At 72.4% G+C, this 48534-nt stretch carries 52 protein-coding genes (1 of these 52 cut by a window edge); 29 read left to right on the forward strand and 23 right to left on the reverse strand.

Features of this window, described 5'->3' with window-relative positions; translation table 11 throughout:
* Positions 1-91: the final stretch of a phosphopyruvate hydratase gene (gene eno / locus ACX27O_RS31060; protein ID WP_210857554.1), read on the forward strand. 1175 nt of this gene lie to the left of the window's left edge; only the last 91 of its 1266 coding nucleotides appear in the window; the start codon falls outside the window, past its left edge; its stop codon occupies positions 89-91.
* Between the two features lie 11 nt (positions 92-102).
* Here eno and ACX27O_RS31065 read toward each other — a convergent pair whose 3' ends face one another.
* Genes ACX27O_RS31065 through ACX27O_RS31075 form a run of 3 tightly spaced genes read right to left on the reverse strand, consistent with a single transcriptional unit; the run spans position 103 to position 1588 of the window.
* On the reverse strand, positions 103-447 hold the full coding sequence (locus ACX27O_RS31065; RefSeq protein ID WP_210857553.1) for a TraR/DksA family transcriptional regulator: 345 nt from the start codon (positions 445-447) through the stop codon (positions 103-105).
* A gap of 18 nt (positions 448-465) precedes the next feature.
* Positions 466-603, reverse strand: a complete 138-nt coding sequence (locus ACX27O_RS31070; RefSeq protein WP_210867036.1) for a hypothetical protein — start codon at positions 601-603, stop codon at positions 466-468.
* A gap of 37 nt (positions 604-640) precedes the next feature.
* Positions 641-1588 carry an ion transporter gene (locus ACX27O_RS31075; protein ID WP_210867037.1) on the reverse strand — a complete coding sequence of 316 codons (948 nt, stop codon included), beginning with the start codon at positions 1586-1588 and terminating at the stop codon, positions 641-643.
* 181 nt (positions 1589-1769) lie between these two features.
* Between ACX27O_RS31075 and ACX27O_RS31080 the strand changes: the two genes are divergently transcribed.
* Positions 1770-2468: a TetR/AcrR family transcriptional regulator gene (locus tag ACX27O_RS31080; protein ID WP_030336321.1), complete on the forward strand. Its 699-nt coding sequence runs from the start codon at positions 1770-1772 to the stop codon at positions 2466-2468.
* Positions 2469-2473: 5 nt separating this feature from the next.
* Here ACX27O_RS31080 and ACX27O_RS31085 read toward each other — a convergent pair whose 3' ends face one another.
* Both ACX27O_RS31085 and ACX27O_RS31090 read right to left on the reverse strand, forming a co-directional pair.
* The gene (locus ACX27O_RS31085; RefSeq protein ID WP_210857550.1) at positions 2474-2935 is read right to left on the reverse strand and encodes a GNAT family N-acetyltransferase; all 462 of its coding nucleotides are present in this window, start codon (positions 2933-2935) and stop codon (positions 2474-2476) included.
* A gap of 176 nt (positions 2936-3111) precedes the next feature.
* Positions 3112-3969 (reverse strand): SDR family oxidoreductase, encoded by an 858-nt coding sequence (locus ACX27O_RS31090; protein ID WP_458940512.1) that lies wholly within the window; start codon positions 3967-3969, stop codon positions 3112-3114.
* Between the two features lie 86 nt (positions 3970-4055).
* Here ACX27O_RS31090 and ACX27O_RS31095 point away from each other — a divergent pair, with 86 nt between their 5' ends.
* A complete protein-coding gene (locus ACX27O_RS31095) occupies positions 4056-4460 on the forward strand; it encodes a winged helix-turn-helix transcriptional regulator (protein ID WP_030336326.1) in 405 nt (134 codons plus the stop codon).
* 3 nt (positions 4461-4463) lie between these two features.
* Here the strand turns inward: ACX27O_RS31095 and ACX27O_RS31100 are convergent, their stop codons facing one another.
* Entirely contained in the window at positions 4464-5426 is a 963-nt protein-coding gene (locus tag ACX27O_RS31100; RefSeq protein WP_081884010.1) for a helix-turn-helix transcriptional regulator, read from the reverse strand.
* Positions 5427-5843: 417 nt separating this feature from the next.
* On the opposite strand from ACX27O_RS31100, the gene ACX27O_RS31105 reads away from it, so the two are divergent.
* Together ACX27O_RS31105 and ACX27O_RS31110 are read left to right on the forward strand one after the other, a co-directional pair.
* Entirely contained in the window at positions 5844-6506 is a 663-nt protein-coding gene (locus tag ACX27O_RS31105; protein WP_245233737.1) for a hypothetical protein, read from the forward strand.
* A gap of 144 nt (positions 6507-6650) precedes the next feature.
* Positions 6651-8162 (forward strand): CehA/McbA family metallohydrolase domain-containing protein, encoded by a 1512-nt coding sequence (locus tag ACX27O_RS31110; RefSeq protein WP_458940513.1) that lies wholly within the window; start codon positions 6651-6653, stop codon positions 8160-8162.
* 78 nt (positions 8163-8240) lie between these two features.
* On the opposite strand, the gene ACX27O_RS31115 is transcribed toward ACX27O_RS31110, so the two are convergent.
* Positions 8241-8843 (reverse strand): MarR family winged helix-turn-helix transcriptional regulator, encoded by a 603-nt coding sequence (locus ACX27O_RS31115; RefSeq protein WP_458940514.1) that lies wholly within the window; start codon positions 8841-8843, stop codon positions 8241-8243.
* Positions 8844-8957: 114 nt separating this feature from the next.
* On the opposite strand from ACX27O_RS31115, the gene ACX27O_RS31120 reads away from it, so the two are divergent.
* The 3 genes from ACX27O_RS31120 (at position 8958) to ACX27O_RS31130 (ending at position 12444) form a co-directional block, all read left to right on the forward strand.
* Complete coding sequence (locus tag ACX27O_RS31120) at positions 8958-10529, forward strand: LLM class flavin-dependent oxidoreductase (protein ID WP_458940515.1); 1572 nt, start codon at positions 8958-8960, stop codon at positions 10527-10529.
* Between the two features lie 65 nt (positions 10530-10594).
* A complete protein-coding gene (locus tag ACX27O_RS31125; RefSeq protein WP_458940516.1) occupies positions 10595-11191 on the forward strand; it encodes an ArsR/SmtB family transcription factor in 597 nt (198 codons plus the stop codon).
* Positions 11188-12444 (forward strand): MFS transporter, encoded by a 1257-nt coding sequence (locus tag ACX27O_RS31130; protein WP_458940517.1) that lies wholly within the window; start codon positions 11188-11190, stop codon positions 12442-12444. The genes ACX27O_RS31125 and ACX27O_RS31130 overlap by 4 nt, the downstream gene beginning before the upstream one ends.
* A 102-nt stretch (positions 12445-12546) precedes the next feature.
* Here ACX27O_RS31130 and ACX27O_RS31135 read toward each other — a convergent pair whose 3' ends face one another.
* The 3 genes from ACX27O_RS31135 to ACX27O_RS31145 all read right to left on the reverse strand — a co-directional run bounded on the left by ACX27O_RS31135 (position 12547) and on the right by ACX27O_RS31145 (position 15021).
* On the reverse strand, positions 12547-13242 hold the full coding sequence (locus ACX27O_RS31135; RefSeq protein ID WP_458940518.1) for an alpha/beta fold hydrolase: 696 nt from the start codon (positions 13240-13242) through the stop codon (positions 12547-12549).
* 129 nt (positions 13243-13371) lie between these two features.
* Positions 13372-14409, reverse strand: a complete 1038-nt coding sequence (locus ACX27O_RS31140; RefSeq protein WP_458940519.1) for an L-dopachrome tautomerase-related protein — start codon at positions 14407-14409, stop codon at positions 13372-13374.
* 189 nt (positions 14410-14598) lie between these two features.
* Complete coding sequence (locus ACX27O_RS31145) at positions 14599-15021, reverse strand: MmcQ/YjbR family DNA-binding protein (RefSeq protein WP_357651661.1); 423 nt, start codon at positions 15019-15021, stop codon at positions 14599-14601.
* Positions 15022-15169: 148 nt separating this feature from the next.
* Between ACX27O_RS31145 and ACX27O_RS31150 the strand changes: the two genes are divergently transcribed.
* Positions 15170-16972 carry an acyl-CoA dehydrogenase gene (locus tag ACX27O_RS31150; RefSeq protein ID WP_210867043.1) on the forward strand — a complete coding sequence of 601 codons (1803 nt, stop codon included), beginning with the start codon at positions 15170-15172 and terminating at the stop codon, positions 16970-16972.
* A 4-nt stretch (positions 16973-16976) separates the two neighbouring features.
* Here ACX27O_RS31150 and ACX27O_RS31155 read toward each other — a convergent pair whose 3' ends face one another.
* Entirely contained in the window at positions 16977-17153 is a 177-nt protein-coding gene (locus tag ACX27O_RS31155) for a hypothetical protein (protein WP_167337342.1), read from the reverse strand.
* A 161-nt stretch (positions 17154-17314) separates the two neighbouring features.
* Positions 17315-18034 carry a polyamine aminopropyltransferase gene (locus ACX27O_RS31160; protein WP_030336355.1) on the reverse strand — a complete coding sequence of 240 codons (720 nt, stop codon included), beginning with the start codon at positions 18032-18034 and terminating at the stop codon, positions 17315-17317.
* Positions 18035-18163: 129 nt separating this feature from the next.
* Between ACX27O_RS31160 and eccB the strand changes: the two genes are divergently transcribed.
* A complete protein-coding gene (gene eccB, locus ACX27O_RS31165; protein WP_357640744.1) occupies positions 18164-19549 on the forward strand; it encodes a type VII secretion protein EccB in 1386 nt (461 codons plus the stop codon).
* Positions 19550-19676: 127 nt separating this feature from the next.
* On the opposite strand, the gene ACX27O_RS31170 is transcribed toward eccB, so the two are convergent.
* From ACX27O_RS31170 to ACX27O_RS31185, 4 genes are read right to left on the reverse strand one after another with little or no spacing between them, the layout of a single operon-like run.
* Positions 19677-20282, reverse strand: a complete 606-nt coding sequence (locus ACX27O_RS31170; RefSeq protein ID WP_210866343.1) for a class I SAM-dependent methyltransferase — start codon at positions 20280-20282, stop codon at positions 19677-19679.
* Between the two features lie 54 nt (positions 20283-20336).
* Positions 20337-21203, reverse strand: coding sequence for a carbohydrate ABC transporter permease (locus tag ACX27O_RS31175; protein WP_030336367.1), 867 nt, complete (start codon positions 21201-21203; stop codon positions 20337-20339).
* Positions 21203-22159, reverse strand: a complete 957-nt coding sequence (locus ACX27O_RS31180; protein WP_210866341.1) for a carbohydrate ABC transporter permease — start codon at positions 22157-22159, stop codon at positions 21203-21205. Before ACX27O_RS31180 ends, ACX27O_RS31175 begins: the two co-directional genes overlap by 1 nt.
* The gene (locus tag ACX27O_RS31185) at positions 22156-23550 is read right to left on the reverse strand and encodes an ABC transporter substrate-binding protein (RefSeq protein ID WP_210866340.1); all 1395 of its coding nucleotides are present in this window, start codon (positions 23548-23550) and stop codon (positions 22156-22158) included. The genes ACX27O_RS31180 and ACX27O_RS31185 overlap by 4 nt, the downstream gene beginning before the upstream one ends.
* 115 nt (positions 23551-23665) lie before the next feature.
* Between ACX27O_RS31185 and ACX27O_RS31190 the strand changes: the two genes are divergently transcribed.
* The 6 genes from ACX27O_RS31190 to ACX27O_RS31215 all read left to right on the forward strand — a co-directional run bounded on the left by ACX27O_RS31190 (position 23666) and on the right by ACX27O_RS31215 (position 30987).
* Positions 23666-24703 carry a zinc-dependent alcohol dehydrogenase gene (locus tag ACX27O_RS31190; RefSeq protein ID WP_210863029.1) on the forward strand — a complete coding sequence of 346 codons (1038 nt, stop codon included), beginning with the start codon at positions 23666-23668 and terminating at the stop codon, positions 24701-24703.
* Positions 24704-25525, forward strand: a complete 822-nt coding sequence (locus ACX27O_RS31195) for a sugar phosphate isomerase/epimerase family protein (protein ID WP_030336376.1) — start codon at positions 24704-24706, stop codon at positions 25523-25525.
* Positions 25522-26940, forward strand: coding sequence for an MGH1-like glycoside hydrolase domain-containing protein (locus tag ACX27O_RS31200; protein WP_247676324.1), 1419 nt, complete (start codon positions 25522-25524; stop codon positions 26938-26940). Before ACX27O_RS31195 ends, ACX27O_RS31200 begins: the two co-directional genes overlap by 4 nt.
* Before the next feature lie 52 nt (positions 26941-26992).
* Positions 26993-27391, forward strand: a complete 399-nt coding sequence (locus tag ACX27O_RS31205) for an NUDIX hydrolase (protein ID WP_210866339.1) — start codon at positions 26993-26995, stop codon at positions 27389-27391.
* A 40-nt stretch (positions 27392-27431) separates the two neighbouring features.
* Positions 27432-27935 carry a DUF2267 domain-containing protein gene (locus ACX27O_RS31210; protein ID WP_210862486.1) on the forward strand — a complete coding sequence of 168 codons (504 nt, stop codon included), beginning with the start codon at positions 27432-27434 and terminating at the stop codon, positions 27933-27935.
* A gap of 277 nt (positions 27936-28212) precedes the next feature.
* Positions 28213-30987: an ABC transporter permease gene (locus ACX27O_RS31215; protein ID WP_458940520.1), complete on the forward strand. Its 2775-nt coding sequence runs from the start codon at positions 28213-28215 to the stop codon at positions 30985-30987.
* A 33-nt stretch (positions 30988-31020) separates the two neighbouring features.
* Here ACX27O_RS31215 and ACX27O_RS31220 read toward each other — a convergent pair whose 3' ends face one another.
* Entirely contained in the window at positions 31021-32259 is a 1239-nt protein-coding gene (locus ACX27O_RS31220) for a serine/threonine-protein kinase (protein WP_458940521.1), read from the reverse strand.
* A gap of 26 nt (positions 32260-32285) precedes the next feature.
* Positions 32286-32801, reverse strand: a complete 516-nt coding sequence (locus ACX27O_RS31225; RefSeq protein WP_210866334.1) for an NUDIX hydrolase — start codon at positions 32799-32801, stop codon at positions 32286-32288.
* 51 nt (positions 32802-32852) lie between these two features.
* On the opposite strand from ACX27O_RS31225, the gene ACX27O_RS31230 reads away from it, so the two are divergent.
* Entirely contained in the window at positions 32853-33344 is a 492-nt protein-coding gene (locus ACX27O_RS31230; RefSeq protein ID WP_030336385.1) for a type II toxin-antitoxin system PemK/MazF family toxin, read from the forward strand.
* 81 nt (positions 33345-33425) lie between these two features.
* Here the strand turns inward: ACX27O_RS31230 and ACX27O_RS31235 are convergent, their stop codons facing one another.
* Positions 33426-34070, reverse strand: coding sequence for a flavodoxin family protein (locus ACX27O_RS31235; protein ID WP_458940522.1), 645 nt, complete (start codon positions 34068-34070; stop codon positions 33426-33428).
* A 123-nt stretch (positions 34071-34193) separates the two neighbouring features.
* Between ACX27O_RS31235 and ACX27O_RS31240 the strand changes: the two genes are divergently transcribed.
* Both ACX27O_RS31240 and rox read left to right on the forward strand, forming a co-directional pair.
* Positions 34194-35216, forward strand: coding sequence for a phosphotransferase enzyme family protein (locus tag ACX27O_RS31240; RefSeq protein WP_458940523.1), 1023 nt, complete (start codon positions 34194-34196; stop codon positions 35214-35216).
* Positions 35217-35394: 178 nt separating this feature from the next.
* Complete coding sequence (rox, locus tag ACX27O_RS31245; protein WP_458940524.1) at positions 35395-36822, forward strand: rifampin monooxygenase; 1428 nt, start codon at positions 35395-35397, stop codon at positions 36820-36822.
* Between the two features lie 4 nt (positions 36823-36826).
* On the opposite strand, the gene ACX27O_RS31250 is transcribed toward rox, so the two are convergent.
* Positions 36827-37477 carry a GGDEF domain-containing protein gene (locus tag ACX27O_RS31250; protein WP_030336395.1) on the reverse strand — a complete coding sequence of 217 codons (651 nt, stop codon included), beginning with the start codon at positions 37475-37477 and terminating at the stop codon, positions 36827-36829.
* A gap of 264 nt (positions 37478-37741) precedes the next feature.
* Here ACX27O_RS31250 and ACX27O_RS31255 point away from each other — a divergent pair, with 264 nt between their 5' ends.
* The 6 genes from ACX27O_RS31255 to ACX27O_RS31280 all read left to right on the forward strand — a co-directional run bounded on the left by ACX27O_RS31255 (position 37742) and on the right by ACX27O_RS31280 (position 42623).
* The gene (locus tag ACX27O_RS31255; protein ID WP_030336398.1) at positions 37742-37981 is read left to right on the forward strand and encodes a DUF397 domain-containing protein; all 240 of its coding nucleotides are present in this window, start codon (positions 37742-37744) and stop codon (positions 37979-37981) included.
* A gap of 134 nt (positions 37982-38115) precedes the next feature.
* Entirely contained in the window at positions 38116-39003 is an 888-nt protein-coding gene (locus tag ACX27O_RS31260) for a helix-turn-helix domain-containing protein (protein WP_156057894.1), read from the forward strand.
* A 136-nt stretch (positions 39004-39139) separates the two neighbouring features.
* The gene (locus tag ACX27O_RS31265; RefSeq protein ID WP_458940525.1) at positions 39140-40183 is read left to right on the forward strand and encodes a LacI family DNA-binding transcriptional regulator; all 1044 of its coding nucleotides are present in this window, start codon (positions 39140-39142) and stop codon (positions 40181-40183) included.
* A 2-nt stretch (positions 40184-40185) separates the two neighbouring features.
* Positions 40186-40389 carry a hypothetical protein gene (locus ACX27O_RS31270; protein WP_030336406.1) on the forward strand — a complete coding sequence of 68 codons (204 nt, stop codon included), beginning with the start codon at positions 40186-40188 and terminating at the stop codon, positions 40387-40389.
* Between the two features lie 98 nt (positions 40390-40487).
* Positions 40488-41948: a serine/threonine-protein kinase gene (locus ACX27O_RS31275; RefSeq protein WP_358130917.1), complete on the forward strand. Its 1461-nt coding sequence runs from the start codon at positions 40488-40490 to the stop codon at positions 41946-41948.
* Positions 41949-41981: 33 nt separating this feature from the next.
* Positions 41982-42623 (forward strand): histidine phosphatase family protein, encoded by a 642-nt coding sequence (locus tag ACX27O_RS31280; RefSeq protein WP_030336412.1) that lies wholly within the window; start codon positions 41982-41984, stop codon positions 42621-42623.
* On the opposite strand, the gene ACX27O_RS31285 is transcribed toward ACX27O_RS31280, so the two are convergent.
* From ACX27O_RS31285 to ACX27O_RS31295, 3 genes are read right to left on the reverse strand one after another with little or no spacing between them, the layout of a single operon-like run.
* Positions 42613-43134, reverse strand: a complete 522-nt coding sequence (locus tag ACX27O_RS31285; protein ID WP_030336415.1) for a GNAT family N-acetyltransferase — start codon at positions 43132-43134, stop codon at positions 42613-42615. The genes ACX27O_RS31280 and ACX27O_RS31285 overlap by 11 nt on opposite strands.
* Before the next feature lie 9 nt (positions 43135-43143).
* Positions 43144-43644: a DinB family protein gene (locus tag ACX27O_RS31290; protein WP_030336417.1), complete on the reverse strand. Its 501-nt coding sequence runs from the start codon at positions 43642-43644 to the stop codon at positions 43144-43146.
* Between the two features lie 44 nt (positions 43645-43688).
* On the reverse strand, positions 43689-44387 hold the full coding sequence (locus tag ACX27O_RS31295; RefSeq protein ID WP_030336419.1) for a carbon-nitrogen hydrolase family protein: 699 nt from the start codon (positions 44385-44387) through the stop codon (positions 43689-43691).
* An 82-nt stretch (positions 44388-44469) separates the two neighbouring features.
* Between ACX27O_RS31295 and ACX27O_RS31300 the strand changes: the two genes are divergently transcribed.
* The 4 genes from ACX27O_RS31300 (at position 44470) to ACX27O_RS31315 (ending at position 48532) form a co-directional block, all read left to right on the forward strand.
* The gene (locus ACX27O_RS31300; protein ID WP_030336420.1) at positions 44470-45252 is read left to right on the forward strand and encodes a DedA family protein; all 783 of its coding nucleotides are present in this window, start codon (positions 44470-44472) and stop codon (positions 45250-45252) included.
* A gap of 127 nt (positions 45253-45379) precedes the next feature.
* Complete coding sequence (locus tag ACX27O_RS31305) at positions 45380-46534, forward strand: sensor histidine kinase (RefSeq protein WP_030336422.1); 1155 nt, start codon at positions 45380-45382, stop codon at positions 46532-46534.
* Positions 46525-47169 carry a response regulator gene (locus ACX27O_RS31310; protein WP_030336424.1) on the forward strand — a complete coding sequence of 215 codons (645 nt, stop codon included), beginning with the start codon at positions 46525-46527 and terminating at the stop codon, positions 47167-47169. The genes ACX27O_RS31305 and ACX27O_RS31310 overlap by 10 nt, the downstream gene beginning before the upstream one ends.
* A 799-nt stretch (positions 47170-47968) precedes the next feature.
* Positions 47969-48532 carry a hypothetical protein gene (locus tag ACX27O_RS31315; RefSeq protein ID WP_358131422.1) on the forward strand — a complete coding sequence of 188 codons (564 nt, stop codon included), beginning with the start codon at positions 47969-47971 and terminating at the stop codon, positions 48530-48532.
* The last annotated feature ends 2 nt before the right edge of the window (positions 48533-48534 follow it).

Consider the following 48534-nt stretch of genomic DNA (forward strand, 5'->3'; position numbering starts at 1 on the left):
GTCGCGCTCGGACCGCACTGCCAAGTACAACCAGCTCATCCGCATCGAGGAGGAGCTCGGCGACCGCGCCCGCTACGCCGGTGGCCGCTGACGGCGGTGCGACTACCGTCGACTGGCGCACGCCACACAGGTACGCGCTGACGGGCGGGCGGCGAGACGCTCGGCGGGAATGGGACGCAGACACCGTTCGCACACCCCGTAGCTGCCGTCGTCCACCCGTCGCAGCGCGACGTCCAGCTCGGCCAGGCGTCGGCGGGTGGCGTCCAGGACGGCGATGAGCTGCGCGCGTTCGAAGGCGATCGTGGTGCCCTCGGGGTCGTGTTCGTCGTCGGCGTTGGACGACCGGGACGCCTCGAAGAGGCTCCGCAGGTCGCCCTCCAGGGCGGTGGCCTGAGCCTCGGTCTGCGCGCGCAGCCGTTGCAGTTCCTCACGCGGGTCACTGGTCATCGCCGTTCCACGGTACTGCTACACGAAGTTGCGGGTGTGCAGCGCGGAGAGCGCCGCCGCCTCGTCGGGCCGGAAACCCAGCCGGACGAGGCGGCGCTGGCGGCCCTGGTCCATGGCGTCTTGCAGAGCCCGCACCCGGTCGAAGCCGGCGGACACGTCGTCCGGATGCCACCCACCCGCCGCGAGCGTCGGATCACCGTCCGGTGCGGGCGTTGTCCCGGTGCGGTCGGCTGTGCCCGTCGTCCCGGTCGATGCGCAGCTCACGTTCCAATTCGGTGATGACCGCCCGCAGGTCGTCCAGCCGTTGGGTGAGCGCGATCCGGTCCACCTCGTCCGGTACGCCGTCGCCGTCCTCGTCGTACCCGGGCGCCAGTCGCTCGGTCATCTCCAACCGGCGGGCCTCCTCCATCGAGTTGACGATGACCGCGATGAGGATGTTGAGCAGCAGGTTGACGGTGATGACCACGTAGCTGACGTAGTAGAGCAGCGTCCATGGTGAGATCGCCATGCCCTGCTCGATGAGGTCCGGAAGCGTCTCCAGCGACAACAGCACGAACAACGTCAGCAGCGATCGGCCGATGTCGCCGTACTCCTCCGGATACCGGTTGCCGAAGATCAGCCAGCCGGCCATGCCGTACACGTAGAGCGTCACCACGGCCAGGGCGAGGAACCCGGTGACACCCGGCAGGCTTCGCCACAGCGCGGAGACGATGGTCCGCAGGCCCGGCGAGAACCGCACCAGGCGGACCATGCGGGCGACCCGCACGACCCGTAGCAGCGCCGGGTCGCCGTGCAGGCCCGGGATGAAGATCGCGGCGATCACCACGAAGTCGAAGACGTTCCAGCCGTGCCGGAAGAAGTCCTGAGGGCGCTTGCCGTACGCGGCCAGCCGGATGGCGATCTCGACGACGAAGACGGCCCGGAAGAGCACCTCCAGCCAGTGCAGCGCGGCGCCCGCCGGGCTCAGGTTGTCGTAGGTCTCCAGGCCGAGAACGATGCCGTTGGCGAGGATGACCACGACGATGGCGATCTCGAAGGGGCGGGACCGGGCGAGTCGGTCGCAATGGTCGGCCCAACCCGGCTGGTGCCGCTGTGGGGTGGCCGGTCCACCCCGTGGGGCGGGCACGGGTGCGTCGCTCACCAGGTGGCCGGCTCGATCGGGCGCGCCGAGCAGGTGGCCCACCTCCGGCCGTCGTCATGGCGGTGCCGATGGTGTGCGGGCATGCCCACCAGCCTAGCCAAGATCAATGACAGTGGTCGACCACGCCGCCTCGCGGCGACGACCCGACTGGCGAACGGCGGTTGCCGTTTAGTGTGGATCGGTGAGTGACGTACCGCCGCGCGTCGGCGACGGCGACCCCGACCGGCAGCCGATCTGGAGCAGGCCCGAACGGGGCAGCCGTGGCCCCGCTCCGGCGCGCAGCCGGGACAGCATCGTCGCCGCCGCCATCGCGCTGGCCGACGCCGAAGGGCTGGCCGCGGTGTCGATGCGCGCCGTGGCCGCCGCGCTCGGCACCGGCGCCGGCTCCCTCTACCGCTACCTGTCGTCCCGCGACGACCTGCTGGACCTGATGACCGACCGGGCGGTGCGGGAGTTGCGCCCGTACCCGCGGGTGGAGGGCGACTGGTTGGCGACGATGGTGCTGTTGGGACGCCGGCAGTTGGCGCTGTTCGGCGCCCACCCGTGGTTGCTCGACGTGTTCCACCGGCCGTCCGGCATCGGCCCGGAGACCCTGGCCTGGTTCGACAACTGCATCGAAGTCCTGGAACCCGTGCGCTGCCCGGTGGCCGCCAAGTTCGAGGCCATCGCGATGATGACCGGCGTGGCCAGCCTCTTCGCCCGTCAGGAGTCCGCCGCCGGGGCGTTCAGCTTCGCCGGGGTGGACCTGGCGGCGTACCCGCACCTGGTCGCGGCGTTCGGTCAGCCCTCCGGGCCGACGCCCCGGGCGGACCTCGTCGAGCGGACGCTGCGCGGTCTGCTGACCGGCCTGCTGCTCGCCGAGCCGACCGAGGCGGGGTGACCGGGTCACGAAGCGGTGGTGAGGTACCGGCGGTAGCCGAGGGCGGACTGCGTGAAACCGACGGACGCGTAGAACTGGTGGGCGTCGGTGCGCGCGGCGTTCGACACCAGTTGGACCTTGTAGCAGCCGGCCGCCGTCGCGTCGTCGAGCGCCGCCAGCACGAGGGCCCGGGCGACGCCACGACGGCGCCATCCGGGCGCGACCACCACGTTCTCCACCACCATGTACGGTCGCGCGCCGTGGGTGAGGTTGGGGGCGACGAGGGTGTCCAGGGTCCCCACGAAGGTGTCCCCGGCGACGGCCAGCAGGAGGCGGCGGCCAGCCTGCGCGTGCAGGTCGCGCCAGGCGCTGGCCAGCCGGGAGGAGTCCGGCCGCGGGTCGCCGGGGGCGAGCTGCCACAGCACGTCGAAGACCCGCTCGGGGTCGTCCTGCTCGACGGCGGCGCGGACGACGACGTCGCCGCTCACCGGACCGACCCACAACGGTCCAGGTTGGACAGCGCGGGATCCCGGCGTGGCGGCCCGGCGTGCCGGCGGACCCGGTCATTGACGTGCCTGAGCATGCCGCCGAGGATACCCGGGCAGCAGCTGCCCGGGTGGCGGCGGCGACCGGACCCCGCCGCCCTCCTCGCTGCTGAACCCCGTCAGCCCCGCGCGGCCCGGATGGCGTCGCGCAGCGGAGTGCTCGGCCGGCCGAGTAGCCGGCTGAGGTCGTCGCTGTCGGTCGCCAACTCGCCGTCGGCGATCGACTGGTCGAGCGCGGCGACGAACCCGGCGGTGCCGGCGTCCAGGCCGACGTTCTCCAGGGCCGAGGCCAGCTCGGCCGCGGACATGTCCTGGTGCACGACGGTGGTGCCGGTCACCTCGGTGACGGCCTCGGCCAGTTCGTCGAACGTGAACGCGGCACCGCCCAGTTCGTAGACGGCGTTGCCGTCCTGCTCCCTGGTCAGCGCCGCCACGGCGGCCCCCGCGTAGTCGGCCCGGGTCGCGGCGGAGATCTTGCTGCCGCCGCTGGCGCCGAGGATCGTGCCGGAGCCCAGGTACTGCGGCAGCTGGTCGGTGTAGTTCTCCGTGTACCAGCCGTTGCGCAGCACTGTGTAGGTCAGCCCGGACGCGGCGAGGACCTCCTCGGTGGCCTTGTGCTCCGGGGCGAGCGGGTTCGCTGTGGTGTCGGCCTTCAGGATGCTGGTGTAGACGAGACGCTCCACACCGGCGAGCTTGGCCGCGTCGATGACCGCCGTGTGCTGCGCGACGCGCTGACCGGGAGCGTCGCCGGAGATGAGCAGCAGACGGCGTACGCCGGCCACGGCGCCGGGCAGCGTCGACGGGTCGTCGTAGTTGGCAGTGCGGATCTCGACGCCCCGCGCGGCCAGAGCGGCGGCCTTCTCCGGGCTGCGGACGATGGCGGCGATCTCGGCGGCGGGTACGCGGCTGTCGAGCAGTTGCTCGATCACCAGGCGGCCCAGTCGGCCGGTGGCGCCGGTGACGGCGTAGGTGGGCATGCGAACCTCCGAGGCTGGTGGCTTACCTGCAAGCACTTACTAATCTATAGCACTTATCATAGGTAAGCGTAGGTTAGGCTGGTGAGGTGAGCGACAGGCCGGCCCAGGACCCGGCGGGGCCTACCCAGGAATTCGTCAGCGATGTCTTCGCGCGGGGCTGCACCTCCCGTGCCGCCTTCGAGGACGTCACCTCGAAGTGGGCCTCGCTGGCCCTGTTGGCGCTCGGCGAGGGCCGCTACCGGTTCAACGCGCTGCGGCGACGCATCGACGGGGTCAGCGAGCGGATGCTCTCCCAGACCCTGCAGACCCTCGAACGCGACGGAATGCTCACCCGCGAGGTGCTCACCGCGATCCCACCGCGGGTCGAATACTCGTTGACCCCCCTCGGTGCCCGGGTCGCCGAGCAACTTCGTGGCCTCGCCGACCTGCTGGAGGCCTCGGTGCCCGAGTTGCAGACCGCCCGCGACAGAAACGACCGCGACCGAGGCTGACTCTCAGGTGTTCAGCGTCTCGCGCGGCGGCACGCCGTAGCTGGCGTGGTACCGCGCGGTGAACCTGCTGTGGCTGGCGAACCCCCACCGGCTGGCGATCGCCGAGACCGTCTCCTGGCGCGGGTCGGCGCGTACCAGGTCGTGGTGTGCCCGAACGAGCCGGATCCGACGCAGGTAGGCCATGGGGGTGGTGCCGAGATGACGGCGGAAGGCGAGTTGCACCGCCCGCAGGGAGACGCCGGCCGCACCGGCGATGTCGACCGCGCTGATGTCCCGATCGGCGTGCTCCTCCAGAAACGCGATGGCCCGGCGCAGCGTGGCGGTGGTGGCGTCGTTCCGGTCCGCGGCGGTCGGCTCGGTGAACGCGGTGTTGGGGAAGACCGCGAGCGCCGCCGCCGCCAGCATCCGGGCGGCGTTGCCGATCACCAGCGATTGCGCCCCGTCGGCTGGGCTGTTCAACACGACGTCGCGGACGAAGCTCGTGGTGTTGCGCCACTGCCGGGCGAGGGCCGTACCGGCGGCACCCAGCTCGGTGAACTCGATCCGACCGGGCCGGCGGGCCGGCGCGGTGGTGGCCACCTGCGCCAGCACCGACAGATCCAGTACGCACAGCTCCACCTCACCGGGATGCCACTGGACTGTGCACGGCTCGTCCGGCCTGGTGACGAGGAAGACCTCGCCGGGGCCGAACCGGTGGGTCGATCCCGCGCAGGAGCGACTGCCGCGCGCGGTGTTGGCGCGACCGATGACCAGCCCGCCGAGGGCGCTGGCATCGATTTCGAGGTGCCCGGTCTGTCGGGTGGTCGCGAGGGCGAAGGGAGCGGTGTCGACGCGCTGGTGGGTGAGCCGGTATCCGTTCCGGCTCTGAATGCGCAGCTTCGGGTCGTAGGTGGCGGACAGGAATTCCTGGATGGCCGACGGGTCACTGCTGTCGAACCGGTGGGTCTGCACTGGCGATGACGTCATCCGCTGTCTCCGTCCGGTGAAGGTGCCGCCGGGTGGTGGAACGCGTGTCGACGGCAGGATCGGGACGTGCCGGGGTGCGCGGCGGTGACCCGGCACGTCGGTGGCCGGCGGTGCGGTGGAACGTCGCGAGCGGGACGGCAGCGACCGGTTGAGGGCGTCGGATCTGGTCTGACGATTCGTGACGCTGGGATGCAATATCCGTGGATGGGAATGTCACCATACGACAATCACTCGCTCGCCGTCCCGCCAATCACCTCGGTGTGTCGGCAGCTCGACTTCGTTTTCCGGCTAGCCCGTCGAACGGTTCTACGTCTGCTGTCCTAGCCACCCTCGCGGCCGACAGCGAAATCTTGTTCATGATTCGTCGGAGGATGATCGTGGCACCGCCGGGAGACCGGCCCACGAAGGGGGGAAGCGTTGGACAGTACTGATCCTGACCGCGTCGTTCGGCTGGCCGTGGGCGAGGCGCTGGCCCGGGTGGCGGACGAGGACAGCCTGGGCCTGGGCGAGGGGGACGCGCTGGAGCGGCTCGGGGGTGGGCTGCGCGCGGTGCTGCGCCGCGCACTCGACGACCGGGTGCCGCTGACCACGCCGGACTTCGTCGACCTCTGCCGCGACCTGGGCCTGAACCGTGACGCCTTCGACCTGCTGGGGCACTACCTGATGACCGCGTTGCTGACCCAGCAGGTCGGACCGGACGCCCTGATTCGCGTCGGCGTGCTTTTCGGCACCGTCGGGCGCTACCTGCCCGGCGCCCGTCCGCCAGCCCACCGCAACGAGGGTCCCGCGATGCGGCGGCGCGACGTGCGTTCGGACAACAGTGTCGTCGGTCGGTACCGCCGCGCCAAGCTGCCGGAGCACCTCCCCAACCCGCCGAGCTGGACCTGCACCGGCTGCGGCCGCGAATGGCCCTGCGCCACCAAGCAGAGCCAACTGCTCGCCGAGTTCGGTGGAGCGCGCGCCTCCCTCGCGGTCTACCTCGGCTCCTGCCTTGTCGCCGCCGCCGAGGACCTGCCCACGCTGCCGCTGCCTCGGGTCCGGCACCGGTTCCTCGGCTGGTTGCCGCGCGCCCGGATCTGACCGGCTCGCTGCCACCCGCCCGGCTCCCCACCGGTCGGAGCAGGGTGTTCATCGTGAGCACCGGCTGCGTACGGCGGGTGTTCACCGGCCTCTTCAAGGCTCCTTGATCGAAAGAGCATTCGCTTGATCGAGGAGAGGCAACACGTGTCAGACACGCATTCCGAAGAGACCGAGCACCCGCAGCTGTCCCGGCGCAAGCTGGTCAAGTACGCGGGCGTCGGCGCGACGCTGGCCGCGGCCAGCCCCCTGGTCGGTGCCAGCGCGGCGTGGGCCGAGGAGGACCGCCGGCCGGGCAACGACGACAAGGCCGACCGGGGCAACTCCAGGAACCGGGTGTGGCGCGCGGGGGACCACCACATCCACTCCGAGTACAGCGGCGAGTTCGACACCACGAAGTCCCCGATCGTCTTCCACAAGGGCGCGGACGCGGTCTACCCGATCGTCACCAACGCCATCATGGCGAAGAACTTTGGCCTGACCTGGGCGATGTGCACCGACCACGGTGGACCGACCCACTCGAAGGTGAACATCGAGCAGGCGTATCCCGACCTGCTGCGTTCCCGCAAGCTCGTCCCCGAGGTGCTCCAGTTCTGGGGTATGGAGTTCGACGCGCCCTCGCTGGACCACCACACGCTGATGATCCCGCGTCACGACGACGAGGCGAAGCAGCTCTTCGAGTTGGAGAGCCGGTTCGCCAAGTACGACGCGTTCCCCACCGACCCGACCCGGGACACCGAGGCGAAGATGGTGGAGTTCCTCAAGGTCGCCCGGGGCATGCCGCACAAGCCGCTGGTGATCGCCCACCACGCGTCCCGTTCGGCGCCCGGCCTCGGCGTCTACGGCCAGGACACCCCGCGCGAGTTCCGCAACGGCAACAACGCCGCGCCGGACGTCTACATCGGCTTCGAGGGCGCACCCGGGCACCAGGCCGGCCCGCTCAATGGCGGGGCGCGCGGCGGGTACGGCAACCACCCCACCTACGGCGGCTTCGACCAGATGACCGCCCGGGTCGGTGGGCTGTGGGACTCACTGCTCGGCGAGGGCCGGCGCTGGTGGATCACCGCCACCTCGGACTCGCACGTGCACTGGACCCGTGGTGGGTCCGACTTCTGGCCGGGGGAGTACAGCAAGACCTACGTGCACGCCCGCCAGGACTACGGCGACATCATGGACGGCCTGCGCAACGGCCGGATCTGGGTCACCACCGGTGACCTGATCCGCAGCCTCGACGTCACCGCCACGTCCCAGGGCAAGACCGCCGAGGTGGGCGAGACGATCACGGTGAGCCGTCGGAGCCGTACCGACGTCGATATCGAGATCACCTTCCGCCCGCTGGGTGGGGTGAACGCGAACGGCGACCGGCCCGAGGTCCGCCGGGTCGACCTGATCGTCGGCCAGATCACCGGCCCGAGCGCCAGCCTGGACGCCGACACCAACCCCACCACCAAGGTGGTGGCCCGGTTCGGCCCGCGCGACTGGCGTCGGCAGGGCGACAGCTACGTCATCCGGCACACCCTGCGCAACGTCGAGGCGGACACCTACGCGCGGGTGCGTGGCACCAGCACGGACGAGGCCGAGCCGCTCGCCGACGGCCTGGAGAGCCCGTGGGACGACCTGTGGTTCTACTCGAACCCGGTGTTCGTGCACGTGCGCTGACCGGGCGGGTTGACGACACCGCGGGTCACTCGGCACCGCTCGACAAAGGACGTCGGGCGGTGCCGGGCGGCCCGTCGGTCAGCTGTCCGAGCCGGTGCTTCGGCGGGTTCGGGGGGAGGCGGTTCGTCCGCTTCGCGCCGCCGCGGCACCGGTCCGGCGGGCAGTGGGCGACGCCGGCTCGGGATGCACCTCGGTCACCACCTCACAGAGGTCACGCAGCGGGTCCGCCGCCTGGGCCGAGCAGGCGACCTTCTGCAACAGGGACCGCAGCGTCGCCGACTCGGGCGGCGTGAGGGCCCCCAGCAGATGCGACTCGACCTGCCGCAGTGCCGCTCGCCGCTGCTCCCACGCGGCCCGGCCGGCGTCGGTGACCTCGATCAGCCGGTTGCGTCGATCGGCCGGGTCCGCGCGACGGGCCACGAAGCCGGGCCCCTCCAGGTCATCGATCAGGTACGTGAGGACGGTGCGGTCGATGCCGATCTCCTCGGCGATCGCGCCCTGGTTCCGGGCCGGTCCGTTGATCGCCGCGGTGAGCAGCTGGTAGCCACGAGGGCCGCCGGGGAAGTTGGTGAGCGCGTGCTCGGCCGCGCGGACGTAGCCGCGGAAGACGATCCCGAGCATCCAGCCCAGGTCGTCGTCGAGCGGATCGGGCCGGCCCGGCCGGTGAGTGGCACCCGTCATCCCCCGACAATAGCGCAGTGAGTCAGACCTTGATGGCAGCAGAAGTTCTGTATGACATAAGGTTAAGGTCACGACGCATCAGCCGACGCGTCGGGCGAATCGGGAGGCTCGCAGATGAGCGACTACGGCCACGACCTGGTCTTCGGATCCTTCGTCACGCCCAGCGCAGGCGATCCGGACCGTACGGTCGGCGTCGCCGTCCTGGCCGAGCAGGTCGGGCTGGACCTGGTCACCTTCCAGGACCACCCGTACCAACCGGCGTTCCTCGACACCTGGACCCTGCTGAGTTTCGTCGCGGCCCGCACCCACCGGGTGCACCTCGCGGCGAACGTGACGAACCTGCCACTGCGCCCGCCCGCGGTGCTCGCCCGCAGCGTGGCCAGCCTGGACCTGCTCAGCGGTGGCCGGGTCAGCCTCGGCCTCGGGGCGGGGGCGTTCTGGGACGCCATCGAGGCGATGGGCGGCCGGCGGTTGACCCCCGGCGAGGGTGTGCGAGCGCTGACGGAGGCCATCGAGGTCATCCGTCAGCTCTGGGACGTCGAGACACGCGGCGGAGTGCGGGTCGACGGCGAGTTCTACCGGGTGGTGGGCGCCAAGCGCGGACCCGCCCCAGCCCACCACACGCCGATCTGGCTGGGTGCGTACAAGCCCCGGATGCTCCAGCTCACCGGCCGTCGGGCCGACGGCTGGCTGCCCTCGCTGGGCTACCTCCAGCCCGGCGACCTGGCCAAGGGCAACGCGATCATCGATGACGCCGCGCGGGAGGCCGGCCGCTCACCGCGGGACGTGCGCCGGCTGCTCAACATCGCCGGACAGTTCTCGGCCGTCGGACGCGGCCCCCTGAACGGGCCCGCCGAGCAGTGGGCCGAGGAGCTGGCCGAGCTGGCGGTGGAGGATGGCGTCGGCACCTTCATCCTGGCCAGCGACGACCCCGACGACCTGCGCCGCTTCGCCGGCGAGGTCGCCCCCGCCGTCCGCGAGCTGGTCGCGGCCGAACGGGAGCAGGGCGCGACGCCGGGGCGTACGCCAGCACAGCCGGAGCCGGAGCCGGAGCCGGTGCGGGCGAGCCGCGCCACCGCGACCGGCGGCGCGTTCGCCGTGGTGCCGACCCCCGACGACGGTGTACGGCGAAGCGAGCGGCGGGTGTGGGACGAGTCGACCCGGCCGAGCGGGCCCGCGCCCGACCCGGAGCGCACCTACACCGCGCAGGAGCAGGCCACCGGTGCGCACCTCGTGCAGATCCACGACGGTCTGCGTGCCGAGCTGGCCCAGATTCACGACCTGATCGACCAGGTGGCGGCCGGCGAGATCGACGCCGGCGCGGCCCGCTCCCACATCAACACCATGACCATGCGGCAGAACAGGTGGACGCTCGGCGTCTACTGCGAGTCGTACTGCCGCATCGTCACCACCCACCACACCATCGAGGACCAGTCGTTCTTCCCCCGGTTGCGGGCGCGCGACCCTCGACTCGGCCCGGTGGTCGACCGGTTGGAGCAGGAGCACCACGTCATCCACGACGTGCTGGAGGGCGTCGACCGGGCGCTGGTCGCGTACGTCGGGTCCCCGGACGGCCTCACCGAGCTGCGCGCCGCCGTGGACCTGCTGACCGACGCTCTCCTGTCGCACCTCAGCTACGAGGAGCGGGAGCTGGTCGAGCCGTTGGCGCGGTTGGGCATCGCCTGATCGGCGGGGTGCCGCAGCGGCGGGTCGGGGTTCCCCGATCGGATCTGAGAGGTTACTCTCGAAACATGTCTCTCAAGAATCCGTACGGGGATTTCGAGATCACCGAGCCGCAGGCGCTCCGGGCGCTGGCCCATCCGGTCCGGCTGGCCATCCTCGACCGCCTCCAGCGGCACGGCCCGGCCACCGCCACCGGGCTCTCGCCGCACGTCGGGGCCACCCCGTCGGTCGTCAGCTGGCACCTGCGACACCTCGCCACGTTCGGCCTGGTCGTCGATGCGGAGGGCACCGCCAGCAAGCGTGAGCGCTGGTGGCAGGCCGCGGCCCGGGGCTTCCGCTTCAACCTGCCCGACGATGCCGAGGGGCAGGCCGCCGGCCGTCAACTCCGCGGCGAGATGTTCGCCAGGACCGCCGAGGCCCCGCAGCGGTGGCTGCTGCACGACGAACCTCGGCTGGACACGCAGTGGCGCGGGGTGTCCGGGGTCTCCGACACCAGCTTCGTGGCCACCCCCGAGGAGCTGCAACAGCTGGAGGCCGCGATCGAGGAGCTGATCGCCCCGTACGTGCGGCGCAAGGACGACGACACGGCGCCGACCGACGCGCGGATCGTCCGGATGCTCCGCTACCTCCTGCCCGAACCCGGCGACGACCCGGCCTCGTCATGACCGCGACCGCCACCGCCACCGCGCCGCCCCTGCACCGCGATCGGCGGTTCCGCACCTTCTGGATCAGCGAGACGATCTCCCAGTTCGGTGACCGGGTCAGCGAACTGGCCCTACCGCTGATCGCCGTCACCCTGCTCACCGCCACACCCGTGCAGGTCAGCGTCCTCACCGCGCTGATCTGGCTGCCCAACCTGCTGGGCCTGTTTCTGGGTGCCTGGGTGGATCAGCGCACCCACAAGCGGCGACTCCTGATCATCGCGGACCTGATCCGCGCTGCGGTGCTGCTCAGCCTGCCGGTGGCCTACCTGTTCGACGCGATCACCCTCACCCAGCTCTACCTGGTGGCACTGCTCACCGGCCTGGGAGCGGTGCTGTTCGCCATGGCCCGTCAGGCGTTCTTCGTCGCACTGGTGCCCCGATCGGCGTACGTGGACGCGAACAGCAAACTGAGCATGAGCCGGTCGCTGTCCTTCATCGCCGGCCCGGCCGTCGGCGGTGGGCTGGTCCAGGCCCTCAGCGCGCCGGTCGCGATCCTCGTCGACGCGGTGTCCTTCCTCGGCTCCGCGCTGCTGCTCGGCCGCATCCCGGTGACCGAGACGCCTCCGCCGCCGCGTCGGACGTCCACGCTCGGGCTGGTCCGCGAAGGGCTCACGCTGGTGCTGCGACACCCGGTGCTGCGGGCCGCCCTCGGCTGCACCAGCACCGTCAACTTCTTCACCTTCATCATCAGCGCGCTGCTGGTGCTCTACGCCAGCCGCGACCTCGGCCTGTCGGCCGGTGCGATCGGCATCGCCTTCGGGGTCGGCGCGCTCGGCGGGTTCGCGGGTGCGGCGCTCGCCCCGCGCGTATCCCGCGCCATCGGTCTGGGCCGCACCGCCATGATCGGCGTGGTGCTCTTCCCCGCGCCGCTGGCGCTGACCGCGCTGGTCTCCGGACCGACCTGGACGAAGGTGGCCATGCTGGCGGCCATCGAGCTGGTCTCCAGCATCGGGGTGATGCTGATGGACGTGAACCTCAACGCCCTGATCACCGCCGTGACACCCGCCGACGCGCTGGGACGCCGGGCCGGTGCCTACAGCGCCGTCAACTACGGCATCCGACCGCTCGGCGCACTTGTCGGCGGCGCGTTGGGCACCACCATCGGCCTGCGGCCCACCCTGGTCATCGCCGGCCTGGGTGGCGTGCTCGCCGTGCTCTGGTTGCTCGCGTCACCGGTGCGCCACATCAGAACCCTCGACGAACCGGCGACCTGACCCCGGAGGCGGTCGCGCGGTCGCGCCGCCGCTCACCGGACCCGCGCCCCGAACGGACACGCCGCGCACCGGCGGAGCCTGTGCGCGGCCCGCGCCACCGGGTCAGGAGACCTCCGCCAGCAGCACCCGGGCCAGCTCGGCGGGCTGGGAGAACATCGGCCAGTGGCCGGTGTCCATCGTGACGAGTCGCCAGTGGTCGCTGGTCAGCAGCGTGGCCACCGTGTCGTTGGGCTCAGGCCCGTCGAGCAGGCACTTCACGTACGTCGCCGGCAGCTCACCCAGCGGTCGGCTCAACACGGCCGGCTCGGTCAGCGTGCCGCCCGGGTGCGGAGTGGACCCCTCGACCAGGCGCGCGATCTGCCCGTCGGTGAGACCCTGACCGTCCAGATCGGCAGCGCTGAGCGGAGCCCAGTGCCCGCCGTTGTCGGCGAGCTGCGCCTCGAAGGCCGCCTGGCCCTGCCACCAACCGGAGGCGAACGACCCGCCGTCGACAGGCACCTCGGAGTCGACGAAGACCACCCGGGTCAACCGGTCACCGATCCGCTCGGCGGCCTGACCCACCGGGATGCCCGAGTAGCTGTGCCCGACCAACACCACGTCGCGCAGGTCGCGGCGCTCGATCTCGTCGACGATGTCCCGCACGTGGGTCTGCTGCCCGGCGGGCACCTCCCGCCGCTCGGCGAGACCGGAGAGGGTCAGCGGGTGGGTGCCGTGGCCGGCCGCCCGCAGCGGCGGGACCACCTCGTCCCACGCCCACGACCCCAACCACGCCCCCGCCACCAACACGAAATCAGCCATGGCGCGGAGCCTATCGGCGACCTGCGACAGGCCGGCGGTCACGACTTCTGCCGGCCTCGGGCGGCGGACACCTGCGGCGGACCCGCCGCCGGCGGCACCCACCGCAGCTGGCCACCGGGGGGCGAACAGTCAGACGTGGTCGCGCGGGGGCGGCCCGGCCTCGACGGGCATCCGGTAGATGTGCACCGGGTAGTCGACGGCCGATCGCCCGCCGTTGAGCCCGGCGGTCAGGTGCAGCTGGGCCGCCGGCATCCAGAGCCGTGCCTCGGCGTCGATCCACATCGCGTCCACCCAGGCCAGCCGGGGATCGGCGACCAGCGTCCGGACGCTGCGGTCGGGCGCGAGGACGAGGACACGTCGTCGTTCCACGTCGCTGAGGTAGATGGTGCCGGTGGTGTCGATGGCTGTGCCACCGGTGCTGGGTGTGTCGCACCACCGTTCGACCCGCCGGGCCAGCTCCTCGGCGGACACCGACGGGTCGTCCAACCAGCGGGTGGCGATCCGGGACATCCCGCCGGAGGCCGGCTGGTAGTAGAGCCAGCGACCGTCCGGCGACACCTCCAGCTGGTCGACGTGCAGGCGTACCTCGGCACCGTCCGGGTCACGCAGCACGCGACCGTCGGCGACCAACGACCCGCCCACCGTGCTCGGATGCCCGTCCAGCACCCGCCGGGACCGACCCGAGTCGAGGTCCAGCACGATGATGCCGGCGGCCCCGGCGTCGCTGAGGTACGCCATCGGGCCGTTGAACCGGACATCGTCGACGTAGCTGTCCGGGTGGACCCCCTCGTCGAGGTGGTAGACCCGTTCCACCTGGTCGCCGTCGAGGTTCACCGCGATCAGCCGAGCGCCGCCGGGCACCTGCGTTGAGCCGATCTGGGGCGTGCCCGAGTCGACGATCCACAACCGGCCGTCCGGACCGGCCCGCAAGCCGTTGACGTGCACGAACGCCCCGTCCGGCGGCTGGTCGGCGCGGTTCCACGCGGCGTCGGGGTACGGCTCACGCCGGCCGTCCGGCAGCGCCTCGACCACCTGCACGCCGGGCCGGTCCGCCGACGGGTAGCTGAGGAACACCCGCCCGCGCACTGTTGTCACACCGGTGCACACCCGGCCCTCGTGCAGCACCGACGTCAACCGGGGATCCTCCTCGGTGGGCAGCGACGACATCGACCCGCTCCTCACCCGCCGGCCGGCGTCCTCGGCTCACGCCGGTGCCGACGGCTCCGGCCGTTCGGCGCGGTATCCCCGGCGCCTGCCGGCCGAAACCGCCGGTCGCAGGGCACCGCTGATCGCACGGCACGCCGGTTGCGGGGCACCACCGCCGACGGTCAGCCGCCCGCAGGCAGCGCCCGGCGCTCAGCCGGTCGGCGGTGCTGGCGGGCCGACCCGGCCCGCGAGCCGCTTCGGGGCCATCACGCAGTAGCTCTCGGTGAGCAACTCACCCACCTCCTCCCAGTCGGTGTCCCCGTCCACGATCATGCCCAGCACGTTCGCAGCCCAGTCCGGTTTGTAGAACGGGTGGCCCACGCCGAGGAGCCCGGCGATCTCGTCGAGGGGCGACCGGAAGGTCAGCAGGCAGGCGGGCCGGTCGAGGGCGGCGGCCCGGGCGTGGACCGGCTGACGGTCGGGGTCGACGGTGAGCACGTGGGCGAAGGTCCGCTTGCGGATGCGCCAGCGGATGCCCACCCAGGCGGGCTCTTCGTAGGTCTCCGGCAGCCCGAGGCAGATCGGCCGCAGCCGGTCGAGGACCTCGGGTGGGACGTCTCCAGGTGCGGTCACGGGCAACGACGCTAACCGGCGGGTGTGACAAGTCCCGCCCGTCGAACCCGGGTCGGGCCGGTGGTGCGGGCCCTGCCGATCGGCCAGGATGGGCGGGGCGACACTGGGCCGTCGCCCCGCCCGCCCCCCGTGCCCGCTGAGGAGTGCCGTGCCGTCCACCCTGCTCTCCCGCCGTGACCTCGACTTCCTGCTGCACGAGTGGCTGCGGGTGGCCGACCTCGTCGAGCGCCCCCGCTACGCCGAGCACTCCCGGGAGACCTTCGACGACGCCCTGGACCTCGCCGAGCGGGTGGCCACCGAGCAGTTCGCCCCGCACAACCGGGCCGCCGACCTCGCCGAGCCGACCTTCGACGGGCAGCGGGTGCGGCTGATCCCGCAGGTCCGGGCGGCGTTGGACAGCTTCGCCGAGACGGGCCTGCTCACCGCCGGGCTGGACGCCACCGTCGGTGGCCTGCAACTGCCGCACGCGGTCGCCGCGGCCTGCTTCACCTGGTTCCAGGCCGCCAACGTGGCCACCTCCGCGTACCCGTTCCTCACCCTGGGCAACGCCAACCTGCTGCTGGCGCACGGCAGTCCCGAGCAGGTGGACACGTACGTGCGGCCCATGTTGGACGGTCGGTTCTTCGGCACCATGTGCCTGTCCGAGCCGCACGCCGGCAGCTCACTGGCCGACATCACCACCCGCGCCGAGCCGCAGGCGGACGGCACGTACCGGCTCTTCGGCACCAAGATGTGGATCTCCGGTGGTGATCACGAGTTGGCGGAGAACATCGTCCACCTGGTGCTGGCCCGCATTCCGGGCGCGCCGCCCGGGGTCAAGGGCATCTCGCTGTTCATCGTGCCCAAGGTGCTGGTCGGCCCGGACGGGTCGCTCGGCGACCGTAACGACGTGGTGCTGGCGGGGCTCAACCACAAGATGGGGTTCCGGGGCACCACGAACACCCTGCTCAGCTTCGGCGACGGCGCGCACACCCCGGCCGGTCGCCCCGGAGCGGTCGGGCATCTGGTGGGCGCGCCCCATCAGGGTCTCGCGCAGATGTTCCACATGATGAACGAGGCCCGGATCGGGGTCGGGGCCGGCGCGACCGCGTTGGGTTACACCGGCTACCTCAAGAGCCTGGCGTACGCGAAGGAGAGGCCACAGGGCCGGCCGGTCGGCGCGAAGGACCCGGCCACCGCACAGGTGCCGATCATCGACCACCCCGACGTACGACGGATGCTGCTGGCCCAGAAGAGCTACGTGGAGGGGGCGCTGGCACTGGTGCTCTACTGCGCGCGGCTGCTCGACGAGCAGAAGACCGCACCTTCCGAGGCCGACCGCGAGCGCGCCCACCTGCTGCTGGACGTGCTCACCCCGATCACCAAGAGTTGGCCGTCGCAGTGGTGCCTGGCCGCCAACGACCTGGCGATCCAGGTGCTCGGCGGCGCTGGCTACACCCGTGACCACGACGTGGAGCAGCACTACCGGGACAACCGGCTCAACCCGATCCACGAGGGCACCCACGGCATCCAGGCGCTGGATCTGTTGGGGCGCAAGATGACCATGCAGGGCGGCGCTGGTCTCGTCCTGCTGACCGCGACGATCGGCGACACGGTCGAGCGGGCCCGGCAGGCCGGGGGCGAGGCCGCCGCGCTGGCGGGCCGGCTGGCGGCGGCGGTGGACCGGGTCACCGCTGTCACCGCTCGACTGTGGGCCGACGGTGATCCGGTGCTGGCGCTGGCCAACGCCAGCGCCTACCTGGAGGCCGTCGGGCACGTGGTGATCGCGTGGATGTGGTTGGAGCAGGTGCTGGCGCTGCCGCCGGAGGGGGCCGGCGACGCGTTCCACGCCGGCAAGCGGCAGGCCGCCCGCTACTTCTTCACCGTCGAGCTGCCCCGCACGGGGCCGCAGTTCGACCTGCTGGAGAGCCGGGACCGGACCACGCTCGACATGCGGCCGGACTGGTTCTGACCGGTCAACGTCGTCGGGACTGGTGGTTCATGGCCTGCCGCCCCTTGACGACGCCCCAGACGATCACGATCACCAGTGCGATCACACCGATGATGACCAACCAGCGGACCGCTTCGAGAAACAACCCGAGCAGGATCAGGATACCGGCGACCACGCCGACGACCCAGAGCAGTGCACGCATGTCGACCTCCCGTAACCGGCCGCGCCTGGTGCGGCCGACCCGGGTACACGTTCCCCGTCCGGCCGGCACCATGCCGATTGATCGACTCGGGTTCCCCGCGGTGGTGGGCCCGGCGCGCCGCGACACCTTGAGGTCCTGATGCGCGGGTCGATCCGGGGCGCTCAGCCGTCGGCGCGCGCCACGTAGACGGTGTTGGCCGACTCGCCACCGGTCAGCGGGTTGGCGAACGGCACGACGTGCGCCCGCACGTCCACGAACACCTCGGTGAGCGACGCGGTGAACTCGGCGTCCGGCGGGTCGTCCGACCAGAGCGCGAAGACACCCCCGGGCCGCAGCAGGGCGGCCAGGCGGCGTAAACCGGCCGGCGGGTAGAACGCCGCGTGGCTCGGGTGCAGGACGTTGCGGGGGGAGTGGTCGACGTCGAGCAGCACGGCGTCGAAGCGTCGACCGGGCACCTCGCTGTCGAAACCGGTGTCACCGGCGACCGCCGCGAAGAAGTCGGCCTGCACGAAGCGGGTCCGGGGGTCCTCGGCGAGCCCCGCCGCGAACGGCAGCAGCCCGCGCCGGTGCCAGTCGATCACGTCCTCGATCGCCTCCACCACGAGCAGTGAGCGCACCCGGGGGTCGCCCAGCGCCGCGCAGGCGGTGTAGCCCAACCCGAGACCGCCCACCACCACGTCGAGCGAGTCACCGGTCACCTCGGCGAGGCCGAGCCGGGCCAGCTCGATCTCCGCGACCGGGAAGAGGCTGGACATCAGATACTCGTCGTCGAGCTTGACCTCGTACACCTCGACCTGGAGTGCCGGGTCCCGGCGCCGGCGCAGGCTGATCGCGCCGATCGGAGTCTCCCGCCAGGCCAGCTCTTCGAAACGCGCGCCCACGGGTGCCCTCTCGCCGCCGGATTCGTCCCCGGATGGTACCGGTTGCCCCGCCACCGACGGCCACGCAGGGTCCACGGGACATCGACGCAGCGCATATCCTGTGCCCGGCCGATCCACCGGAGGGGACTCATGCCGTCGCGGCAGGACCAGCTGCACTCCTACCAGTTCAGCGTCCAGCGGGCGGTCGCCGCCCTGGTCATGCGGGAGACCGATCCCGCGCAGTCGCCGTTTCGGCGGCTGGCCGGTGCCGGCCTGGCCAGCGTCCTGGTGGCGGCGATCGGGCTCGGCGGTTTCGCCCTCTACGGGCTGTTCGCCGGCGGCGGCAAGGGGTGGCGTGACCCGGGCGCGGTGATCGTGGAGAAGGAGTCCGGCGCCCGGTTCGTCTACCGCGAGCAGAAGCTGCACCCGGTGCTCAACTACGCCTCGGCGCTGCTCATCGTCGGCGCGGACCGGTCGAAGACCGTGCTGGTGTCCCGGCGCACGATCGACGGGGTGCCGCGCGGGCTCCCGTTGGGCATCGCCGACGCCCCCGACTCGTTGCCCGCCCCCGGCCGGCTGGCCGCCACGGCGTGGACGGTCTGCTCGACGATCCCGGCCGGTGCGGGCGCCCAAGGGCCCCGCTCCGCGTTGCTGATCGGCACCGAACCCGACGGTGGCCGGCCGCTGGGCGACGACGCACTGCTGCTGCGCCACCCCGACGGCGGGCTGCACCTGGTCTGGCATCAGCGGCGTTACCTCGTCCGCGATCCCAGCCGGGTGCTGGCGGCGCTCGCCACCACTCGGGCGCAGGCGGTTGCGGCGGCGCCGGCACTGCTCAACTCGCTGCCCGCCGGCGTCGACCTCGCCCCGCTCGACCTGCCCGCGCTGGGCCGGCCGGCTTCTCGGGTGCCGGGCGCCGCGATCGGCACCGTCTACCTGGTGAGCAACTCCGGTGGCGGTCGGCAGTACGCGGTGGCGCTCGACGCCGGCCTGGCCGGCATCACCGAGTTGCAGGCGGGGCTGTTGCTGGCCCGCACCGGGCAGGTTGCGCCGGTGCCGATGACGTTGGGCCGGTTCGCCGCGCTGCCCACGGTGCCCGATCTCGCCCCGACCGGTCCGAACGCCCCGCCGCCGGTCCCGCCCCGGCTCGCGAGCGCCGACGGCGGCGCGCTCTGCACCCGCGTCGGCGACGACGGCGGGGTGGGTGAGGTGCGCTGGGGCGTACCGCTGCGGGACCTGACGGCCGTGCCGCGCACCGCGCCGACCGGCGGCGCGGTGCTGGCCGACCATGTGGTGGTGGAGCCGGGCCGCGGCGCGGTGGTCGAGGCCGCAGCGGCGCCCGGCGCGACCGGGGGCGCGGTCTCCGTGGTCACCGACCTGGGCCGGCGGTACGTGCTGGCAGACCGGGAGGTGCTGCCGATGCTCGGCTACCGCGACGTGCGACCGGTGCGGCTGCCGGCCGGGCTGGTCAGCCTGGTGCCCGCCGGCGCCACCCTCGACCCAACGGCCGCCCGAGCCGCCCCCACCCCCAACTAACCCCCAGCCCCACCCCCACCGCAGCCTTCCGTCACAGCTGCGGTGATCAAGAGGTTTGCGTCAGGATGTGGCGCGAATTTGACGCAAACCTCTTGATCACCGGGGAGGCGGGGAGGCGGGGAGGCGCTCAGTCTGCTGGGCGGCGCAGCACGGTGACCGCGAACGCGGCGTCGTCGCGCCACGGGCGCAGGTCCCAGGTGGCGAAGCGGTGCTCCACGCGCAGCCCGGCGGCCACCGCGTCGGCGTCGAACGCGGTCAGCGGGTAGCCGCGCTCGGTGCCGAAGCCCACCGCCAACACGCCGTCGGGTCGCAGGTGCGCGGCCACCCGGCGCAGCACCTGCGGTTCGGTGCCGACAGCGACGAAGGCGAGCACGTTGCCGGCCAGCACCGCCGCGTCGAACGGCTCCGCCTCACCCAGTGCCGGCAGGTCCAGCTCGGCGAGGTCGGCGACCAGCCACGTCGGGCCGGGATAGTCGGCGCGGGCGGCGTCCACCAACGCGGGGTCGGCGTCCACCCCGACCACCGTGTGCCCCCGCTCGGCCAGCGCGGCGCCGACCCGGCCGGTGCCGCTGCCGGCGTCGAGAATCCGTGAGCCGGGCGCGACGAGGGCGTCCACCAGGCGGGCCTCGCCGGCCAGGTCCTCACCCTCGGCCGCGAGCTTGCGGAACCGGTCGATGTACCACTGTGAGTGCTCGGGACCGGTGTCGGTCGCCCAGCGGGTCGGGTTGGCCATGAGGCCACCGTATCCGGGCCGGTGGGGGCCGGGCGGACGACCCGGACGAGACGATCATCCCTTCTCCGCGCCGCTGGTCAGCCCTTCGGTGAGCAGTCGTTCGCTGGCGAAGAAGAGGATCACGATGGGCACTGTGAGCACCACCGACCCGGCCATCAGCACCGTCTTGGGCACCTCCACCCCGTCGGCGAGCAGGGACAGCCCCAGCGACACCGTCCACCGGTTGGGCTTGTCGACCAGGAACAGCAGCGCGAAGAGGAACTCGTTCCAGGCGATCATGAAGTCGTAGAGCGCCACCGCCATGATCGACGGCATCGCGAGGGGCAGGCTGACGCGCCGGATGATGCCGAGCCGACCGGCACCGTCGATGGCTGCGGACTCCTCCAGACTGACCGGGATGGTCTCGAAGTAGTTCTTCAGCATGTAGACCGACACCGGCAACGTCTGCGAGATGTAGACCAGCACCAGGCCGAACAGTGAGCCGCGCAGCCCGGCCCGGGTGAAGACCACGAACAGCGGGATCGCGATGACGATCGACGGGAACAGGTAGACCGCCAGGAACAGGAAGTCCACCTGCCGCCGGCCGAAGAACCGCAGCCGGGCCACCGCGTACGCGCCGGGGATCGCTACCAGCAGGGTGAGCACTGTCGCCGCGACGGCGACCAGCCCGCTGTTGCGGATGAAGGTGAGGAAACCCTGGCCGCCGTCGTCGGTGGCCTTCAACACCTCGGCGTACGTGGCCACTGTCAGCTCACCGAAGCCGACCACCAGCGCGCCGGGGTCGAGCAGCAGCCGCTCGATGGGGCGCACCGAGAGCAGCAGCATGTAGTAGAAGGGGAAGACGGTGATCACCAGGAACACGGCGATCACCAGGCGGCGCAGCCATCGCAGGCTCACCGTCTCGACCACGTCCCGGTCCATCAGCTCACCCTCCGTCCGAAGAAGCGCAGATAGATCAGCACGAACACGATGAGCACCACGGCCAGCACGACAGCCTGCGCGGCGGCGGCCCCGATGTCGGTACGGGCGGTGAGGAACTCGTACACCCGCACGCTGACCACCTCGGTGCCGGCCGCACCGCCGGTGAGCAGGTAGACGTCGTCGAACTTGTTGAACGTCATGATGAAGCGCAGCACGCCCAGCAGGGCGATCACCGGCAGCAGCTGCGGCAGCAGGATGTGCCGGAACCGCTGGGTGGGGGTGGCCCCGTCGACGCGGGCGGCCTCCTCCAACTCGCCGGGCACCGCCTGGAGCCGGGCCAGCAGGAACAGGAACGCGAACGGGAAGTAGCGCCACGCCTCGAAGATGATCACCGTGGCCAGCGCTGTCGACTCCTGGGTGAGGAACGGGACCGGGGCGTCCCAGCCGAGCAGGCGTTGCCCCCACGCGTTGACGACGCCGAGCTGTGGGTCGAGCATCACCTGCCAGACAAACGTCGCCGCGACCACCGGTGCCACGTACGGCAGCAGCATGGACGCCCGGACCAGGGTGCGGCCCCGGAACGGCCGGCGGACCACCAGGGCGGCCACCAGGCCGAGCACTATCGACCCGACGGTGCCACCGATGCTGTAGATCAGCGTGACCCACAGCGTCTCGGCGAAGCCGGGGGTGTGCAGCACCCGGTCGATGTTGTCCATGGTGAAGTCGCCGAACAGGCCGGTCTTGCGCAGCGTGGCGAGCCGGACCCGCTGGAAGGCGAGCACCACTGTCCACACGATCGGGATGCCGATCACCGCGATGGTGACGAGCAGTGTCGGCGCGACCAGCGCGAGGCCGGCCCGGGATTCGCGGCGGCGCAGGGTCAGGGGTCGGCGCCGGGGTGGCGCCGGCCGCTCCCGGGTGGGGGAGCGGCCGGGGCCGGGCGCGGTGGTGGTCAATTGACGCCCGCCTTGATGGCGTCGACGTCCTTCTTGGCGCGGTTGGCGGTGGCCGCCGCGTCGGCCTTGCCCGCGATGAGGTCGCCCAGCACCTTGGGCACCGGCAGCTCGCCGAGCATCGCGCCGACCAGCTTGCCCTGGCCCTGACTGAGTCCCCACCGTCCGAAGGTGTCCGGGCTGCGGCGCAACGTGGCCAGCACCTCGTCGCCGTACACGTCGGCGAGGGGCTTCTTCGCGTCCACGCCCGCCTGGCTGGTGTTCCAGGCGGTCAGGTACGCCTCCGGCTCGGCCGGGGTGCCCTTGCGGACCGGGAAACGGCCCTCGGGTGACATGCCGAACCAGCGCGGGTAGCCGTCACTGAGCATGTACTCCACGAAGGACTTCGCCGGATCGGTCACCGCGCCGTCCAGCACCGCCCAGGAGCTGATCTCGCCGTACTGGGCGGGTTCGGTGCCGTTCGGTCCCTTGATCGCGGTGACGAACCCGCTGTTCTTCGCCAGGAACCCCGGGTCGGCCTGGCACTGCGGGCAGGTCGGCTTGGCGTCGTTACGCAGCCCGGCCAGCTCGTCGAGGATGAACGGGGACCAGACGACCATGGCCGCCTTGCCGGCGAAGTAGGTGGCCCGGGTGGTGTCCACGTCCTGCGCGCCCTTCACCGAGCTGGTGCGGATCAGGTCGCCGTAGAAGCGGAACGCCTCGACGCACTGGGGTGAGTCCAGGGTGACCGCGCCGGAGTCGTCGGTGAGCTGGCAGCCGTTGGCCAGCGCCAGGTGCTCGAAGGTCTGCTGGGTGAACACGTCGCTGGGGGCGGTGGCCGCGGTGATCCCGGCGACGCCGCCGGTGTTCAGCCGCGCCGCGGCGGCGGTGATCCGCTCGTACGTGTCGGGGGCGGGCAGGCCGGCCGCGGCGAACAGGTCCTTGCGGTAGACCAGCAGTTGCCCCCACCCGTCGCTGGGCACGGAGAGTTGTCCGCCGTCGTCGGAGGTCAACTCCAGCGCGCGCGGGGAGAACGTCTGCTTGCCCAGCTTGTCGACGACCTCCGCGTTCGCCGATGCGTGCAGCAGCTCGTTGCCGGCGAGCGTACGGATGCCGGCGAGGGAGACCGACCCGACCACGTCGGGCAGGTCGCCGGCGGCGGCGTTTGCGGCGATCAACGAGGGGAACTGGTCCTCGTTGACGGTCACCAGGTCGACCTGGATCCCGGTCTTCGCGGTGAAGTCGGCGATGATCGCCTTGGTGGCGGTGACCCGGTCGGCCACGTCCTCCAGACTCCAGACGGTGATCTTCTTGCTGTTGCTGTCCGGTTCGTCGTCGCCGCAGGCCAGCAGGGTGGACGCGGTCAGTGCCAGGATCACTGTGGTGGCGAGTATCCGCCTCGGAGGTGCTGACATCGATGGCACTCCTCTCGAAGGGTACATGACGGATCCAACACCTTCGATTGATCAATAGCAAGACATATGGCGATTTTTTGCTATCCTGGAACCCAGTGCTACCGGGATGTGACACATGGGCAACTGGGTGGTCTCTCTCGCCGGGCCTCGACGCATCAGCCTCGAGCCCTGTCCGCCGGATCCGCTCGGCCCCGGCCAGGTCCGAGTCCGCACCTGCTACTCGGGCATCTCCGCCGGCACCGAGCTGACCCTCTACCGGGGCAGCAATCCCCGGCTCAGCAAGGACTGGGACGACGCCGCCCGGATGTTCGTCCCCCGACAGACCCCGGTGCCCTACCCGCTGATCGGTTTCGGCTACGAAGAGGTCGGCGAGGTCATCGAGGTCGCCCCGGAGGTCACCGACCGGCATCCGGGGCAGCTCGTCTGGGGCATCTGGGGGCACCGGGCCGAGGCGGTGCTCGCCGCCGACGCGGTCCGTGCGCTCCCCACCGGGCTGGATCCGCTCGCCGCGGTCTTCGCCCGCCCCGGCGCCATCGCGCTGACCGCCGTGCTCGCCGGTGACCTGCACCTCGGCGACTGGGTCGGCGTCTTCGGGCAGGGCGTCATCGGGCTGCTCGCCACCCGGCTCGCCGTGCTCTCCGGGGCCCGGGTGGTGGCCGTCGACCCGGTGCCCACCCGGCTGGAGCACGCCGCACGGTACGGCGCGTACTCCATAGTGGACGCAACGACCACATCCGCCGCCGCCGTGCTGCGCCAGGCCACCGACGGCCGGGGAGCCGACGTCTGCCTGGAGTTGTCCGGCGCGTACCCGGCGCTGCACGAGGCGATCCGCTCCACCACCCACGCCGGCCGGGTCGTGGCCGCCGGCTTCTACCAGGGCCAGGCCGACGCGCTCGGCCTCGGCGAGGAGTTCCACCACAACCGCATCCAGTTGGTCGCCGCCCAGGTCTCCGGGCCCACCCCCGCGCCGAGCATGGCCGGCCGGTGGAGCGGAGACCGGGTCGCGCAGACCTTCATGGACCTGGTGGCCGACCGCAGCGTCGACCCGCTGCCACTGGTCAGCCACATCGTCGACGCCAGCGCGGTCGCCGACGCCCTCGCGCTGCTCGACGGCGGCGCCGGTGACGTCCTCCAAGTCGTGCTGAGGTTCTAGATGACCACCATCGCGCTGGCCTGTCAGGAACAACTCCTGCCGGGCGCCAACCTGATCCAGAAGTTCGCCCTCGCGGCCGCCCTCGGCTACCAGGGCATCGAGCTACGCGGGCGCGGCGACCTGGCCTTCGCCCGCCGGCTGCCCGAGCTGCGCCGCGCCCGCGCCGCCGGGGTGGTGATGCCCACCGTCTGCGTCGAGATGGACCACTTCATCGGCGACTTCGACGCCGCCCGGTCCGCCGACGCCATCCGCAACCTGCGCTCCCAGCTCTCGGTGATCGCCGAGCTGGGCGGCGTCGGGGTGATGACCCCGGCCGCCTGGGGGATGTTCTCCCGGCGGCTGCCACCGTTCGAGCCGCCCCGCCCGCCGGACGGCGACCGGCAGGTCCTCCTCGACGCCCTGGGCGAGCTGGGCGAGCACGCCCGGGCCGAGGGGGTCACCCTCTTCCTGGAACCCCTCAACAGGTACGAGGACCACATGGTCAACCGGCTCGACGAGGCCGTGGCGCTCTGCGCCACCCTCGGGCTGCCGTCGGTCCGGGTGGTCGCCGACACCTTCCACATGAACATCGAGGAGGACGACGTGCACCGCGCGCTGCGTGCCGCCGCGCCGTACCTCGGGCACGTGCAGGTCAGCGACTCCAACCGGTACCAGCCCGGCGCCGGGCACCTGGACTGGACGGCGCTGGTGCGTACCCTGCTGGAGCTGGACTACCGGGGGTGGCTGTCCCTGGAGTGCCGGCTGCGCGGCGACCCGGTCCGCGCCCTGCAACAGGCCGCCACCGTGCTGCGCCACGCGCTGCCCCGGCGGGCCGCCGCATGACCGCCGGTGCTGGGCAGACAGGTGTCGGCGCGCCCGCCGCCGAGTCGGCCCGCAACGGCGTGCCCGCCGACTCCCCAGCGACGCGCGCCGACGCCGCCCGCACCGGTGGCCCGGCCGACCCGAGCGGGCTGCGTCAGCTCGCGGTCGACACGCTCGACGCCAACTGGGAACACGACCACACGGTGCCGTCGCGCACCCTCTACCCGCACCAGTGGAGCTGGGACTCCGCGTTCATCGCGATCGGGCTGGCCCACGTCCGCCCCGAGCGCGCCTGGCGGGAGCTGGCGAGCCTGTTCCGGGCACAGTGGGCCGACGGCCGGGTGCCGCACATCGTGTTCAACCCGGCGCTGCGGGTCGGCGCGTACTTCCCCGGACCGGAGATGTGGCGCTCGGCCGACGTGCCCGGAGCACCGGCGGTGGCCACCTCCGGCCTGGTCCAACCCCCGGTGCACGCGCTCGCCGCGTTGCTGGCGTACCGGCGGGCACCCGACCCCGCCGGCCTGGCCGCGCTGCGCCGGCTCTATCCCGCGCTGGTCGCCCAGCAGCGCTACCTGGCCGACCGGCGGGACGTGGCCGGCGACGGGCTGGTCTGCGTCGTGCACCCGTGGGAGTCCGGATTGGACAACAGCCCGGCCTGGGACGAGCCGATGGCGGCGGTGCCGGCCGAGGCGGCTGTCATGTCCGCGTACCGTCGGCACGACACCGCGCACGCCGACGCCGCGCACCGCCCCACGGACCTGGACTACGCGCGTTACCTGGCGATCGTCGCCGCCTACCGCGACCACCGTTACGCCGACCGCGACCTGGCCGCCGGTCACCCGTTCCTGGTGGAGTGCCCGCTGTTCAACGCGGCCTTCGGGGCCGCCGAACACGCCCTCGCCGAGGTCGCCGCGCTCGTCGGCGGCGACCCCGGGCCGCACCGGGACCGCGCGGCCCAGATCACCGAAGCCCTGGTACGCCGGCTGTACGACCCGGACACCGGCACGTTCCAACCCCGCGACCTGCGCACCGACCGGGTGGTGAGCGCCCGGACCGTGCTCGGGCTGGCACCGCTGATCCTGCCCGACCTGCCGAGCCGGCAGGTCGACGCGCTGGTCGTCGAGGCCCGCTCGGCGCGTTTCGGGGTGGCCCGGCGGATGGACCGGCCGTTGCCCACCTACGACCGCACCGCGCCCGACTTCGAGCCGCTGCGCTACTGGCGCGGGCCGAGCTGGCTCAACATCGGCTGGCTGATCCGGCGGGGGCTGCTCACGCACGGACACCCGGAGTTGGCCGCCGGGCTGCGCCGCTCGATGGTCGGCCTGGTGGCCGGGGCCGGCTGCCACGAGTACTTCCACCCGGACACCGGCGCCGGGCTGGGCTCACCGGCGTTCAGCTGGACCGCCGCGCTGCTGCTCGACCTGCTGGCCGACTGAGCGCGGGATCCGGGTGGTAGCGTGCCCGATCCCACCGGCCGGAAGGAGCGTCGTGCGCGAGATCGACAAGGTGGCCTGGATCCTCATCGAGGACGGCAGGGTGCTGAGCACCAGGTCGCAGGGGAAGGACGTCTGGTACCTGCCGGGTGGAAAACGCGAGCCCGGCGAGACCGACCTGGAGACCCTGCGCCGGGAGATCGACGAGGAGTTGAGCGTCGAGGTCGACGTGTCCGGCGCCGTGCACCTGGGCACCTTCACCGCTCAGGCACACAGCCACGCGACCGGCACCACAGTGCGGATGACCTGCTACCGAGCCGGCTACCAGGGCCGGCTTCGGCCGGCGAGCGAGATCGCCGAGATGGCCTGGCTCGGGTACGCCGACCGGCACCGCACCTCGGCGGTCGACCAGATCATCTTTGACCACCTGCTGGCCGAGGGGCTGCTGACCTAGCGCCAGTTTGTCGCGCCCGGCCAGGGGTAACCGCCCGAGCGTGACCGACGGCGACGGGTTCCCGTACTTCATCGACGCGGTGTCCAACCGGTCCGGCCTGCCGGCCGAGCAGGCCGCGGTGCTCGCCCGGGCCGTACTCCAGACCATTGCCGAACGGGTGATCGGCAGCGCGCCCGGCGACCTGGTGGGGCACCTACCGGACGAGGTCGGCGGCTACCTGAGCGGCCCAGCCCCGGATGCGGCCGGGACCGGCGGACCGACCCCGGATCCGGTGGTGCCCGTCGGCTCGGACCCCGGCATGGACGCGATCCACACCGGCGTGGGTCTGGATGTCGGCGGCGCCACCGCCGTTCCACCGCCGGACGCCGGCCCCGCCGAGTTCCTGCGGCTGGTGGGAGAGCGCGCCGGGGTGGACCCGGCCACCGCCCGGGCCGGAACCGGGGCCGTCTTCGCCACCCTGCGGTCGGCGATGACGGTACGGGAGTTCCGGGAGATGGTGGCGCGACTGCCGCGCGACGGCGGCGGCAGCCCCAAGTTCCCGTAGTCCGGCCCGTACCCGCCCTGACCGGCCCCTGCGGCGAGGTCCGCTCGCGTTGCACGGGGTTGATGGGTCAGCGCCGCGTTCGGTACTTTCGCCTCTCATGCCGAGCAGTGCGGGGGCAACGCGATGGCAGAGCTGTCTGGTCCGAGCGGGCAGAGCACCACCGGGTGGCCGACCGATCACGATTGGTCCGCCCGCACCCACGACGACCAGATCCGCTGACGCCGTGTGGCGAATGGTCCGGTCGCAGCTGCGGAACACTCCCGGCCGATCGCTGGCGATGTTCGCCGCTGTCCTGATGGCGACCACCGGTTTCACGGTGCTGACCGGTGCCGCGAGCACCTCCCGGCTGGTCGCGAGCGGTTCCGTCGACGGGCAGTTCCGGCCGTCGTACGACATTCTGGTGCACCCTGCGGCACCGGTCACCGGCCTGCTGCATCAGGACCGACCCACCGCGGCCTACGGCGGCATCGCGCTGGAGCAGTGGCGGCAGATCGAACAGGTCCCCGGCGTCGAGGTGGCCGCACCGCTGGCGGTCCTCGGAATCGCCGACATCCAACCCGACCTGCGGGTGGACGTGACAGAGCAGGTCGACCGGGCGGCCGAGCGGCAGGTCATCGAGATCGCCCGCCGGATCAGCGGGGACCGCGGACTGAGCACGGTGACGGCCGCGCCGGCCTACATCTACGTGTCCCGGCGGCCGCTGGTGCCGCTGGCCGACCTGAACAGTCAGGCGTTCATCTACGCCGACGGCACCCGGGTTCGCCAGCCCACGTCCGCCGCCGAGTGCCCCGGCACCGGTGGCGGCGGCCCGCTGGAGGTGCAGCCGGACGGCCGGCGTCGGCAGGTGTGCGACATCGCGGCGGGCAGCTTCGACCCGGACGCCCGGCGCACCCAGGTCAGCACCATCGAGGCGTACCAGTTGCTCCCCGACGGCACCTTCCGGCGTGCCTCCGTGTTCACCTCCGGCCGGCCGGCGTCAGTGGTGCCGGCGACCGCCCGGCTGGAGATCCAGCTGCCGTCGGTGGCACCGGCGGTGATCGCCGCGATCGATCCGGCGGCTGAGGCGCGCCTGGTCGGCCTCGATCAGGCGGTGCGTCAGGGCCGCTACCTGACCGGGGTCGACGCCGTCGCCTCGGCGGGCCGCGTCGCGGGGACTTCCGCCCTGCCGCCGAGCGGCCCGGCCGGCCGGACGCTGCCGGTGCTCGCCGCCGACACCCTCGCCGTGGACGAGCGGATGGACATCTCCGTGTCCCGGCTGACCGGCCGGGTCGCCGACCAGGTGCCCGGCACCGCGACGCAGGCGCTCTGGCCGCTGCTGAACGCCTCGGCAAAGGGGCCGTCGCAGGCGGCCCGGCACGACCTGGCGCGGCTCTACCGCGCCCGGCTCGATGCCGCAGTGGCCGAGCGCGCTCCACTCTCCGCCATGATGACCCTGCTCCGGCCTGGACCGCCGACCTACGCGCCGCAGCCGGACGGGAGCGACCAGCTGCTGCCCCGATCCGACGGGCCCGACGCGGCCGACCCGACGATCGACGACGCGTGGCGGGACTCGTGGCTCGCTACCGGCGGTGTCGCCACCGGGGATCCGGTGAGCCTGGTCGACCGGTCGGGGTGGTCGGTCGCCCCGGTGGGCAGTTTCACGCCCGACGCGCTCGAATCCGCCGCCGGCGCCGCGCAGCAGGCACTCGACCTCTACCGTCCGACCCCGCCGGTGGGTGCCGACGCGCGCTCGCGTGATCTGCTCGGCGACCGTCCACTGCTTGCCACAGACGACCCGCTCGGTTACCCGCGCCACCCGCCCAGCCTGGTGACCAGCCTGACCGCTGCCGGCGAGCTGTACGCGAGCGTCGCGCCGGCGTTGGCCGCCGCCCCGCTGAGTTCCGTGCGGATCCGGGTCGCCGGGATCGACCGGTTCGACGCGGTGGCCCGGGAGCGGGTCCGGATGGTGGCGGACGAGGTCGTACGGCAGACCGGCCTCACCGTCGAGGTGGTCCTGGGTGGATCGACGGTACGCAGTCCGGTGCTGCTACCCGCTGGCGAGTTCGGTCGCCCCGACCTGAACCTGGCGGAGGCGCGTACCCGCAAGGGTGTGGCGACCGAGATCGTCACCGCCGTCGATCGGAAGAACATCCTGCTGCTGGGGCTGCTGCTGGTGGTCTGCGTTCTGCTCGTCGGCAACGCGGTCTCCACGGCGGTTCGGGTCCGCAGACGCGAACTGGCCGTCCTGGCCTGCATCGGTTGGCCGGGCTGGCGGCTGAGCATGCTGATCCTCGCCGAGACCACGGCGCTCGGGCTGACGGCGGGCGTGCTCGGCGCCGGCCTGTCGGTGCTGCTCGGTCGGTTTGCCGGGGTGCAGGTCTCCGGTGCGGTGACACTGCTGTGCGTGCCGCTCGCGGTGCTGCTGACCGCGGCGGCCAGTGCCCTGCCCGCACTGCGGGCCGCCCGGACCCGGTCGGCGGAGGCGCTACACCCGAGCGTGACACCGGCCCGACGAGCCGCGGCGGGAAGCCTCGCCGGGCTCGCGGTGGCCAATCTCCGACGGGCACCCGCGCGTACGATCGCCGGCGCGACGAGCCTGGCGGCGGGCGTCGGCGCGGTGACGCTGATCCTGGCGGCGCTCTGGGCGTTCAACGACGGCATGGTGGGTTCGCTGCTCGGTGAGGCGGTCTCCGTGCAGGTGCGCGACGTGGATCTGGTGGCGGTCGGCGGGGTGCTGCTGGTCGGGGTGCTCGGCGTGGCCGACGTGCTGTACCTCAACGTGCGGGAACGCTCGGCGGAGTTCGCCACGCTCCAGGCCGTGGGCTGGCCCGACCTCACGCTCAACCGCCTCGTGGTCTACGAGGCGCTCGGCGTCGGCGCGCTCGGCTGCGTCCTCGGGGTAGCCGCCGGTCTCGGCTCGGTCGCCCTGCTGGTCGGCCGGGTGGACGGACGGCTGGCGCTGGTGGCGCTGGCCGTCACGGGGGCGGCGCTGTTGCTCACCGTGCTCACCGCGCTCGTGCCGGCGATCCTGATCCGACGGTTGCCGATCGCCGATCTCCTCGGCGAGCAGTGACGAGGACTCGGGCCACGGCTCGCCGCTCCGGGGTCACCGGTCGGCGGCGTCGGCCTCGGGCAGCTCCTCCGGCTCGCTGATCCAGGCGGAGAAGACCGGCACCGCGTGCCACGGTCCGGTGCCACCGTCGCCCCGGGTGTCGGTGGCGACCGCCACGACGGCGTACGGGTGACCGAAGCGCAGCTCGGCGGTGCGGGCGACGCCCTCCGGCGGCAGACTGGTCAGCCCGAACATCCCGGTCACCGCCGCCGCCTCGAAGCCGTACCGGCCGAACCGGGCCATCGCCGTCTGTCGCGCCTCGACGTTCTCGATCGGCAGCGCCAACGTCTTCGCCACTGTTGCCGACGCGGCCGGGAAACCGAGCGCCGCAGCGGTCAGGTCGTGCTCGCTGTGGGCCGACCAGCAGGGGAGTACGGCGTGGTGTCGCTCCTCGCGGCCGCCGGCGGCCCGGGTGCGTACCCGCTGCTCGGTGACCGTCCACAGGGGAGTATCGCCGAGCGGCAGGTCGAACAGGGATCGGCTGTCGGCCGGTTGCGCGCCGTCGGCCGCGCCGGCGCTGAGGTCGTACGCGACGGCCAGCACGTCGGCCGGCGGCACCTGCGGCGCGGCGGCCACCGAGACCACCACCAGCCCCGCGCCGTCGGTCGTCCGGGCCGGCGCGGCGTGCACGATCACGTCACCGGCCCGCGCGGTGGTGACGATGGCACACCGGTGGCCCTGGCTCGGGCTGCGCAGCGCCCGCCGCAACTGGCCGGCCCACGGGCTGCCGGCGCCGAGTGCGCGGGCGTCGGCGACGTCGAACGGGGTGGCCCAGGACACCCGGGTGGCCAACGCGCTGGCCAGGGCCAGCACCACGTCCGGCCCGACCCGCAGGGGGAACGCCTCGATCAGGCCGAGGGTGTGCTCACGCGCCCAGGCGTCCAACCCGGCCTGGTCGGGCAGGACGCCGACGGCGGTGGTGGTGGGCAGCGCGGCCCGCCACGCGGCCGGCCCGTTGACCTGCCCCGGCCGGTGCCAGAGCGCGGTGGCGGCCCCGACCAGCGGGTGCGGCGCGTCCAGCAGGGTTCGGGCGACCTCGGCGGCGTCCGCCGGGTCGGTGCCCAGGGCGTGCGTCAGGTCCCTGGTGGCCGGGTCGGAGGTGCCCGCCGCAGCGGCGCAGACCGCGAGCAACAACCAGGCTCCGAGCGGGGACGCGACGTGATGCCGGTCGCCGATCGTCGCGTGCAGCCGTGCGGCGTACGCGGAGAGGGGCCCGTGCAGCGCTGTCGTCATGCCCCTACTCTGCCCGCCGGCCTGGCTCACGACCACAGCTCGAACGGCTCGTCGATCTCCGTGCCGGCGAGGAACGGGGTGATCAGCCGAGGGAGCTGCCCGGGGTAGAACCGTTCCCGGCTGGCCACCACCTCGGGCAACGGCCACCAGCGGAAGCCGAAGTAGTCCTCCCGCTCGTAGTCGAGCCGGTGCGTCTCGTCCACGTCCGGGCCGGGGCCGGCCAGTCGGACGGCGACGACAACCTCGTCCTGCAGGTGCCGTACCTGGCGGTGCAGGAAGCTGGCCCGGCGCCGCCAGGTCGGCGCGCCCACCTGGTCGGCGCTGATCACGATGCCGGTCTCCTCCCGCAGCTCCCGCACCGCCGTGTCGCGATGGGTCTCACCGGGATCCATGCCGCCGCCCGGCAGCTCCCACCAGGTGCCCAACCGGGGGTGGTCCGGGTCCCGGGTGTGGAACAGCAGGACCCGTTCGGTGCCGTCGGTGACCACCAGCCGCACCGCACGTCGCTCAAGGATCGGCAGGTCGCGGGGGAGCTCGTCCATCGGGCCAGTCTGTCGCACCCGCCCGCCACGGCGGCGGGTAGGCTGCCCGCCGTGGCTGGTCTGTTGAGGAATGTCGCGGCGCGTATCTCCCGGGTGGGTGCGGTGATCCCGTCGCCCCGGCGTACCGGGCCGGCGCCCGCGCAGGTGGCTCGCCGTCGTCAGGTGAGCGCGTTGCAGCGTCGGGAGCTGACCTACGCCCCGGAGCGCGACGGTCAGGCCGACCCGGGCGAGATCGTCTGGACGTGGGTGCCGTACGAGGACGACCCCCGGCAGGGCAAGGACCGGCCGGTGCTGGTCGTCGGGCGCCACAGCCGGACCCTGTTCGGGCTGATGCTGTCCAGCCAGAGCGAGCGCGACGGGCAGCGGCACTGGTTCGCGCTCGGGCCGGGGGAGTGGGACCGCGACAACCGGCCGAGCTGGGTCCGGCTGGACCGGGTGCTCACCATGCGCGAGGACAGCATCCGCCGGGAGGGCGCCGTGTTGGACCGGCCCCGGTTCGACCGGGTCGGGCAGGCGTTGCGCGCCGGCTACGGCTGGCGCTGACCGCGCCGGGTCCGGCCGGGGCGGATCGGTAGCGAGCCGCGCGCCGGGCTTCCCCAGCGGTGGGGCACCTGGCGGTGAGGTCTATTCGCGGCTCGGGCCGACCCCGGCACCCTTCGCGTCCGGCGGCGGGTAGGGCTGGTCGGCGAGGAGCCGGGCCAGGTGTGCGGTGTTGAGCGCCAAAGCCTTGGTGGTGCGGCCGGTGGTGTCGGGCTTGGGGCCGGCGTCGCGGTAGTCCACTGTGTCCAGCGCCTCGCCGACCCAGTAGGTCGCGGCGGCGGCGGCAATGGTGAACCCGACCTCGTTGAGTGCCTGCTGCACCTCGCCGATAGTGTGGTGGGCGCCGTCCTCGTTGCCGACCACGGCGACGCCGGCCACCTTGCCGTAGGTGCGGAGGCGGCCCTTGGCGTCGGTCTCGGAGAGTTCGGCGTCGAGGCGTTCGAGGACCATCTTGCAGACGCTGGAGGGCTGACCGAGCCAGATCGGCGTGGCGATGATCAGCACCTGGGCTGCCATCAGTTTGGCGCGGATGGCCGGCCAACCGTCGCCGTCGCCCTCGTCCGTGGACACCCCGAAACGCACATCGTGATCGACTACCCGGATCATTTCGCCCTCCACGCCCTGCGTGGCCAACTCGGCGAGCACTTCCCGACCGAGCTGCTCGGCGCTCGACGGCGCGGGCGACGGTTTGAGGGTGCAGTTGAGTACGAGGGCGCGGATGGTCGCCACGTCGGTTCCTCTCGGCGGTCGTAGCTGGTGCCGGTATCCCATACCCGGATAGGACGCCTCAGAACACCCCGGCGACCGGCAAAACCGCTGGGTCGGTGGCCGGAGCGCTGGCATGGTGTCCGCATGGAGCAGGACGACGCGCGGCAGGTGGCCGAACAGGTACGAACGGGCTTCGGCCTGCACCTGTCCACGATGGAGCGGGTCACCTCCGGCGCTGACCTGCATGCCCGACTGTGGCTGGCTCAGGCCGCCGACGGCTGTCGGTACGCGGTCAAGCTGAGCGGTGGCGGCACCCCGGCCGGCCTGGACGTGACGGCGTACCTGGCCGGACAGGGGGTGCCGGGCATCGCCGCGCCGCTGCGGTCCGTCGGCGGACGGCTGTCCATCGACCACGACGGCCGCCGCCTCTCGGTGGTGCCGTGGGTCTCCGACCAGCGGGCGCTCGACGGCCCGATGACCGACGCGCACTGGCGGGCGTACGGCGAGGTGCTGGCCGCCGTGCACGCGGTGCCGGTGACCGAGGAGCTCAGCCGGTTGCTGCCGACGGGCGGGGCGGCGTACCCCTCGATCGTGACCGCGACCCGGGCGGTGGCCGAGCGGCTGCGCGACCCGGACCCGGGCGATCTCGCGGACCCGCTGGTCGCGGACCTGGTGGGGGTGTGGTCAGCGGTGGCGGACCGGCTGCGGTTCGTGACCCGCGAGGTCGAGCGCCGCGCGGCCGAGCAGCGCGACCGGCCCGGCTCGCACGTCGTCTGCCACGGTGACCCGCACCTGGGCAACCTGCTGCTCGGCGCGGACGGGCAGGTCTGGCTGATCGACTGGGACGACGCGGTGCTCGCCCCGCCCGAGTGCGACCTGATGTTCGTGCTCGGCGGGGTGCTCGCCTTCGCACCGATCACTCCCGACCAGCAGCGGGCCGTGCTCGCCGGCTACGGCACGACCGAGGTCGACAGGGCGCGCCTGGCCTGGTTCCTCGCGGTCCGCGCGCTCGACGACCTCAGCGACTGGACCCGGCAGGCGTTGGACCTCGACGCCGAGGCGGCCGACCGGAGCCGCGCGGCGCGGATCGTGCGTGGGCTGGTGTCACCGGTGGGCCTGGTCAGCCTCGCCGACACGGCGTTGCGCGACCTTGACCGACAGCGCTGAGCGCCGGGCAGGTCGACTACGGCGGGCACGTCGGCTACGCGGGCAAAAAGGAGAGCAAAGAGCGAACACGCTCCCTGCCACCTCCAACGTATATCGCACCCCTGGCCTTGCGGCAAGACCCGGGTGGTGCAGCAGAATCTCCAGCCGACGCCCAAATCTGGGAAAATCGGGGGATTCCATGATCGATGTGATCATTGCTGGCGGTGGGCCGACCGGCTTGATGCTGGCCAGCGAGTTGCGACTGCACGGGTTGCACGTGCTGGTGCTGGAGAAGGAGACCGAGCCGACGAGCCACGTGCGCGCGCTCGGCCTGCACGCACGCAGCATCGAGGTGCTGGACCAGCGAGGTTTGCTGGAGCGGTTCCTCGCGGTCGGGCAGCAGCACCCGGTCGGGGGCTTCTTCGCCGCGATCTCCAAGCCGTCGCCGGGCGGGCTGGACACCGCGCACGGGTACGTCCTCGGCATCCCGCAGACCGTCACCGATCGCCTGCTGAGCGAGCACGCCAGCGAGGTCGGCGCCGAGATCCGGCGCGGCAGCGAACTGGTCGGACTGAGCCAGGACGACAGCGGGGTGACGGTGCGGCTGGCCGATGGCACCCAGCTGCGTGCCCGCTACCTCGTCGGCTGCGACGGCGGTCGCAGCACCGTACGCGGGCTGCTCGGCGTCGGCTTTCCCGGCGAGCCCAGCAGCGTCGAGACCCTGCTCGGTGAGATGGAGGTGGGGGTGCCGCCGGAGGCGGTGGCCGAGGTGGTGGCCGAGGTCCGCAGGACCCATCTCCGATTCGGTCTCGGGCCCCTCGGGGAGGGGGTGTACCGCGTCGTCGTCCCGGCCGAGGGGGTGGTCGAGGACCGCACGGTGCCGCCGACCATCGAGGACTTCAAACGCCAACTGCTGGTGTACGCGGGCACCGACTTCGGCGTGCACTCACCGCGCTGGCTCTCCCGCTTCGGTGACGCCACCCGGCTGGCCGAGCGGTACCGGGTCGGCCGGGTGCTGCTGGCCGGCGACGCGGCGCACATCCACCCGCCGACCGGTGGGCAGGGGCTCAACCTCGGCATCCAGGACGCGTTCAACCTCGGTTGGAAGCTGGCCGCCGAGATCGCCGGCTGGGCGCCGCAGGGGCTGCTGGACAGCTACCACAGCGAACGTCATCCGGTGGCCGAGGACGTCCTGACCAACACCCGGGCGCAGATGCTGCTGCTCTCACCGGAGCCGGGGCCCCGCTCGGTGCGCCGACTGTTGTCCGAGCTGATGGACTTCGACGACGTCAACCGGTACCTGATTGAGAAGGTCACCGCGATCGGGGTCCGCTACGACTTCGGCGAGGGCCACGACATGCTCGGTCGTCACCTGCGTGACGTACGGCTGAAGCGCGGGCGTCTCTACGAGCTGATGCACCGGGGCCGCGGCCTGCTGCTCGACCAGACCGGTCAGCTCTCGGTCGCCGGTTGGGCGGAGCGGGTCGACCACGTCGTCGATGTCAGCGAGGAGTTGGACGTGCCCGCGGTGCTGCTACGGCCGGACGGCCACGTGGCGTGGGCCGGCGACGATCAGAGCGACCTGCTTGGCCAGCTGTCCAGGTGGTTCGGCGCGCCGGTCGCCTGAACGGTCAGCGCTCGGTGAGGAACGCGCTGTCGACCAGTTGGCGGGGCGACCGGGCGCCCCCGAGGCTCTTGGCCTGGTACATGGCCGCGTCGGCGCGGCTGAGCGCGTCGGTGAGCTGGGCCGGGCCGGTCACCGGGGCCAGCCCGACGGAGGCGGTGACCCGGACGCTGCACCCGCTCAGCCGGATCGGCGCGGCGACGGTCTCGCTGAGCCGGCGGGTCGAGTGCTCGATCCAGCGGCGGTCGACGGTGGGGCTGGAGAGCAGACCGGCGAACTCGTCGCCGCCGAGGCGGGCCACGAGGTTGTCCCCGGCGAAGCCGGCGAGCCGCTCGGCCACACTGATCAGCACCTGGTCGCCGGCGGCGTGCCCGTACCGGTCGTTGATCTGCTTGAAGTCGTCCAGGTCGAGCACCACGGCGATCAGCGGCTGGCCGGCGGCGTCGGTGAGCAGGGCGGCAGCCAGGCGGTAGAAGGCGCGTCGGTTGGGCAGCCCGGTGAGCGGGTCGTGGCTGGCGGCGTGCCGCTCGGCGGCCAACTCGGCCTGGAGGTGGCTGATCTCGGCCTCGGCGCGCACCGCGCGGCGGCGTAGTTGCCAGGAGGAGAGCAGCGCGCCGGCCGCGCAGACGCCGGAGGCGACACTCATCGGATCCGGCACGAACCCTCCCATCGCCGCGACCGCCTCCAGCCTTCGGTTGACGCGGCGCGCCGCGTCAGGCCCAGTTTTGCCTGATCGTTGCCCGTGTGGGGGTAACACAAAGTGAACGGATGGGCACCGATCATGTGCGTTATCATGCTCGCCGTCGGATGCAGATGCAATAGCAGATGCACGTGCAGAACCGTCCAATGTCGATACCGCACCCCCTCGCCGTTACCGCTCCTCCCACGGCCACCGGCGGGCTCGTAACAGAAAGACGCCTCCATGCATCAGCCACCCAATGGCGTACCGATCCCTCAGTTGCCCCCGCTGAGCTGGCAGAAGAGCCGCCGCAGCAATCCCAGCGGCAACTGCGTCGAACTCGCCGAGCTGCCCGGGGGAGCGGGCATAGCGGTCCGCAACTCACGACACCCGGAGGGGCCGGCCCTGATCTACACAGTGGACGAGATCGCCGCCTTCGTTCTCGGCGCGCGGGACGGTGACTTCGACCACCTGATCAACTGACCGTCGGTTGTCCCGGCGACGGGACTTATTCACCGACGTGGAGGAGTTCATCTCACTGTCGGTCCATGGCATGCTTACACGTCGGCCGGGCCGGGGCGCCCGGCCGCCGTGGGTCGGTGTCCGGAGGTCCGCACGTGACGATGGTTCCCGCCGAGGGTGGCCCGACAACCGGGCCGACCGTGCTGCGCATGCTGCTCGGCGCCCAACTGCGCCGCCTCCGGGAGTCCAGCGGGGTGACCCGGGAGGGCGCCGGTTGGGAGATCCGCTCCTCCGAATCCAAGATCAGCCGGATGGAGCTGGGCCGGGTCGGCTTCAAGGAGCGCGACGTCGCCGACCTGTTGACGCTCTACGGCGTCACCGACGAGCACGAGCGCGACGCCCTGCTCAAGCTCGCGCGGGACGCGAACAGCCCCGGCTGGTGGCACCGCTACGGCGACGTGTTGCCGTCCTGGTTCCAGTCGTACCTGGGCCTGGAGGCCGCCGCCGCGCTGATCCGTAGCTACGAGGTGCAGTTCGTGCCCGGCCTGTTGCAGACCCCGGAATACGCCCGGGCGGTGGTGCTGCTGGGGCACGGGACGGCCGGTCCCGGCGAGATCGACAGGCGCGTCGCGTTGCGGATGCAGCGTCAGCAGCTGCTGCACCGGGAGAATCCGCCGCAGCTCTGGGCCGTGGTGGACGAGGCGGCGCTGCGCCGGCCCATCGGTGGCACCGAGGTCATGCGCGGTCAGCTCACCGCGCTCATCGAGGCGACCAAGTCGCCCCACATCCGACTCCAGGTGATCCCGTTCGCCGCCGGCGGTCACGCCGCCGCCGGGGGCGCCTTCACCATCCTGCGCTTCGGCGACCAGGAGCTGCCCGACATCGTCTACATCGAACAGCTCACCAGCGCCATCTACCTCGACAAGCGCGACGACCTGGATTACTACGCGGTGGCGATGGAACGGCTCTGTGTCGAGGCCGAGCCGCCGGAGCGTACGGCGGAGATCCTCGACCGGCTGCTGGACGACACGTACCCCGTCTGATCCTCCGCCGCGCCGGCCCCGCGGGCGGGGTCCCTCAGTTCACGTATTGACCGACGCCGACCGGTCGGGCTAGTCTCTGTATCGATACAGACTGGATCGATACAGAGAGGTGCCGGTGAAGCCAACACTGCAAGCCGTGGCCGACGCCGTCGGCGTCTCCCGCAGCACCGTGTCCAACGCCTACAGCCGCCCCGACCAGCTCTCCGCCGCCCTGCGCGAGCGGATCCTGGACGCCGCCCGGCAACTCGGCTACCCCGGCCCCAACCCCACCGCGCGCTCCCTGCGTCGAGGCTTCGTCGGGTCGATCGGGGTGCTGTTCACCTCGCAACTGTCGTACGCCTTCACCGACCCGTTCGCGGTCCGCTTCCTCGCCGGTGTCGGCGCGGCGGCCGAGCGGCACGGCACGAGCATGCTGCTGGTGCCGCTGCCGCCGGCGGTGACCGACGCCCGGCGGGCGGTGGAGAACGCCGCCGTCGACGGGTTCTGCGTCTACTGCGTCGCCGACGAGGAATGGGCGTTGGACGTCATCCGTCACCGCGGGCTGCCGTACGTCAGCACGGCGCCCCGCGACAACGCCGGCGCTGACGAACGGTACGTCGGCATCGACGAGCGGGCCGCCGCGCGCAGTGCCGCCGCGCACGTCGCCGGGCGCGGGCACCGGCGGGTGGCGTTGCTCGCCGACTCCGTGCTGCCCGACGCGCCGGCCGGCCCGCTCACCGTGGCCGGGGTCGACCAGGTGCCGCATCCGACCACCCGGGGCCGGCTCGCCGGGTTCGCCGACGCCTTCGCCGAGGTCGGCGTCGGCTGGGCGGAGTTGACAGTCGTCAACGCGCCCGGCAACAGCCGCAAAGCGGCGGCGGCGGCCATCGCCGAACTCTTCGACCAACCCGCACCGCCGACCGCCGTGCTGGCCGGCTCCGACGTCCTCGCGCTCGGTGTGCTGGACGCCCTGGCCGCGCGGCCGGCCCATGATCGTCCAACCGTCTCGGTGACCGGCTTCGACGACGTCCCCGAGGCCGCCGCGGCCGGTCTCACCACCGTCCGGCAACCGGCCGAGGAGAAGGGCCGGATCGCCGCCGAACTCCTGCTCGACCCGCCCGCGGACCCCGCGGCCGGTCACGTGTTGCTGCCCACCGCACTCGTCGTCCGGGACTCCACCGGACCTGTCCCGAGGAGTTGACCATGGAACTGCCCACCGGATACGTCACCGCGCTCGACGCCATGAACCGGCACGTCAACTCGGCCCGACCGGACGCCCCGGTCCAGGTCGAACACCCCCGCCGGGCACTGCTCGCGCCGACCCGGGTGGCCACCGCCCTCGCCCTGCGCCGGCTCGCCGACCGCATCCAACCGCGACCGCTGCCGGGCACCCCGCGCTGCTCCTGACCCGAACCAACCCCATTCCGGTACGCACGGGACGATCAGTACGGGTTCGGGCACGCAGAGTGGTCGACAGCGGCGTTGCCAGGCAGACTGGGGAAGCCATGTCTCCGCTCCGGCCCACCCTCCGCCTCCACGACCGCTACGTGCTGCACGAGCGGATCGGTCTCGGTGGCATGTCCGAGGTGTGGCGTGGCGACGACGAGGTGCTCGGGCGGCCGGTGGCGATCAAGGTGCTCGCCGGGCAGTTCGCCACCGACCCGCAGCTGCGGGCCACCATCCAACGCGAGGCCCGCGCGGCCGCCCGGCTGACCCACCCCCACGTCACCCAGGTGTACGACTACGCCGAGGCGACCCTGGCCGACGGCGTCGTCGTGCCGTACCTGGTGATGGAGCTGGTCGACGGTCACAACCTGGCTGACCGGCTACGGTCCGGGCCGATGCCCTGGCCGGAGGCCGTCCGGATGGCCGGGCAGATCGCCGCCGCGCTGGCCGCCGCGCACCGCATCGGCGTCGTGCACCGCGACGTCAAGCCCGGCAACGTCATGCTCACCGACACCGGCGCCAAGGTGCTCGACTTCGGCATCGCCGCGCTCGGCGGCCTCGACAGCCAGTCCGGCGAACCGGTGATGGGCACCCCCGCCTACTTCGCCCCGGAACGGCTCACCGCCGGCCCACCCGACCCGGCGAGCGACGTGTACGCCGTCGGCGCGCTGCTCTACCGCACCCTCACCGGGCAGGCGCCACTGCCCGTGCAGAGCTGGGAAGACGCCCTGGAGGTGCACCGGCGGGGCACCCCGGTGCCGCCGCTGCGGGTGCCCGGCCTCCCCGCCGACATCGCCCAGCTGACCGTCGCCTGCCTGGCCGCCAACCCGGCCGACCGGCCGAGCGCCGCGCAGCTGGCCCGCCGCTTCGGCGCCGGTCAGCCGGTCGAGCCGCCCACCGAGCTGCTGCGCGTCCGGCCGGCCGCCCACCCGCCCACCCTGATCGACCGGTCGGTTCTGGCGCGCCCCGTCCCGGCTCCCGCCGTGCCGGCTCGACGTCGACAGCGTCGGCCCCTCGCCGCGCTCGTCGCGGCCGTGCTGGCCGTGCTGGTCGGCGTCGGCGCCCTGTTCGCGCAGAATCCGTTCGACAACCCGGGCACACCCGACCCGGCAGAGATCGCCGAGGCGCCCTCGACCTCCGCGCCGGCCCCCGCGCCCACGACGCAGTCGCCGACGCCGGCCGCACCGTCCACGCCGTCCGTGCCCCCCGCCAGCACCGCACCGCCGACGGGCGGGCAGCAGATACCGGTCAGCTTCCGGGAGGTGACCAGCGAGTTCGCCGCCGTCCTCGCCACCGCCGTCGCCCGCGGCGACGTCGACCCGAAGACCGCCGAAGACCTGCGCGACGACCTCGCCGACCTCAACCGCCGCACCAGGGACCGCGCCAAGCGCGTCGACGACCTGCGGGACCGCATCGCCGAGTTGGTACGACGAGACCGCCTACCAGCGCAGACGGGCGCGAAGCTGGACGCTCTGCTCACCCAGGCGGGCGGCTCCTCCTTCGGCCGTACGGACGACTGATACCTCCGTCGATACCGCTGGCATGATGTCCCGATGCGGACACGTCTGATCTTCGTGCGACACGGCGAGTCGGTCCACCAGCTCGAAGGAATCGTCGGTGGGCCGCGTGGTTGTCGGGGCCTCACCGCCCTCGGCCACGAGCAGGCACACCACCTGGCCAACCGGCTCACCGGTGAGGTCGCCGCCGACGGGCCGGTGGCGGTCTACTCGTCGGTGCTGCGCAGGGCCGTCGAGACCGCGCAGCCGATCGGTGCGGCGTTCGGCGTCCGGCCCGTGGCCGACTGTGGTCTCTGCACCTGGCACACACCCCCGTACGCCGACGGCCTGCCGACCGCCCTCTTCCGCACCGACCACGCGGTGGCGGGCGGCGGCGTGTTCCGTCCGTTCGAGGAGGGCAACGAGAGCTGGGCCGAACTGGTGGTCCGCGTCAGCCGCGCGATCATGGAGATCGCCCACCGGCACCGGGGCTCCACAGTGGTTCTGGTCGGCCACAGCGAGACCGTCGAGGGCGCGTTCCACGCGCTCGGCGCGCAGCCGGTCTTCCGGGCGTTCGACCTGGACGTGCCCCCGGCCTCGATCACCGAGTGGACCACCGACCACGACCCCGGCGGGTGGCCACCGGCCCGCTGGACGCTGCGTCGTTTCGGCGACAACGGCCGGTGGGCTAGAGCGTGATCCAGTACCGCCGTGCGGAACCGGGTTCGGTGTCCCGGATCTCCTCGGGGACGCCGCCGTGGTGCTCGATCGTCGCCGCCGACGCGACGTTGTCCGCCGCGCAGACCAGCAGCACCCGACCCAGCCCGAGGGCCCGGGCCGTACCGAGCATCCGGCCCAGTGCCCACGTCGCCAGCCCACGCCGACGCGCGGACGGCCGGATGCCGTAACCGATGTGGCCCGCGACCCGCAACAGGCGGTCGTCGGGCCGGTGGCGAAGCGCGATCCCGCCGAGCACCCGGTCGTCCTCGACGATCCACCGGTACGTGCACACCGGGCCGGCGTCCGGCCGTTTCCCCGGGTCGGACTGGTCGGCCAGCCGGGTCACCCAGGCCGCGAAACCCTCCGGCGAGCGCACCTCATCTGTCGACCGCAGCCCGAACCCGTCCTCGTGCGGGCCAGGACCCCACTCGTCGTGGGCCGCCAACCAGGGGGCGTGCAGGCGGACGGTCGGTGCGACCAACTCGGGCATGCGTCGAGGCTATTCGGCGTTCACGATCTGCTCACGCAGGATCTCCGCGTGCCCGCAGTGCTGCGCCAGCTCCCGCAGCACGTGCAGGTACACCCAGCGCAGCGGCAACGGGCCACGGCGGTTGCCGCGAAGCACGTCGTCGAGGCCCAGGCCGGACGTGGCCCGGCGGGAGGCTTCGCAGGCTTCCCGGTGCGCGCGCTGGATGCTGGCGATCGTGTCGCCGTCATCGAGGATGAACGACTCGTCCGGCGTGGCGGGGATGCCGATCTCCGAGCGGGGTCGACACGTGACGGCCTCGTCGAACCAGACCTTCTCCACGAACGCGGCGTGCTTGACCAGGCCCAGCAACGTGGTCCGGGACGCCACCAACGAGCGGCGCGCCTGCTCCTCGGTCAACCCGTCCAGACAGCCGTTGAGCGCCCTGCGGTGCTCGTCGATGAACGCCTCGAACTGCGTCTGCGCTGACTGGCCGACGACATCATCGGCGAAGGTACCCGGGAAGGCGGTCATTCCCGAAGCATTACAAGGTCATCGCCGGTGCGCAAACACATTGGTCAGCCGATGCTGACGCTGACCGACCCGCCCGGGTCGGTGCCCGCGCGGGCGAAGACCCTGCCGTCCGGCGTCCAGACGCCCGAGCGCCCGGCCGCCTCACGGAAACCGCCGCCGGTCGACCCGGCGAAGCTCGCCACCGCCACCCAGACCCGGTGCGCGGTGGCGATCCGGTGCGCCCGCTGGTCCGTCACGGCGGCGTCGCGGGCGGACTCCAGGACGCCCCCCGCGTACACGTCGATCCCGAGCGCCGCGGTCCGCGCCGCGTGCGCGACCACGCCGGTGTCCTTGCAGATCGCCAAACCCACCCGCCAACCGTCCACATCGAGCACGGCCGGCGCACCGCCGGGCCGGAACCGGCGGGCTTCCGCGTCCCCCAGCCACATCTTCCGGTACGCCACCGTCGCACCGCCGCCGGTCACCGCCAGCATCGCGATGTGCTCGCCCGCGACCGGCGCACCGACCAGGGCCAGCGCGTTCGTCTCGGCGCACGCCTCGACCAGTGGCGTCAACAGCGGGTCGTCGACCGACACGACCGGCGCGTCCAACTCGTACCCGGTCAGCGACAGCTCCGGAAAGACCACCAACCGGGCACCCGCCGCGCGGACCGCGGCGGCGTGCGCCCGCGCGTTTGCCGCGACATCCAGGGGTACGCACAGCGGCTGCACCACCGCGAGCCGTAACGGGGTGCGGCTTTCCACACCCCCACCGGTGCGGTCGCCCCGCGCAGCCGGGCGGTCGGCCTCATGGTCGGTTCTCAGGATGACTTCGTAACGTGGGCGCATGATTCGAACGTCCCACGCCGTGTTCGCCACCGGAACCCCCGCCGCCGCAGCGGAACCACCGCAGGACGGGATCGTCGGCTACGTCACTGACCTGGTGGAACGACTCGGCGGGCCCGGTGCCGGCCTGGCGGTGGCGTTGGAGAACCTCTTCCCGCCGATCCCCAGTGAGGTGATCCTGCCGCTGGCCGGGTTCGTCGCCGCGCAGGGCCGGATGAGCCTCTTCGGTGCGATTTTCTGGACCACGCTGGGCTCGGTGCTGGGCGCGCTCGCGCTCTACCTGATCGGCGCGGCGCTGGGACGCGATCGCATGCGCGCCATCGTGGCCCGGCTTCCCCTGGTGAAGCTCAGCGACGTGGACCGGACCGAGGCGTGGTTCCTGCGGCACGGCGTGAAGGCCGTCTTCTTCGGCCGGATGATCCCGATCTTCCGGAGCCTGATCTCCATTCCGGCCGGCGTGGAGCGGATGCCGGTGAGCACATTCCTGCTCTACACCACCCTGGGCAGCCTGATCTGGAACACCACCTTCGTGCTCGCCGGCTACCTGCTCGGCGACAACTGGCACCTCGTCGAGGGCTACGTCGGCACGCTCCAGAAAGTGGTGATCGTGGTCTGCGTGGCGGCGGCGGCCTGGTTCGTCGGGTCCCGCGTGCTGCGCGCCCGCCGCGCCGCCCGCAACCCCGAGCCGACCGAACCCGAGCAGAGCGCACTGAACGGGGTGCCCGACCCGGGTGGTCGCGGCACGCTCTACCGCAGCGGATCGTGGGCCTCCGACGAGCGCTAGTCAGCGCCACTGGTGTCTCTGCTCCTTGCCTTCGCTCGGCTGCCCTGATGCGCCAGCCGGGGCACTTCGCGGGCGCGGCAGGTGATGCGTACCGTGCGGAACCGGCTCGGCCCGAAAGGCGGATGAGATGGCGGCGCAACAGCGAACCGGCAGGTGGTGGCTTCGACTGCCGGTCGGCGTCGCCGCCGGAACCGCGACGGCCGCCGTCGAGTTCGTCTTCCTCGTCGTCGCGGCCGTCGCGTTCACCGGGTGCGCGTTCGCGCCGGCCGCCGGCCGTCGGATCACCGGCCTGACCAGCAGGTACGCGGGATGGCTGGTGCGGATGGAACATCGCCGCCTCGTCGGACTGCTCGCCGCGGCGGATCTGCCCGCGCCGAACGCCGTGGCGACCCGTCGCCAGGTCGGCTACCTGGCCGCCCGACTGCTTCCCGGCACGCTCGGCCTGCTGGCGTACGCAGTGCTCGGCGTCGGCGTGGTGCTCGCCGGGATCGTGCTGACCGCGGCGGTGCGCGGAGAGCTGACAGTCCTCGACGCCGTGTCCCAGATCGCCGTCGGGGCGGTGTTGCTACTGCTCAACGGTCAGGCCGTCGCCAGCATCGCCGCACTGGACGTCCGGCTGGCCCACCGACTGCTCGGCCCGGGAAGCCGAGCGGAGCTGACCCGGCGGGTCCACGAGCTGACCACCAGCCGGGCCGGGGTCATCTCCGCCGTCGACGCCGAACGGCAGCGCATCGAACGCGACCTGCACGACGGCCTCCAACAGCGGCTGGTCGCCCTCGGCATGCTGCTCGGCCGCGCCCGGCGTACCCGCGACACCGACCGCACACACGCACTGCTCCTCCAGGCGCACGAGGACGTGCAGCGCGCCATCGAGGAGTTGCGCCAGGTGGCGTGGCGCGTCTACCCGTCGGCGCTCGACGGCGGCGATCTGGGCGAGGTGCTGACCATCGTCACCCGCGGCTCAGAGGTGCCGGTGCGGATCCGGTACGAGCTACCCGTCCGCCCCCAGCGGCAGACTGAGACGGTGCTGTACTTCGTGGCCTGCGAGGCGCTCACCAACGCCGCGAAACACGCCGCCGCTAACCTGGTCACCGTCGAGATCGGCGTACAGGATGGGTGGATCCGGATGCGCGTGCACGACGACGGCGTCGGCGGCGCCGACCCGACCGGGCGCGGATTGTCCGGGCTGGTGCGGCGGGTCGCCGCGCTGGACGGCCGGCTGACGGTCACCAGCCCGGCCGGCGGTCCGACGACGGTGCTGACGGAGTTGCCGTGCGACTAGTCCTCGCCGAAGACTCGACGCTGCTCCGGGAGGGTCTGACCCGGCTGCTCGCCGACGAGGACCACGAGGTGCTCGCGGCGGTCGGGACCGCCGCCCACCTGGTCGAGGCGGTCGAACGGTCCCGTCCCGACGTGGTCGTCACCGATGTCCGGATGCCACCCACCCACACCGATGACGGGCTGCGGGCCGCACTGGAGATCCGTCGCCGGTGGCCCGACACCGGCGTCCTCGTGCTCTCCCAGTACGTGGAGCGGCGGTACGCCGGGCGGCTGCTCGCGGATCGCCCCGAGGGGGTCGGCTACCTGCTCAAGGACCGGGTCGCCCAGGTGGACGACTTCCTCGACGCACTCGACCGGGTCGCCGCCGGCGGCACCGCCCTCGACCCGGAGGTGGTCCGTCAGGTGGTGGCCGGCTCGGAGCGGCCCGAACCGCTCGGTCGGCTCACCCCCCGGGAACGGGATGTGCTGCACGAGATGGCCCAGGGGCACACCAACCTCGCCATCGCCCAACGGCTGCACGTGTCGCAGAGCGCGGTCGAGAAGCACGTCAACGCCATCTTCGACAAACTCGACCTGGCCCACACAACCGGCTACAGCCGGCGGATCCTCGCCATCCTGCGCTACCTGGACACCTGACCCACCCCGCACCGAACGCCGCCCGCAACGGAACCGAGCCCCGTGGCCAGCGCTTTGCGCCGGCCCATGGCCGGCTGGCGGGGCCGGTGCGCCGGTCCGTGCCGGCATGCGGAGCCAGGCCGGCCGTGGGTGGGCCGGGCCGCCATGATCGACTCGGGTTTCATGAAGTCGGGGTGTCCCGGCGTCCCGGATGCCCCGGTTTCCGGGAACCCGAGTGGATCACGGCTGTGCGGGCCGGTTCGGCGCCGTGGGGCCGTTGTCGTGTGGGTGGTGTGTCGGGTTGTGGGTGTTTGTGGGTGGTGACGGGGCGCACCCGCAGGCGGGAATCGTGGCCGGGCCGGGGTCGTTACACACCCTGACGATCGCAGCACCACCTCCCGCCGCCCGGTCTTCACGGGCGCGGGATCCGAGGTCCGGCAGGGTGGAATGCCCCCCCCGCCACCCGGTCGTTATGGTCCCCACGACCGACCGCAGGCACCGCCGTGATGGGGGTGCCGACAGGTTGGGCCACCGGGGAATGACCCCGGCCCCCGGTCGTTAAGGTCCCCGCGATCGACCGCAGGCATCGCCTCCACCTGGGTGCCGACGGGTTGGGCCACCCCCGGAATGACCCCGGCCCTCCGGTCGTTACACCTGGACCCCGGCGCCACGAGCCCCGCGCCCGTGAAGTCGCCGACCGACGCCCCTAAAGGCGTCACCCCCAGACTTTCCCCTTGTTATGTGCAGCGCCGGACGAGGTGCTCACACCCGTGCGTCCCCCGACGTATGGGTGTTCCTTACCCCCGAAGGAGCTACCCCCATGAACACGATCTTCCGTAAGAGCATGCTGTCCGTTGCTGGTCTCGCGTTCGCCGGTGGTGTCTTCGCCGGCCCGATCGCCGCCCACGCCAACCCGGCCGTGGACGCCAAGCCCGCCGCCGCAGCGGTGGCGGTGCAGGCGGCGAAGCCGCAGGGCGAGCAGTCGCACATCTCCTTGAACGACGAGCAGACCGCCAACGTCAAGGCGATCATCGCGGCCACGAAGAAGGCCGGCCTGCCCGAACGCGCCGCGGTCATCTCGATCGCGACGAGCCTGCAGGAGTCGAAGCTGGAGAACCTGGGCCACCTCGGCGATATGAACGACCATGACTCGCTGGGCCTGTTCCAGCAGCGCCCGAGCTCGGGTTGGGGCACGCCGGAGCAGATCACCGATCCTGAGTACTCCACGACCGCGTTCCTGAAGGGTCTGAAGCAGGTTGACGGGTGGCAGGACATGCCGCTGACCGTGGCCGCGCAGACGGTGCAGGTGTCGGCGTACCCGGACGCCTACGCCCAGTGGGAGCAGCAGGCCACCGACCTCGTCGCCCAGCACTGGAACAGCTGACC

The sequence above is a fragment of the Micromonospora sp. SD19 genome (genome assembly GCF_054462275.1).

Coding starts and splice junctions, on each gene's coding strand:
- ACX27O_RS31065 (WP_210857553.1), bottom strand. CDS start 447: ATGACCAGTGACCCGCGTGAGGAACTGCAACGGCTGCGCGCGCAGACC.
- ACX27O_RS31090 (WP_458940512.1), bottom strand. CDS start 3,969: ATGCCCACCTACGCCGTCACCGGCGCCACCGGCCGACTGGGCCGCCTG.
- ACX27O_RS31100 (WP_081884010.1), bottom strand. CDS start 5,426: ATGACGTCATCGCCAGTGCAGACCCACCGGTTCGACAGCAGTGACCCG.
- ACX27O_RS31115 (WP_458940514.1), bottom strand. CDS start 8,843: ATGACGGGTGCCACTCACCGGCCGGGCCGGCCCGATCCGCTCGACGAC.
- ACX27O_RS31120 (WP_458940515.1), top strand. CDS start 8,958: ATGAGCGACTACGGCCACGACCTGGTCTTCGGATCCTTCGTCACGCCC.
- ACX27O_RS31125 (WP_458940516.1), top strand. CDS start 10,595: ATGTCTCTCAAGAATCCGTACGGGGATTTCGAGATCACCGAGCCGCAG.
- ACX27O_RS31130 (WP_458940517.1), top strand. CDS start 11,188: ATGACCGCGACCGCCACCGCCACCGCGCCGCCCCTGCACCGCGATCGG.
- ACX27O_RS31135 (WP_458940518.1), bottom strand. CDS start 13,242: ATGGCTGATTTCGTGTTGGTGGCGGGGGCGTGGTTGGGGTCGTGGGCG.
- ACX27O_RS31140 (WP_458940519.1), bottom strand. CDS start 14,409: ATGTCGTCGCTGCCCACCGAGGAGGATCCCCGGTTGACGTCGGTGCTG.
- ACX27O_RS31155 (WP_167337342.1), bottom strand. CDS start 17,153: ATGCGTGCACTGCTCTGGGTCGTCGGCGTGGTCGCCGGTATCCTGATC.
- eccB (WP_357640744.1), top strand. CDS start 18,164: ATGCCGTCGCGGCAGGACCAGCTGCACTCCTACCAGTTCAGCGTCCAG.
- ACX27O_RS31170 (WP_210866343.1), bottom strand. CDS start 20,282: ATGGCCAACCCGACCCGCTGGGCGACCGACACCGGTCCCGAGCACTCA.
- ACX27O_RS31175 (WP_030336367.1), bottom strand. CDS start 21,203: ATGGACCGGGACGTGGTCGAGACGGTGAGCCTGCGATGGCTGCGCCGC.
- ACX27O_RS31185 (WP_210866340.1), bottom strand. CDS start 23,550: ATGTCAGCACCTCCGAGGCGGATACTCGCCACCACAGTGATCCTGGCA.
- ACX27O_RS31190 (WP_210863029.1), top strand. CDS start 23,666: ATGGGCAACTGGGTGGTCTCTCTCGCCGGGCCTCGACGCATCAGCCTC.
- ACX27O_RS31195 (WP_030336376.1), top strand. CDS start 24,704: ATGACCACCATCGCGCTGGCCTGTCAGGAACAACTCCTGCCGGGCGCC.
- ACX27O_RS31200 (WP_247676324.1), top strand. CDS start 25,522: ATGACCGCCGGTGCTGGGCAGACAGGTGTCGGCGCGCCCGCCGCCGAG.
- ACX27O_RS31215 (WP_458940520.1), top strand. CDS start 28,213: ATGTTCGCCGCTGTCCTGATGGCGACCACCGGTTTCACGGTGCTGACC.
- ACX27O_RS31220 (WP_458940521.1), bottom strand. CDS start 32,259: ATGACGACAGCGCTGCACGGGCCCCTCTCCGCGTACGCCGCACGGCTG.
- ACX27O_RS31225 (WP_210866334.1), bottom strand. CDS start 32,801: ATGGACGAGCTCCCCCGCGACCTGCCGATCCTTGAGCGACGTGCGGTG.
- ACX27O_RS31240 (WP_458940523.1), top strand. CDS start 34,194: ATGGAGCAGGACGACGCGCGGCAGGTGGCCGAACAGGTACGAACGGGC.
- rox (WP_458940524.1), top strand. CDS start 35,395: ATGATCGATGTGATCATTGCTGGCGGTGGGCCGACCGGCTTGATGCTG.
- ACX27O_RS31255 (WP_030336398.1), top strand. CDS start 37,742: ATGCATCAGCCACCCAATGGCGTACCGATCCCTCAGTTGCCCCCGCTG.
- ACX27O_RS31270 (WP_030336406.1), top strand. CDS start 40,186: ATGGAACTGCCCACCGGATACGTCACCGCGCTCGACGCCATGAACCGG.
- ACX27O_RS31275 (WP_358130917.1), top strand. CDS start 40,488: ATGTCTCCGCTCCGGCCCACCCTCCGCCTCCACGACCGCTACGTGCTG.
- ACX27O_RS31280 (WP_030336412.1), top strand. CDS start 41,982: ATGCGGACACGTCTGATCTTCGTGCGACACGGCGAGTCGGTCCACCAG.
- ACX27O_RS31285 (WP_030336415.1), bottom strand. CDS start 43,134: ATGCCCGAGTTGGTCGCACCGACCGTCCGCCTGCACGCCCCCTGGTTG.
- ACX27O_RS31290 (WP_030336417.1), bottom strand. CDS start 43,644: ATGACCGCCTTCCCGGGTACCTTCGCCGATGATGTCGTCGGCCAGTCA.
- ACX27O_RS31300 (WP_030336420.1), top strand. CDS start 44,470: ATGATTCGAACGTCCCACGCCGTGTTCGCCACCGGAACCCCCGCCGCC.
- ACX27O_RS31305 (WP_030336422.1), top strand. CDS start 45,380: ATGGCGGCGCAACAGCGAACCGGCAGGTGGTGGCTTCGACTGCCGGTC.
- ACX27O_RS31315 (WP_358131422.1), top strand. CDS start 47,969: ATGAACACGATCTTCCGTAAGAGCATGCTGTCCGTTGCTGGTCTCGCG.